This window comes from Brevundimonas sp. (genome assembly GCF_046295775.1).
Taxonomy (GTDB): Bacteria; Pseudomonadota; Alphaproteobacteria; order Caulobacterales; family Caulobacteraceae; genus Brevundimonas.
Genome location: NZ_JBKBML010000020.1, coordinates 1 through 42071, shown reverse-complemented (window position 1 = coordinate 42071; position 42071 = coordinate 1). Strand labels below are relative to the sequence as shown.

The window sequence follows — 42071 nt, the reverse complement described above, 5'->3', positions numbered from 1 at the left end:
TCCAGCCGCTCGATCTTGGATGGATCCTTGTCGACACAGACCACCTCATGGCCGAAGTCGGCGAAGCACGCCCCAGACACCAGCCCCACATAGCCGGTCCCGATCATCGTCACGCGCATGTCAGTTCTCTTGGCCGGGGGGCTGCGCCTGCTGCTTCTCAGGTCAGGCGGTATCCATGAAGGGTCATCTGGGTGTCGATGTGACGCCATCGGCCTGCCCACGCCACGTCCCGGGCCGGCCAGATTTCGGCATAGGGCTTTAGGCCGTGAAAGGGGAATGTCGAGCGGAGATCCGAAGCTTTCAGAGAGAAGATCTCGACTCCATCGACAAGCCAGGCGATTTCCTGCCCTGCACTGTAGCGCACAGCATAACGCCGCCGACCGGAAAAATCGCCGGCGACCTTCCGCGTGAACGCGTTGAATGCGCCTTTCGTGTGCACCGCCAGCTGGAGCCCCCGGTCGCCCACAACCTCAAAGTCGATTTCATGAGCCTCGGCGCCGTAAAGGTACAGGGGCGCAATGATCAGCCCCGGTCGGCCGCTCGGCAGGGTGGCGTCAATTTCAAAAAGGCCCTCGGTGCGTCTCTGGTCGTCATTGGCCTGGACGGACGCGGCGGCGCCAGGGGTGACGCGCAGGGTGAGTTCGCCTGCCGACAGGCTGACATTGGCCGACCGCCAGGGGTAGACGCCGCCCGCCTTGTCCCAGGTCGCAGGGGCCCAGGGGTTGGACCAGTCATGGGCCCGGATCGGTCCCTCCATCGGAGGCAGGAGGTCGCGGCCGGACAGGCCTTCCGCCCGTCCACACCAGGCGCCGGCCTGCGTCGAGGCGCCCGCCGTGCCGGCCAGGGCCATGATCACGCTTCGCCTCGACAGCCGCCAGGTCAATCCTCGCCTCCAGTTCCTTTTGTTCGCCGGCTCACCCTAGGCTAGAGACGACAATCCGTGTCCGTCTATCCCTGACGGAGGCGCCGAACCAGCCGGATATCGAGACGACATTGCTACGACAGACCGCAACGCGCATCCGACAAATGCTCTGGCCGTGGGTTCTTCGATATCGCGCGGCCAGGATCGCCGCCCGCCTGGAACGCCAGAGGGCCTTCCGTCCCGGCGAGCCCCACGGGCTGAACGTCGAACTTATCGTCTCGCTGACGTCCTATCCCAAGCGGTTTCCCACCCTTCATCTCACCATCAAGAGCCTGCTCAACCAGAGCCTCGCCGCTGACCGTACGATCCTCTGGCTTTCCCCGGGCGAGAACAGGCTCCTCCCCCCGGCCGTCCGCGACCTGCAGTCGGACCGGTTCGAAATCAGGGTCTATCCGCTGGACCTCAGATCCTACGCCAAGATCATTCCCGTCCTTGAGCAGCATCCTGACGCGACCGTCGTCACGGCCGATGACGATCTTTATTATCCGGTCGACTGGCTGAAGGACCTCGTGGAGATCGCCAGGCGGGATCCCAAGGTGATCGTCTGTCACAGGGCCCACAAACCGGCCTACGACCTCGACGGCAGGCTGAAGCCCTACAGGCAATGGAGCTGGAATGTGCCTCATGCCAGACACGAGCCATGCCTCTTTCCCACCGGGGTCGGGGGCGTGCTCTATCCTCCCGGAATACTTCACCCTGACGCCGTGGACAGGGCCGCTTTCACCGCTCTTGCCCCGCATGCCGATGACGCCTGGCTGTTCTTTATGGGCCGGCTGGCTGGCGCACGGTACACCAAGACTCCTCACGACTTTCACCTGGTCACCTGGCTCGGCAGCCAGACCACGTCTCTGATGCAGCATAATGTCGATGGCGACGGAAACGACCTGCAGCTTCAGGCGCTGGAAGACCGCTATGGCCTCCTGGGCGCGCCCCGAGCGGACCGGAAGACGCTCCTGAGCCCGTCAGGCGGCTAATCGCCCATTGTCTCAAGTTCGGGATGTCGGAGGAGGTAGCCGGCCCCCGCCACCGTGCTCAGAACATCGGCCGATGAACCCAGCTTGCGCCGCAGCCTCATCACCATGACATCCACCGAGCGGTCGCTCGGCCCTGAAGGCCTGCCCCGTGTCGCCAGGCGCAGCTCGTTACGTGACAGCGGCCTTCCCCGCCAGGCGGTCAGGACGATCAGCATATCCATCTCGCCTTCACTGAGGCCGATGCGGCCGCCCTCCGCCGACCAGAGACGCCTGGATCCGACATCCAGCCACAGGTCGCCGATCCTTACCCGGCTTATGTCATTCGACAGGGCCGCGCCGCTCATGAGCCGACACGGCGAACCCCGGCGCGGCCCGGCTCTTGCAAAAAGCGATTGCGGTCGTGCAAGTGCGGCGGAATGAACCCCGACGGCCGCCCCGCATACCGCTTGAGGCCGTCTGAAAACAAGCGCCGCACGGCCGTGACCCCATCCAGTAGAGCCACTCCTAGCCAGCCCTTCGCTCCCAGAAAGATCACGTGACCCCCCGCTTCAAGATCAAGCGTCCGCCGGCCGCCCCTCGGGCCTACGAGTTCGATCCGCCCACCCGTGACGCCGGCGCCAGCATGGTCTCCGGAGTGTTCAACTCCACGATGGCGCAGATCGTCAAGGTGTTCTGCCAGATCGCCTCCGTGCTCGTGCTTTCGCGCATGTTGAGCCCGGCCGATTTCGGGCTGATCGCGATGGCCAGCCCAGTCTATGGCTTCGTCTATCTGTTTCAGGATCTGGGCCTGGGTCTGGCGACCGTGCAGCGGCCCAACCTCACCCATGCCCAGGTGACCTTCTTCTTCTGGCTCAACCTCGCCATTGGCGGCGCGCTCGCCCTCGTCATGGTGATGATCAGCCCGCTTGTGGCGCGATACTACGGCGCCCCGGAGCTTGGCCCGCTGGTGGCCGCCATGGCGCTGCTGCTCCTGATCTCCGCCGCTGGGGTCCAGTCCGGCGCAATTCTGATGCGCCGCATGCAGTTCAGGGCGCTCGCCATCAACGGCGCCCTGGGCGCGCTGGCCGGCCTGGTGGCGGCCGTCATCGCCGCCGGCTTCCTCCAGAACCACTGGGCGCTCTATTTCGGCATGCTTGTCGGAACGGCCCTCCCTGCCCTCGGGGCCGTCATAATCGCGGGCTGGGCGCCCGGCCGCCCGGCCATACCCGAGGGTGCGCGGTCCATGCTCCAATTCGGCGGGGGCGTGACCGTGTCCAATGTGTCTCATTTTCTGGCCCGAAACGTCGACAACGTCCTGATCGGGTGGCGTTGGGGCGAGACAGACCTGGGACTTTACGACCGCGCCTACAAGCTGCTGCTCTTCCCGCTGCAGTTCATCGCCGGACCAACCATGTACGCCATGGCGCCCGTGCTTTCCCGTCTGGACAAGGCTCCAGACGAATACAGGCGGATCTTCACAACCGCTGTGACCCTGCTTCTGCTGGTGATCTGGCCGGGCGTCATCTGGGCCATGGTCTTCAGCGCCGAACTCGTACCGCTCCTCCTGGGCCAGCGCTGGTCCGGCGTTTCGGCGATTTTCTCGGCCCTGGCCCTGGCGGGCCTCCTGCAGGTCCTCAACGGGGCGCCCATCCCGCTGTTCGTGAGCCAAGGTCGTACCAATGAGCTTGCGAAATGGGGGCTGTTCCACGCCGCGACATGCCTGGCGGCCTTCGTCATCGGCCTGCCTTTCGGCGTCGTCGGCGTCGCAATCGCCTACGCCGTCTCGGAATGCGTCCGCACACCCTTGATATGGCTCTATGCAACGCGCCGAGGGCCGGTCAGCTTCGGACATGTCATCCGGAGCATCGCGCCCTACGCGGCCGGTGCAGCGGCTGCGGCGGCGAGCCTGCTGGCGCTACGGATCGCCGCTCCCCCGCTCCACGGACTGGTTCTCCTGTCTCTCGCCCTTGTCGTCGCCTACGCCACGAGCCTCGCCCTGGTCATGACGACGGCCAGCGGCCGGGCGACCCTGGGTCTGGGGCTGAGGTTCGGGGTCGATCTGGTGAAGCGTAAGGCGTCGCAAAAAAGCGGATGATTTCAGCCCCCGAGCGTTTCGGACCGTGCGGGCTTCTTCATGCAACCGGCGGTTCTGGCCGCGCGGCTCAGCCGCCTGGAAGCGCGAGCCCGTCCCGGCGAAGTGCTTCGACATCGGTGATGCCCGATCGCAGGGCCAGCGCCTCTACGCCTGCAGCGTCAGCCGGGGCCGGTCCCGTCTCGCCCTCCACCGTCAGAGCGTCGACCGCCGCACGTTCCGCCGCCAAGGGACCGGTCATGGCGGGGCCGGCGGTCAGACCAGCCAAGCCCGCAGTCGAGGGACCGCCGGTCAACCGTTGAACCCGGTCCATAGCCGCCAGCCGACGGGCGGCTTCCTCGGACAGGCTGACTCCGGCCTCCCTGACATCTGGACCAACGTCCACCGAGTCGGTCCGCGCCCTGACATAATCCCCGTCGGCGATCACAGAGGCGTACAGGCTTCGGGCCTCGTCCAGCCGACCGGTGCGGGCATAGGTCGCCGCGAGGTTGAAGCGCTGCAGAGAGCTTGAGCGGCTCACCGCCGCCTTCTCCATCAGATTGGCCGCCGACCAATAGCGTCCGCAGGAGAAGGCGCTGCGGCCGAGGACCGGTCCCCGGTCCATCGGCCGCTCGGCGCCGGTCAGCGCTGTGATTGTCTCGCGTGCATCGCAGGGATCCGCCAGCGAGGGCGTGGCCGCAGCGAGCGCGAATAGGGAAGCCAGACCGGCGAGCGTGCAGCGCATATTGGAAACCCGTAGACGAAGTGAAGGTTTTCTTAACCAACCTCCAACGTTTCGGCCGGGAACCGCGTTCCGTCAATGCATTTCGCCCGTGGGGCGCAATCCTCAGGGCCCGCTCCACTCCAAGGCCAAAGCGTTGACCGCCCCAGGGATGGCGGACGCGCGCGCCGTCCGCCTCGGCGCAGGATGACCGTCTAGAACGCCGAGCGTCTCGCGCACGAAGCGTGCATGTGTCACGATGCCTATATCCATCCGTTCGCGCTGGACTTCGACCTGCTGGGTCAGAAGGCCGGCGATCACGGCGGGTCGGCTCCCGGCTCGACCTCGCTCGGGTGCGCGCAGCACCGGACCGCCGGAGTTGCCGGGGAAGACCGAGAAGTCCAGCAGGAAGGTCGGCGAACCGGCCCCGCCGGCGGGGTATGAGGCAAGCCGGCCCGTTCTCATGATCGGAAAACCTGCTGCATCGGACGACAGGCCGCGCGGATAGCCTAGGGCCAGGAACTCGTCGCCAGGGAGCACAGAGTCCCCGCCCCCATCATCATCGGCCAGATAGGCCTTGGGAATGGCCCTGTCGGCATATTCTTTCGGGACCCGCAACTCGATCAGAGCTATGTCCCGATCCGGGTGCGCCGTCCAGAGCGGACGGCCCTGGGCTGTCCGTATATCGACCTGGGCCGGGGCATAGGTCCATTCCTGCGCAATCTTGGCGCGGAAACCGACCTGAAGCCGGGGCTGAGTCATGCCTTCGAACACATGTCTCGCCGTGACGAGCACCACCCGAGGCTGTCCATCGGGCGCAACATCGGACACGAGAAACCCGGTGCCGATCGCCCGCTGGCGATTTCCGAGATCTTGCTCGATCATCACCGTGGCCTCCATGACGGAGACGGAGAAATCAGGTTCCATGAGACAGCTCCGGAATACGCAAGCTGTATTGATAACCGCCAAAACTGATCAAATCATTTCCGCACCCTTACTCGCCTGGTTACCATCAGTATTCACAAATCGATAACCACGTCCCACCTGATCCTGGCCAACCGGATTCAGCCGTAAAGGACAGCGGGCGTCTGCATTTCTGATTCATGGACAGGTCGTCGATGGGCTGCAGCACGACGGCCAGTTTCGCAGACGCCGGCCCTGGCCACTGTCGTGCGCGAAAGAACCCTATCCGGCGAGACGCTGACGCAGCCTGCTCGCAAGGCGGCGGAGCAGCGGCCCGCGCAGGACGCGTCCACCTGGCGGCGCAAGCGCGACCACGGTGTCGCTCAGTTGTTCAATGCGGAGCCCGAAAAGGCCGCCGACCTGCGCCCAGTCCTCGACAGAAAAGGCCCACCGCGGATTGGCGCCGGGCGCGCTCGTCACCCACCCGAGCCCCTTCCGGTCCGTGAGTATAAGCCCGTCCCGCGCAAGCCGGGATTGATAGTGATCCAGCATCTGCAGCAGGTGCGTTCGGCAACATCCGAAGGCAGTCGGATTGTTATCGACGATGAAGTCGAACTCCGCCGGCCCCGGCGGAGACGTGTCGCCGTACTTGTTAAGCGCATGGACGGCATATCCGGGCAGGTTCAGACTGTTGCCATGAGCCAGTTCTGCAGTCGATATGGTCGTGCCTATGATCGTCCGCCCAGGCCGGGCGAAACGCCTCGCCAGGCCTGAATTGCCGACCCCGACGTGAAGGATCCGGCTGCTGGGACGAACGAGGTCGGCCAAGACGTTCTCGATGCGCACCTGATCTTCCGTCGTCGGCCGATCAGTCCAGTCACGCCAGGCCTCCACCTCGTCGGTTCCCGGCTCGCAAACCTGCCCACAGTCTGTCGGAAGCGCCGCAAAGCGCCCGCTGAAAAGTCGCTCCGCTTCAGACCCATGGAGTTTCTGATCCATCATCCAGCTCCTCCGCTGGCCACCGCCCAAGCTCGCAAACGATGCTTGCTCGCTGCCAGCCACATGTAAATCTCCGGCCAGCCGGTCTTCAACCAGAAGCGTAGGCCGCGGTCCGAACGCAGGATCTCAATGCGAGGCGCCTGCAAACGATCATCAGCCAGGCTGAAACGGCGCGGCGTGAGGGCGAAGGCGGCGGCGTAGCCCGCCGCACAGACCGCTTCACGCGCGTCCGCGCCCACCCGACCATAGGGATAGGCGAAGTACCGCGGTCGCGGCAGACCCATATCCGCCAGATCCTGTGCCGCGCCGGCCGTCTCCGCCGCCAAGTCGACTCCTTTGTCGAGCAGGCTGTGGTGGGTGCGCGAATGGGCGCCGATCTCTATGCTGGACTTGCGCACGCCCTCCAGCCCCGTAGCGTCGAGCAGGTCCAGCGCTGACGCCCCCTTTTCCCGATCCCATTCATTCGTCAGGGAGTCGATGCCTGTGACCGCGAAGGCCAGGGCGGGAACGCCTCGCGCGCGCAGCCGCGGCGCCGCCTCCGTGAGCAGGTCGCGATAGCAGTCATCAAACGTCAGGAGGACGGCGCGGGGCGGAAGGGTTTCCCCCTTATCGATGTGGGCGGCGAACTGGTCCCCGCTGATGAATCTGAAGCCGCGCTTGATCAGGCTGTCGAGATGCCACTCGAACTGGTCCGGCGGCACGGAGTACCCGGCCAGCAACGGGTCGGCGGAGTGGTCAGCTATGGCGTGATAGCAGAGAATCGTCGCCGAAGGCCGCCGCAGCCTCGCCTCGGCCTTACGCACGCCGCGCCAGTAGATCAGGTCCCGCACGGCATAGAAGGCCTTGGCGCCGTACCCGCCCGGCCCCGTCGGCAAACCCGCCAATCCTCCCGCCAGGGCGCCGGCGATAACACCCGCGACGGAAGCCAGTCCGGGGATGGCCGAGGCCTGGTAGACAAACTTGCGCTGCTGCGCCGTCCGCCCCCCCGGCCGGAAGAGGTCGGCGGCGCACTTTGGATGCTTCCGGGCCAGGCGAACGTCGGCCGCCCCAGCCTGACCCCATTGCCGCAGATAGGTCTGCGGAGAGACGACATAGCGCTGGCGGCTGACCGCTCGGGGATTGAAGACGACATTTGCGACTTCGGCCAGGCGCAGGCCGAACTCCGTGTCTTCGTTGCCGAAGCTGCCGCCCCGCGTGAAGCCCTCGTCGAAACCGCCCAGCGCCAGGAAAACGTCCCTCCGGACCGAGAGCTGCCCGGTCAGGACATCGCCTGCCCGAACCTGGCCCTCCCCAAGCAGGCGCGCACGGCGCTCTTCTGCCCAGTCAGAGAGACCGCGGGTCAGGAAACCTGGCCGGGAGGACGGATGGACGGGTAGATGTCCGACTACCGCCGACGCTCCGGATCGATGGGACGCGTCATGCTCAGCCAGCAGGTCTGGAGACGCCTCCATGTCGTCATCAAGAAACAGAAGTAGTTCACCCTGCGCCTCGCGAGCGCCGCAATTGCGCGCAGCCGCGGCTCCGGCGTTGGCCTGGCTGACGATCCTGAAGGGAAACTCCAGCTCCAGTCCTGCCAGTGCGTCCACCGTGCCGTCAGTCGATCCGTCGATGACCACAATGATCTCGAAGGAAGGAGCTTGGCGAGACCTTGAAAGGGCGGCGATCGCCAGCGCGACGAGTTCACGCCGCTGGTAGGTCGGAATGACGACTGAAAAGCGGAATCCGCCCATGTCCGGTTCAGCTTCTCTCTGCAAGACAGTACACCCTAGCGCGGATTTCGCGCGAACGCTGCCCGGCTTCAGGCAGCATCGCAATATGGACGTAGCCGCCGGCGGTCGTGTAGGCAGGCGATCATCCTGATGGAGTCGGCCCCTTGCTGACGCCCCCTCCCGGACATCGGCCTGAGCGGCCCTACCACCCCAGGCTCGACGGACTGCGGGGCCTCGCCATACTGGCGGTGCTTGCCGAACATCTGGTGTGGTCCGAAGCGGTGACGGCCTGGTCGCCGGGCATGATCGGCGTCAGGACCTTCTTTGTCCTCTCCGGCTTTCTCATCACATCCATACTGGTCGGGCAACGCGGAGGCTCACTGCCCAGGTGGAAGGCGGCCGCAACCTTCTTCATGCGTCGGGCTTTGCGGCTCTGGCCGGCCTATTATCTGGCGATCGCCCTGGCTGCCCTGTTCGGCATCGCAGAAATGCGATCTCACTGGCCGGCGCACGCCCTCTACGTCACAAATTTTCTTGTGGCGCATGACCAGCGCTGGATCGGCGCCGGCCATTTCTGGACGCTGTCGGTCGAAGAACAATTCTATCTGCTGTGGTTCCCGATGGTGGTGCTCGCCCCCCGGAAATGGCTTCTCCCGGTCGTTGTCGGGGCCTTGGCCGCAGCCCCTCTCTACCGCATGTCGATTCCCTTGGGGGCCAGCGAGTTCAGCGCCGTCCTCCTGCCGGGCCAGATCGACAGTTTTGCGACGGGCGCGCTGCTCGTTCTCTGCATGCATCGTCCTGGACTGCGCCCGATCGACCGCGTGATCGGCCGGCCCGCGATCCTCTGGACAAGTGTGGCGGCGGTGGTGCTGCTCAGCATTCCCGCCCAAGTCGGATATGGGTCGCCTGTTCTGGACTGGGTGCTCATGCCTGTCCTGGTCAATATCGCCGCAGCCTGCCTCGTACGCGCCTGCGTGACCTCCTCTCAGGATTTCACCGTGGTCCTGCAGCGCCCCTGGCTCGTTCATGTGGGACGCATTTCGTACGGCCTGTACATCTATCATTACTTCATGCCGCAGATCCTCACGACGGATCGGCTCGGCCTAGCCGCCGCCTCAGGTCTTGGCGAGGTCGCGACCCTGGCCATCGTCTGGATCACGGCGTCCTTCATCGCGGCCGAAATTTCCTGGCGGCTTGTCGAGAAACCCGCCCTGAGGCTCAAGTCCGCCGTCTCTCGCCCGGGTGTGGACTGAGGGAAAAAAGACTGTCGCGATCGCGGGTCACCGTGGCAAAGGACTTGCAGCCTGCACGTCCTGATTGTCCGGACTGTGCCAAATGACGAGACGGGATAATGGATTCCGCTGAAAACGCTTCACCCTTATACGGGTCTGCGCGTCGACGGCGGGAAGGCCAGCCGCCCGACGGCGTCGATCCGGGGCCCGGCCCGCTCGTCTCGGTCGTCCTGCCGGTTTATAATGCGGCGGAGTTCGTCGGATCAGCGGTCAGGAGCGTACTGGACCAGTCTTACGGGCGGATCGAATTGCTTCTGCTGGACGACGGCTCCACAGATGGCTCGACCGATATCCTGTCGGACCTGGCCGGAAACGATCCGCGCATAAGGCTGATTTCCCGCGAGAACCGGGGACTGGTTGCGACCCTCAACGAAGGGCTTGCTCTCGCGAACGGCCCCCTCGTCGCCCGCATGGACGCCGACGACATCGCCCATCCCGAACGACTGGCGAGGCAGGTCGCCGAGTTCGCGGCGGACGAGGGGCTGGCGGCCTGCGGCACGGGCTACGACATCGCAAAGGCCGGCCGCATCATGCGGCGGGCGCCGGAGCCGCTTCAGACGCCCGAGACCCTGACCGTCCTGTCGATGTTTTATACGATCTTCATCCATCCCACGGTCATGTTCGACCGCAGGGTTGTCGGCGAAGACCTGCGCTACGATCCGCGCTATCCCCATGCGGAGGATTTCGAGCTGTTCCGGCGCATTGCCCGCCGGCACAGGTGCCGTCTGATCCCCGACAGCCTGCTCGTCTATCGCGTACATGCCGAGAGCGTCACAGGCCGGCATCGCCGCGAGATGAGACTCACGCATCTGCGCATTGTGACGCAGAACCTCCGCGACGATGGGTTCGAAGGCCCCCTGGAGCCGCTCCTGGCCTTCGGTGAAACGCCCCATGCCGCCTTGGCCCACAGGGTCGGCGAGATCTGGCGGGACCTGCAGGGGCAGGCGGCCCGAAAGCCTTCATCATTGAGCGGCAGCTATGCCGCCGGCCTGCTGAATCTCTTTTACTTCATATACGACCTGCTGATCGACCAGGCGGATCCTGTCGCCACCAGCGCTTTCCTGGACGGGGCGGAAGGCTGGTCCAGGATTAGGCGGCGCGAAGCCCTCGCCCTGCGGCTAGATCGACGTTTCGCCCACGGCGCCTCCCCGCTCGTGGCGGCGAGCCGCAGGATCGACGACGCCGTCTTCACACTCAGATCCAGCCCGATCGCGGTCGGACATCCCGGATTCGCCACATGACAACGGGTCCCATCCCCTCCGTGAGCGTCATTGTTTCTACGCGCAATCGCGGCGGGAAGCTTGAACAGTGCCTTCGTTCGATAGAGCGGGCCTCATCCCGCGCCGGCGAACGGCCGGTCGAGCTTGTCGTCGTCGACAATGGATCCACAGACGCCACGCCCGACCTGCTGCGCCGTCTCCAGCTTGGACCCGGCGTCCGGCTGATCACGCTGAGCGAACCTAGGCCAGGCCTGTCTTGCGGACGCAACCTGGGCCTCGCGCATGCGAGCGGAGATTTGCTGGTCTTCACAGATGACGACTGCGAGATGCACCCCCAGTATCTGACGGACCTTCAGCGATACTGGCGGCGGGACGAACGCGACATCATACGGGGCGGACGTGTCGAGCTCGGTGTCGCGACGGACCAGCCGGTGAGCATCAAGCTCTCGCCTGATCGGGAACGCCTGGGGCTGACCAGCGCGCCGGGCGGCTTCGTCCTGGGGTGCAATATGACGATGTCGCGAGCGGTAGCCGATCGCGTCGGGCGTTTCGACGAGCGGTTCGGAGCCGGGGCGCGCTTCATGGCGGCGGAAGACACGGACTATCAGCTTCGGGCGATCAAGGCGGGCATCGAGGTCGAATATGTGCCCGACATGACGATCATCCATCACCACGGCCGCGCTTCGCGTCAGGATGCTCTGGCGGTCAACCGCGGCTACAATATAGGGAACGGCGCCCTCTATCTGAAACACGCCCAGAGCGCGCCATGGCTTCTTCGCCACTTTTTCTGGACCTTGAAGGGGGGGGTCAAGGAGTGGTTCGGCGGTCCCCTATTCGACCCTTACGTGAGGGTGTCGCACTGGCCGATCGTGGCGATGAATCTTGTCGGCGCTTGGCGCTATGTGCGGCTGGCTCTCCGGGCTGAAGGCGGCTCCGCCTCAAGTCCGCGTGGCGCACGGGTCGGCGCCGGAGATTTACGCTCCGCCGGATGACGCCCTGAGAGCATAGAGGTCGTCCATATCCAGCCATTGGGAGTTTCCGATCTCAAACGGACCCGTGGCAAGTCCGTCCTGCAGCACCACCACGTCGTCGCAGCCGGCAAGCGTGGTCCGGTGATGGCTGATCAGGATTGTGGTGCCGTGACCGGAGCGCTTCGCCAGCGTGGACAGGATCGCGGCCTCCGAGAGACCATCCACGGCGTTGGTCGCCTCGTCCAGGATCAGGATGTCGGGCTGCCGCACCAGCGCGCGGGCCAAGGCGATGCGCTGCCTTTGGCCGGCGGACAGGCTGAGCCCCCTGAACCCCACGACGGTCGAATACCCTTCCGGCAGCGCCATTACGAACTCATGGGCTTCAGCAAGCTGCGCGGCTGCGATGGCGTCTTCGCGCGTGGCGCTCTCCGCGCCGTAGAGGATGTTGTCCAGAATGCTGGCGTCGACGAGCTCCAGGTCCTGGCTGGCGATCGCAACAAGGCGCCGCCAGTCCTTCGGGTTCATCGTATCAAGGGGCACGTCATCGACCCAGATTCGACCCGACGTCGGATCGACAAGTCGGCACAGCAGGTTCACCACGGTGGTCTTGCCGGCGCCGGAGCGTCCTATGAGCGCTGTCGACCGGTTCGGTCGGATGTGGAAGTCAGCCCCCCTGAGCACCAAGGCCCTGCCGCCGTCGGACGGAGACGCATAGTCGTATTCCACCGCCTGGAACCGGATCTGTTCCTTTGGCGGGAAAGCCGGAGCGGCGCCTTGCGGCGCGACCGGTCGGCCGTGAGGGTCGAGCAGCCAGCTCACCTCCTCTATGGAACCGAGTTGGGACTGAAGCTGGCTCCATGAGGACTGGACTCCGCGGATATAGGGCTGGAGCCGATACAGCAGGACCACGAAGGCAACCACGAGAGGAAAGCTGACGCCCGCCGCCCAAGCTCCGACCACAATGGCGAGGAACAGCCCCGCGTAGAGCACTTCGGTAAGCGGCCCCAGGAGAGCCAGCCTTTGTTGAACCGAAAACGCAGCCCGGCGGACCTGGTCCGATGCGGTGTTGAATGCCGAGCGCTCCCGGTCCTGCATATTGAAGACCCGGATAAGCTGACCGGCGTGGACAAGATGCAGCATTCTCGCTGCGAGCCAGCTGTTGCGCTCCGCCACATGACGCCCCTTACGCCGGAGAGCTGAGGACACGGCGGCGTGCAGCAGGCTGATCACCGCGACGCCCAGCCCCACGAGGAGCGTCATCTGCCACGAGAGCGCTAGCAGAAGAGCCGCCAGCACCACCGCTGCGCAGGCACTCACCACCATTGACAGCATGGCGTTCACGGCGTCCGAAACGCTCCAGGACTCATTAGAGATTATGTTGAGAAGCCGGCCCGGGTCTTCCTGACGCAGGAATGGGAATCCGACCTGGAGCAGCTGGTCAGAAAGACTGCGTCTCACCGCATGGCCCGCGTGGCCGTATATATAGGCCGTCAGCACGCTGTTCAGAAATGACACCGCGTTTTTCAGGCCGATCAGAATGAAGACGGCGCCGGCGATGACCGCAAGTCGCGCGCCATCATCCAGGCCAGCGCCGATCGCCTGCAGTCGAGCGGGAAGTCCGCCGGCGGCGCCGGCGGCGTCGGCGCCCATGATTATGCTCAGCATGGGGATGACGAGGCCGATGCCGAACCCCTCGAGGGCGGCGGCGATCAGCCCGAGGCCGATGACTGCGGGCAGCAGCCGGAGCTGGCGACGCGCGGGCGGCGGCAGGCGGCTCAGCACGGACATGAACTTGGTCAGAATGGCCCCTGCCCCTTCCTTACAACGGCGTCAGCGGCGGCACGCTCTCGGCCATACGTCAACACAGCGATTGGCGAACCTCAATCTTGCGAGGGCTGTCGCCCTGTTCGGCCCGCGTCACGCGTACGCCAAGCCCGATCCGCCCGTTCGGACCTACGTTGAGCCGGGCCGAGCCCGGCCTCCGCCTGGACCGCCTGTCGCCCGCGCCGGCCGGAATCCATCAATCGATCCCTGTCAGCCTCCCAGGCGCAGCGAAGCGCATCCGCCATGCAGACCGCCGTCCCACGGGCAAGCAGAGCGCCATGGGCGTCCACCCGGCGCCATGCCCATCCAGTCTGGTCACACCCGCTGACCAGCAGCATCGCCTCCCCATCAGCCTGACCCATTTTCCCCGTCCCAGTTTTGGAAATACGACAGGGCTTCGCAAGATGCGAACCATCCGGTTCGGAGCCCCGCCCCCTCACCGATTCGTCTCTCTCTAGCGCATTGGCAACTTCACGATCCAACCCAGAGGACGGGGTCTATTGCACCGACGTAGGGCGTTGTCGCCGCCTATCGCATCGACCGGAGAAGGCCGAGCACCAGATGCTGCTGGTCTTCCTTAAGCGCCTTGAACAGGGTGAATAGCTCACGCGCTCCAGGCGTGTTTTCGATCTCTTCGAGAAGCGCCGCTCGGGAAGCGCCCGAGTGCGGAAGCAGGCTCAGGATCGGCGCGTCGAGACGTTCGGCGATGCGAAGGAGCATAGACACCGCAATGCGGGTATCCCCGCTCTCATATTTCTGGATCTGCTGATAGGTCACGCCGAGAGCGGCCGCGAGCTTTGCTTGACTGATGCTCCGTTGGATTCGCAGGCGGCGCACAGCTGCTCCCACCTCGATGTCATTTTCATCCGATTTCCGCCCCAGGCTCAGGCCGTGAGGATCTTTCGGACGGCGCCCGAGATTCTGAATCGGTCCCGATTTCATGGGCTCATCCAATCTTTGAAAGCTCGGGCCGCCTAAAAGGCGGCTTTGATATGCCGGGCGAATGCCTGAGCCGAGATCTTGTTCTGGCTGACGATCCGCATGAGCAGTTGCGATCTTGGCAGGAGAGGAAGACTGGCATGGCGATCCACGACTAGGTGAACCGGAACGGCGGATAGGGGCATGGCGGCGATCGCGCCTGCGTGTTCGATAAACGCAAGAACGTCCGCCTTCTGTCGGACATCGTAGCGTAGCGTCCAGCGACGCCGTGACCTTTCGAGCGCCTGCTCCACTGGCTTCTGGAGATGTCCTGAGTGGGCCAAGACGACGTCAGTCGCTCCAAATCTCCGGGCGTCGGCAGCCACCCAGGCCGTGTCCTCAGACGCTAGAACCTCGACGTCCAGATGGGGCCCCGTGCAGGATCTCGACAGTTCAATGTCGGCCGGCACGTCTTCCCCGCTCTCGAACACCGTCAGTCGAACGCGCCCATAACGGTCTCCAAAGCTCGAAATTGCTCTGGAGAGGATCGGGCACCCCGCACCCGGCCCGATGCCTATTCGCAGCGACCCGACCGGCGCATTCGGACTGATCGCCAGATGGGCCTCCTGATCGACGGCGAGCAGCCGCCGCGCAATCGGCAGGAGGGTGGATCCCGTTTCTGTAAGGCGGGAGGCTGAGCGCGACTCAGTTGCCCGTTGGAAAAGAGCGCCGGTGGTCCGCTCCAGCCTGTCGATCTGCAACGTCACGGCCGCCGGCGTGATGCCGAGCCGCCGGGCGGCCGAGGTGAAGCTCTTCAGATCGCAGACATGCACGAACACCTGCAGAAGTTTTAGTTCAAAGGTCTCGTGAACTGTCATCTGCCTACCAATGCCGACCGCCGGAGGTGTTGTAGCCGTGAGGTCGCAGCGCCTCGCTTCATGATCGACGACCAAGGTTAACAGCTGCTCATCGTCACGACCGGAGGAGCGTCAGACGTCGTTCCGACATTGCCGGACAATCACGCTCCCGGCTCCTTCCCCGAAACTCCACGTGCTTCAGCGTTATGTTGTTCGGCAAAGCCGTCGTGTGCCCGGCAGGAGAGCTTAAAGCCCGCTCCGCTTCTCGGGTCCCGGCTGGGTCTCGCACCACTTCAGGGCGCCGACAGGCCCGGTCATATTCTGGCCCAGCCAAGTCCCGGTCGGAAGGCCGCCAAGGCTCCCGCCCTGGCATTAGGGTGAGCGCTGAGATTTCGCACTGAGTTCCACGTGATTCTCAGAGAAGACGGCCCTCCAGGGCGATCGGGCAATCGCAGATGTGAGCCACCGTCTGGCGGCGGCATCCACTGGGTTCAGGAGGGCAGCCAGAGCCACGACGAGCGCCAGCACCGTCCAAGTCCCCATCAGTCCGAACGATGCGAAATCCTGCCCCAGAAAGTCCGCTGACGCGACCAGGAGAAGAGCCAGAACAGGGACATGGACGATGTAGACGCCATATGAAATCCGACCCAGGAACTGGAGAAGCGGCAGAGGCGTGATCCCCGTGCTTGAAGCGAGCAGGACCGGAAAGGCCAACATCACGATCAGCGGGTCGCTCACGACCCTATAGCCGGCGGGCACGGGAAGAAAAATGAGGACGGCGAGCACGCTGATCGACAGCCACCAGGGAATCACACGCTCTAGTTTTCCTGCGGCCCAGGCGCGGTAGATCGCAATACCTACGAAGAACGAAAACATGACCCGAGCAGCCCCCAACGGGAAGGTCGAGATGGATGATCCGACATCCAGGTCACCATGGAAAAACGCTACCGCAACCAACGCCGCGCTCGACAGGCCCAAAACCATGGCCAGGCGCCTCGGCGTGTAGAGGAAGGCAGTCAACGCGAGAATAATGTTCACGAACATTTCGAAAGACAGCGACCACGCTGGACCGTTGAGCGCAAACGCCGACCATGAATTCAAGGCATAGTGTTGTGGAGCCGGCAGGAACACGCCGTTCAACATCAGATTGACTATCAAGGCTGTGGGCCAGAGATTCCCCTCTATGATCGCAGCGTAAAGGTAGGCCAAGAAACCAAGCGCCAGACCCACCAGATAGAGTGGATACAGTCGAACAATCCGCTTTACCAGAAACGGAACGCCGGCCCGGAGTGATGACAGCTTTTCTAGGCTCGAGTGCGCGAGGACAAAACCGCTCAGTGCGAAAAATAGATCCACTGCCAGGTAGCCGCCGGGCATCAGACCATAGGTGGCTGGAGTGTGATAGGCTGCGACCATCAGCGCCGCGACGCCTCTTAGGCCGTCCATAGTGGTGAAGGTCTGACCCTTCATAGTTCCATCTCGCCGTGACTGTCGCCTGATGGCGATTGGTGCCGATAAGCCACGGGCAAGCTTCGCGCCACCTGACAGCTAAGGGAGCTTCTTAGACGTGCCGCCTTCCCATGGCTTGGAACGGCGCCCCGTCACAGGTCGCCGCCATACGCGAGCCAGCCCACCAGTGGAGACACTCGGCAATGCGCGGACTTGCTGCCGTTTAATATGCGCGCCAAATGTGATCGATGACCGACAACGAAATGATCGAAGCCCTTCTCGACATCGTCGATGACACCCGGACGGAAACGCCGAACCGCACCGAGGCTCTGGTGGTCCGAGGCTATGCCGCCAAGACAGGCCGACGCTCATTCAGGCCGACCAATGCGGGATGGAACCTTCTGGGTGAACGTGGACGCCGGTTTGATGTCGATTAACGACGTCTACGTGTGGACGTCATAATCACTAACGCTTCGCTGGGGCCCTTGCCATTAGGATTCCAGGTGGATTTTGCCCAATACGCGAACAGCTGAGTGGCGCCCCCTGCGAGCTGTCTCCACTCACTCGAGATGACGCTTGGCGGCGATGCAGGTGCAGCATCGACATCGAAACAATCGGCGACGGCCTCCGAATCACCACCGAAACGAATCATAAAACGCCTGAGTTCGTGATCAGCCGCGCATAAGACGTCGTGAACAGGGATGAATAGAGCTGAAACGCCAAGGCAGCGCCAAAAAAATCTGTGCCCCATATGTGCCCCAACCTAGCGTAAAGCTCACAGATACCTTGAGCTTAGGAGCCTAAAGGGCTGGATTATTGGTCGGGGCGGCAGGATTCGAACCTGCGACCCTCTGCTCCCAAAGCAGATGCGCTACCAGGCTGCGCTACACCCCGAACCGAAGGAGCGGCTTATTGGCATGACGCCGGGCCGCCCGCAATGCGTGAGCGCTCAGGGACGAAAGAACGGGTGGGTCACCATGTCGCCAGGCTTGGCGCCGATCTCGTCGGCGCGGCCGGCGCGCACTTCTAGAACGCCATTGGCCGCGCCGTAGGACGGGATGGGCGTGTCCGACATGGGCGTGACCTGTTTGGCGATCGAAACGATTCGGCCCCGCGGGTCGATGTAGATGATGTCCAGCGAGCTGGGCGTGTTGCGCATCCAGAAGCTCTGTTCAGTCGACTGGGGAAACTGGAACAGCATGCCGCGATCGTCGGGAAGAGGATCGCGATACATCAGCCCGCGTTGCCGCAGTTCCTCGGTGTCGGCGATTTCGACCAGGAACTCGTGGGCGCCGGTCGCGGTGGTGACGGTCAGTGGCTCCAGGGCCCGTCCGGTCGCGTCCACAGGGCCGGACGCCTGGGCGCAGGCGGCGGTTCCGGCCATCAGGAACAGAGCCCCCGCCATCAGTATGCGTCGCGTGAACTTCATGATCTCCGCCCTCTCTGGTCGGAACCTAGCCGCCCGGTCTGATCTCGGCCACCACAAGACCCTTGGGGCCCTGGGCAAACTTCACCTGAACCGCTTCGCCTGGAACCAGATCGTCCAGACCCGAACGGCGCAGCGTTTCAATGTGGACGAAGATATCGCCGGCGTCGCCGTCGCGCACCACGAATCCGTAGCCCTTGGTGCGATTGAACCATTTGACCACCGCCGGCTCCAGTGGGCCGTCGCCAGCGCCGAGGGGATCCAAGCTGCTCGGTCCTCTTGCTGTCTCGGGAAGCCGTCGCGGCGCAAGAGGAGCGTCGGTGTCTTCGATCTCGACGACTTCCGCCACTTGCCAGCCCTTTGGCCGACGGACGCAGACGAATTGGACTACCGCGCCCTCCGACGCAGTGTCCCGGCCCAGCCCGCGCAGGCTGCTGACATGCAGCAGGACATCCTTGTGATCCGTCTGCGTCGGGTCGTCGGGAACGATGAAGCCGTATCCCTTGCCCGCGTCGAACCACTTCACCTGGCCGGACAGGCGCACTGCGCCCTCGGCCTCCCCAATATCTGACAAGACGTAACCCCCGTCTGCGAAATGAGAGCAGACGGTTAATGCCTTAACACGGTTCCGCGAACGACGGAAAAGCGAAAAACGACGATTACAGGGCAGCCGTCAGGAAACGCCGTTCGGACCGTCCAACAGCAGGCGGACCTTGCGTGCCAGGTCGGCACGCCGATACGGTTTGCCGATCAGGTCGAAACCGCCGCGATCCTCCTCGTTGTCCAGCGCCCGATCGGCCCAGCCCGTGGTCAGGAGAATCTTCGCATTGGGACGACGGCGGCGAACCTCATGAGCCAGGGTCACGCCGTTCATGCCACCCGGCATGACTATGTCGGTGAACAGCAGATCGAACGCCTGGCCGCCCTGGATGCGATCCAGCGCATCGCGCGCGGTGTTGGCCGTGACGACCGTGTATCCGAAGTCGGCTAGGATCGACTGCCCCATCTCCATCACGTCGGGATTGTCCTCGACCATCAGGATGGTTTCGGCGCCGCCCTTGAGCTCGCGCTGCGGCGTGCGCTCGAGCGCGACGGCCTCGCCCGATACGGCGGGAAACAGCAACGACACCGTGGTGCCCCTGCCCGGCTCAGAATCCAGCAGGAGCTGGCCCTGGCTCTGGCGCATGAAGCCATAGACCATGGCCAGGCCCATGCCGGTTCCTTTTCCGACCTCCTTGGTGGTGAAGAAGGGCTCGGTGACCCGCTTCAGCACGTCTTCGTCCATGCCTTCGCCGCTGTCGGTGACGGACAGGCTGACGTAGTCACCAGGAGGTGCGCCCGCAGGGTGCCCCTCGTCTCCGACCGTCAGATTCGATGTGGCGATGGTGACGTCGCCCCCGCCGGGCATGGCGTCGCGCGCGTTGATCAGGATGTTCAGCAGCGCCGTCTCGGCCTGAACGGAATCAACGCGCGCCAGCTTCAGATCGTCCGACAGATCGGTGCGGATAACGACTTGAGAGCCCAGCGATCGCGCCGCCATGCCCATGGTCGCCTCTACCAGGCTGTTGAGGTTGGTGGGCCGGCCGTCCAGCCGCTGTTTGCGCGAAAAGGCAAGCAACTGGCTGGTCAGCGTTTCCGCACGGCGCGCGCCTTCCATGGCACGCTCCAGACGGCGGCGGACAAGTTCGTCTTGGGTCTTGTCGATGGCGCCCTCGACGTTGCCCATGATGACCGTGAGCATATTGTTGAAGTCGTGGGCGATGCCGCCGGTCAGCTGGCCTACGGCCTCCATCTTCTGGGCTTGGCGCAACGCGTCTTCGGCGTCGCGGCGGCGCGTGACATCCAGCTGAGAAGCGAAATAGTAGACCAGCCGCCCGTCCGGGGCGAACACGGGGCTGACGAACAACGCGTTCCAGAAAGCCGACCCGTCGCGTTTGTAGTTCAGGATTTCGACCGCAATGTCGGTGCGGTCCTCGATCGCCTGACGCACCTGGCTGACGGTGTCCCGGTCTGTGCCCTGCCCCTGCAGAAACCGGCAGTTCCTTCCCAAGATTTCGGCGTGCGAATAGCCGCTCATCTCGACGAACGCCGCATTGGCGAAGACGATCGGGTTGTCGGGCAGATTCGGGTCGGTGACGATCATCGGCATCCGCGTCATCTCGACGGCGGCGAAGAAGATGTCGTCGGTTCCGCCAAAGCCTTCGGCGGTGACCATGGGATGGTGCGGCTGGCCGACCGGCGGCTTTTCGGGCGTGTCTGTCATCTGGCGTCCTAGGGCGGCCGGTCTTCACCGGTTAAGCCAAATCCGTGAGCCCTGCAAAGGCTCCGAGGTCGCATAGCGATGTCAGGAAAATTATCTCCCGCGTGGCAGTCCCTAGGGGAATCGAACCCCTCTTTTCAGGTTGAAAACCTGACGTCCTAACCGATAGACGAAGGGACCGCTGCGCGGGAGAGCCGGCGATATAGCGGGCGATTCCGGCGGTTGCAAGCGCCTGTTCAGCGAAAAACGCCGCTCTTTGTCGATCAACCCATTCGCGGGTCGGCGGCGTCCTCGATCTCGAACTGGACGCCGCGTCGGCCGTTCCAGTCGTCGGCCTTGAGACGGCCCGCGACGCTCAGCCCGCCCTGCCCCGACAGCAGCGCCTTGCCGCCCGGCAGGTCCGCGCAGCGCCACCAGATCGCCTTGACCGACGCGCCGTCGGGTCCGACCAGACGGCACCGCACATGACCGCCGTTCATCGCCACGGGCTCGCGTGCCTGCACACCTTCCAGGGCGAACAGGGGCTCGGGATTGGCGGGGCCGAAGGGCGCTAGTTGTTCGAACGATTCGAACAGATCGCGCGTCGTGCCGCGCGGATCGATCAGGGCGTCGATCTCGACCCAGTCCTGGGCTACCGCCGCGCCGCGCTCGTCGGCCAGACGGTCGTTCAGGAAATCGCGCAGCGGATCGACGCCGCCGCGCGCGACCGTCAGGCCCGCCGCCATTGCGTGGCCGCCGCCGGCCAACAGCAGGCCCGCCTCCCAGGCTCCCTGAACCGCACCGCCCAGGTTCATGCCGGGCTGCGACCGGCCCGAGCCCTTGCCGACGCCCGTGACCGGATCGACGCCGATCACCACCACCGGCTTTCTGAATCGTTCGCGCAGACGGCCGGCGACGATGCCGACCACGCCGGGGTGCCAGTCGTCGCCTTCGACAACCACCACCGCGCTGTCGTCGGCATGGGCGCCGGAGGCTTCGACACGGCGCAGGGCCTGGTCCGTGACAGCCGCCTCGACCTCGCGGCGGGTGCGGTTCAGCGCGTCCAGCTCCAGCGCGATGGCGCGAGCCTCGTCGGGGTCGTCGGTGGACAGCAGCCGTGCGCCAAGGTCGGCGCGGCCGATCCGCCCGCCGGCGTTGATGCGCGGCCCTAGGATGAAGCCGGCGTGATTGGACTTGGCGACGTCCTGTTCGGCTCCGGCAGCGGCCAGCAGGGCCGCAAGGCCCGGATTGGCCCAGTCCGACATGACCTTCAAACCCATGCCCGTCAGCGCCCGGTTGAAGCCGGTCAGGCCGGTCACGTCGCAGATCGCGCCCATGGCCGCCAGGTCCAGCCAGCGGCGGATGTCGGGCTCGGGCCGGTCTGGGCCGAACAGGCCACGCTTCCGCGCCTCGCGGTTCAGCGCGGCCAGCAGCACGAACACCACCCCCGCCGCCGCCAGATTGCCCTGGCCCGAGTTGCAGCCCGGCCGGTTGGGATTGACCACGGCACGGGCGCGCGGCGGCTGGGCGCGCATCATGTGATGGTCGATCACCACGACCTCCAGCCCGATCTTAGCGGCGTGCTCCAGCGCCTCATTGGCGGCCGCGCCGCAATCCACGGTGACAACCAGCTCCGCGCCCTGGGCCTTCAGGGTGTCGAAGGCGCGCGGGCTGGGGCCGTAGCCCTCGGTCAGGCGGTCCGGCACATAGATCGGCAGCTCCGCGCCGAACGCCCGAAACCAGCGCACCAGAAGCGCCGCGCTGGAGGCGCCATCCACGTCGTAGTCGGCGAAGACGTGGACCTTGGCGCCGCGCTCGGCCGCCTCGACGATCGCCTCGGCCGCGGCGTCCATGTCGGTGAAGCACGACGGGTCGGGAAACAGGGCCTTGAACGTCGGGCGCAGGAATTGCTCGCCCTGATCGGCCCGCACGCCGCGCGACGCCAGCGCGCGCGCCAGCGGTTCGTCCAGACCCAGCGCCTGCATGTGGGCGCGGGTGACGGTGCTTTCCGCCGGTCGCAGACGCCAGGCCCGGCCCGACAGGGACCGTTCGACGCCCAGGAAGGCGGACTCCGCGCGCAGAGGTCCGCCGTCCGCCATCAGGCTGGCCGCGTGGTGTGGATGCGCCGCACGGTGCGGGTGAAGGAATCCATCACCAGAGTATGCGTCGTCACCTGGCCGTTAGCGAAGCGAACGCCATCCAGCATGGCGCCCTTGGTCACGCCCGTGGCGGCGAAGACGGCGTCCTTGGACACCAGATCGTGCAGGTCATACTTGCGGTCGAAGTCGGTGACGCCGGTGCGCGAGGCGCGCGCCCGCTCGTCGTCATTGCGGAACAGCAGCCGGCCCTGGAAGTGGCCGCCGACGCATTTCAGCGCGGCCGCCGCCAGCACGCCCTCGGGCGCGCCGCCCGAACCCAGATAAAGGTCGATGCCGGTCTCCGGCTCGGCGGTGTGGATCACCCCGGCCACGTCGCCGTCGGTGATCAGCATGACCTTGGCCCCGACTTCGCGCAGGGCCGCGATCAACTCGGCGTGCCGCGGACGGTCCATGACGCAGACGGTGATCTCGCGCGGGTCGACGCCCTTGGCCGAGGCCAGCGAGCGGACATTCTCCTGCGGGCTCATGTCCAGATCGACGGTGCCCGGCGCATAGCCCGGCCCGATGGCGATCTTGTCCATATAGGTGTCGGGCGCGTGCAGCATGCCGCCGCCCGGCGACATGGCCAGCACGGTCAGGGCGTTGGCCATGGCCTTGGCCGTCAGCGTCGTGCCTTCCAGCGGGTCCAGGGCGATGTCGATGGCCGGGCCTTTGCCGGTGCCGACCTTCTCGCCGATGTACAGCATGGGCGCCTCGTCGCGCTCGCCCTCGCCGATGACGATCTTGCCGTCGATGTCGAGGCGGTTCAGCGCGGTGCGCATGGCGTCCACCGCCAGCTGGTCGGCGTGCTTTTCGTCGCCGCGCCCGATCTGGGCGTGAGAGGCGATGGCGGCCAGTTCGGTCACCTGCGCCGCGTCAGCGGCCAAAGTCGTAGAGTATGGGGTCGTGGCGTAGGGGGCGGTCGTGTCGGCCATGGAGTCTCCTGGGGTCATGATCCCCGGATTCTCATGTCCGGGCGACGGTGTCGTGAAAGCGCGTTCAACGACGATCGGGATGCCGGTCGATGGGCGGCGGCGCGGCGGCGCGGGCGCGCTGGCGGCGCGCGAACTCATCGATGTCCGACAGGGTGCGGATCGAATCAGGCGACACCGGCACGGCCTCGACGCGGGCGCGCGTTTCGGCCTCGAAGGCGGCTGGGTTTTCGAGGATTTGCGGATTGGCCGCGATCTCGGCGGCCAGGGCCCCTTGAGTGGCGCGCAGCGTATTGACGCGCGTGGCGACCTCGACCGGCGCCGGCAGGCCTGTCGGTGCGGCGGGGAAGTTCTCCCAGCGGGGATATTCACGGTTGGCGTCCACCAGCTGCTGAACACGAGGCGCAAGCGGCGAGGCCGCATCGGTGGCCGGGTCGAAGCCCAAAGCACAACCGCTCAGGCTGAACCCCAGAGCCGCCAGCGCGCCCGTCGCGACCGGCGCCTTCAACTTTCTGATGGAAAACGCGTTCATTTCAGGATCGGTCATATGCCATGATCCCCCTGGGCGAAAGGCGCACCCCGCGCGCCCGCGACCGATTTCGACGGAGGACACCCCATGGCCAAGCGCCCCGCCGACACCGCCGACAAGCCCGCGCGCAAGGCCGGCCGCCCTACCTCGCCCAAGGCGTCGCGCCCGCGCGCCGCGGCAAAGGCGAAAGCTACACGGGAAGCCGAGTCCCAGGCGGCCCCTCCCCCGCCGTCCGAAAAACCCGCCGACGCCTCGACGCAGGCGCCGGAGCCGGGTTTCGATCAGCGCCAGTTGATCGAAACCCTGTCGCTGAACCTGGCCAAGGCGGCCATGACCGCCCAGTCCGCGATCGCCGAGGCGGCGCTCAGCCAGGCCGATCGGCCCGCCGCCCTGTCGCCCGACCCGTTCAATGTCGCGCCTGCGATGACCTCGGTCATGACCAGTCTGGCGGCGCGGCCCGAAAAGCTGTTCCAGGCCCAGGCGGATCTGTTCGGCCGCTATATGGACTTGTGGGCCTCGACCGCGCGTCAGGCGGCGGGCGAGGCGCCGACGCCTGCGCCCGCCGACAAGCGGTTCAAGGATCCGGCCTGGTCCGAGAACCCGATGTTCGACGTCATGCGCCGATCGTATCTGGTGACGTCGGACTGGATGAACGGACTGGTGTCCTCGGTCGAAGACGTCGATCCCAGGGTCAAGCGCCGGGCCGAGTTCTTCACCAAGCTGCTGACCGACGCTTTTTCCCCGGCCAACTTCCTGGCCTCCAACCCCGCGGCGCTGAAGGCCCTGGCCGAAACCAGCGGCGAGAGCCTGGTCCAGGGGATGCAGAACTTCGCCGCCGATCTGGAGCGCGGACAAGGCAAGCTCAAGATCAGCCAGGCCGACTACGGCCGCTTCACCGTCGGCGAGAACGTGGCCACGGCGCCGGGCCAGGTCGTCTGGCGCGACGAGTTGTTCGAGCTGATCCAGTACGACGCCGCGACCGACAAGCAGCGCGCCATTCCGCTGCTGATCTTCCCGCCGTGGATCAACAAATTCTACATCATGGACCTGCAGCCGGCGAACTCGCTGATCCGCTGGCTGTCGGCCCAGGGCTTCACCGTCTTCGTCTGTTCGTGGGTCAATCCGGACAAGGACAAGGCCGAGTTCGGCTTCCCGGAATATCTGGAGAAGGGCATCTACCGCTGCGTCGACAAGGCGCTGGAGCAGTCGGGCGCCAAGCAGTTGAACGCGGTCGGCTACTGCATAGGCGGCACCCTGCTCGGCGCGGCCCTGGCCCATATGGCGGCGCGGAAGGACAAGCGCATTGGTGCGGCCACCTTCTTCGCCGCCCAGCACGACTTCGCCGAGGCCGGCGATCTGCTGCTGTTCACCGACGAGCACTGGCTGGAGCAGGTCGAGCAGCAGATGGACGCCGCCGGCGGCGTGCTGCCTGGCGCGGCCATGGCCGAGACCTTCAACGCGCTCAGGGCCAACGACCTGATCTGGTCGTTCTTCGTCAGCAACTATCTGATGGGCAAGGCGCCGCCTGCGTTCGATCTGCTGTTCTGGAACGCCGATCAGACGCGCATGCCCAAGGCGCTGCACATGGACTATCTGCGCTCCATGTACGGCAAGAACGCCCTGACCCAAGGCCTGTTCGAAATCGGCGGCGAGCCGATCGACCTGACCAAGGTGACGATCCCGCTCTACTTCCAGGCCAGCCGCGAGGACCATATCGCGCCGATGAATTCGGTCTATCGCTCGGCCCGCGCCTTCACCAATGCGGCCGTCACCCTGACCCTGGCGGGATCGGGCCATATCGCCGGGGTCATCAATCCGCCCTCGGCTAACAAGTATCAGCACTGGATCAACGACGCCCTGCCAGAAACGCTTGAGGAGTGGCGCGCCGGCGCGGCCGAGCAACCCGGCAGCTGGTGGGGCCACTGGGGCGAATGGCTGCATTCGCGCTCGGGCGACTGGATCGCGGCGCGCGATCCATCCAAGGGTCCGATGAAGCCGATCGAGCCCGCGCCGGGCAGCTATGTGAAAGTGAAGTCTTGAACCGCGTCGAACCGAACCTGCTGCTGGCGCTGGCCACCGCCTTCCCTTTCGCCCTGGTGCTGATGACGGCCTCGATCTACGGGCCGGAAGGGCTGTGGCTGCGCTATGTGATCATGTCGGCCGTGGTTATCCTGGCCTTTCTGCCGATGAACGCCTTGCTGTCCAAGCGCCTGGGCCTCAGCCGGCCGCCGATGATCCTGCCGGATGCGCCGTCCACCTTGGTGTGGGCCGGGCTGTTTCCGCTGATGAACATGATCATGGCGCTAATCCCGCTGTTCTGGCCCGGGCGCGACCTGGGCCTGCTGGTCATCATCGCCGCCATCTGGTTCGCCCTGACGATCGAGTCCGCGATCAAGGCGCACAAGCTCAAGCCGCGGTGAAAGTCAGCGCCACGCCGTTGTTGCAATAGCGTTTTCCGGTCGGCCGCGGGCCGTCGTCGAAAACGTGGCCCTGGTGCCCCAGGCACCGCGCGCAGTGATATTCGGTGCGCGGAAAAACCATGGCGTAGTCGGTCTTGAACCCGACATTGGCGCGCTCGACCTGCCAGAAGCTGGGCCAGCCGGTGCCGCTGTCGTACTTCCATTCGGAGCGAAACAAGCTTAGCCCGCAACCGCGGCAGGAGAAGGTCCCGGCGCGCCCTTCGCGGTCCAGGGGACTGGTCCCGGCCCGTTCGGTCTTCTCGCGGCGGAGCACGTCATAGCTGGCGCGCGGCAGCCGGGCGCGCCACTGATCGTCGGTCAGCCGCCGCCACGATGATCCGGCGAAGCGCCCGTCGGACGCATCGGCCTTTTGCGGCGAGCAACCCGCCATCAGCGCGGCGCCGCCAAGCAATAGGTTTCTACGCAGGATCGGGTTCATGCCGACAGATACGGCGGAGGGCGGACCGCGGTTGCATCGCTTCACCTGGGCCCGCGCGCGGTCTAGACAGCGGCCATGACCAGCCAGCCCTTCGCCCCCGCGCCCTTCCCGCTCGCCCGCCCGCGCCGCCTGCGGTCCAGCCCGTGGGTGCGCCGCCTGACCGCCGAGACCCTGCTGACCCCGGCCGATCTGGTCTGGCCGCTGATCGTGCATGACGGCGCCGACGACCGGCAGGCCGTCGCCTCCATGCCGGGCGTCTTCCGCCTGTCGCCCAAGGAAGCCGCCAAGGCGGCGGTCGAGGCGCGCGACCTGGGCATTCCGATGGTCGCCCTGTTCCCCAACGTCGACGGCGCGATCAAGGACGCGGTCGGGACCGGCGCGACCGACCCCGACGGCCTGATCCCCGACTGCATCAAGGCGATCAAGGACGCCGCGCCCGAGGTCGGCGTCATGACCGATGTGGCGCTGGACTGCTACACCGACCATGGTCACGACGGCGTCGTGGAGGACGGCCGGGTGGTCAACGACGCCTCGCTGGATCGGCTGGCCGAACAGGCCTTCATCCACGCCCATGCCGGCGCGGACGTGGTGGCCCCGTCCGACATGATGGACGGCCGCGTTCAGGCCATCCGCGAGGCGCTGGAGGCCAACGGCTTCCAGGACACGCTGATTCTGTCCTACGCCGCCAAATACGCCTCGGCCTTTTACGGCCCGTATCGCGACGCGGTGGGCTCGGCCAAGATGCTGGTGGGCGACAAGAAGACCTATCAGATGGACTACGCCAACTCCGACGAGGCTCTGCGCGAGGTCGCCATGGACATCGCCGAGGGGGCGGACGCGGTGATGGTCAAACCGGGCCTGCCCTATCTCGACATCGTACGGCGCGTGTCAGAGACCTTCCGCGTGCCCACCTTCGCCTATCAGGTGTCGGGCGAGTTCGCGATGATGAAGGCTTCCATCGCCCAGGGCTGGCTGGACGAGGATCGCGCCGTGCTGGAGACGCTGTCGGCGTTCAAGCGCGCGGGCTGCGCCGGCGTGCTGACCTATTTCGCGCCCCAGGCGGCGCGGCTCCTGGGACGCTGAGCATGAGCGATCAGGACTACGTCTATGACGAAGCCTCGGGCGAGTGGCTCAGCCCCGCCGAAGCCGCCGACAAGGCTGCGGCCTCGAGCGTCAAGGTGGTCGATGCGGTCGGCAACGCCCTGTCCGACGGCGACGCCGTGACCCTGATCAAGGACCTGACGGTCAAGGGCGCGGGCCAGACGCTGAAGCGCGGCACGGTCATCAAGTCGATCCGCCTGACCGGCGACGATCAGGAAATCGACTGCCGCCACCCCTCCATCAAGGGATTGGTCCTGCGCGCCGAGTTCGTGCGCAAGGTTTAGCGACTAAGCGCCCGACGGGCCCTTCAGCCTCGCCTTCAGGCTGGAGGTGTCCCAACGGCCGCCCCCCATCGCCTGAATTTCGGAATAGAACTGATCCACCAGGGCCGTCAGCGCCAGGTGCGAGCCGTTGGCCCGCGATTCGTCCAGCACCAGGCCCAGGTCCTTGCGCATCCAGTCGACGGCGAAGCCGAAGTCGAACCCGCCCCGGGCCATGGTCGCCCAGCGGTTATCCATCTGCCAACTCTGCGCCGCGCCCTTGGACACAGCGTCATAGACGGCGGTGGGATCAAGCCCGGCCTGCTCGGCGAAGTGCACCGCTTCGGCCAGGCCCTGGACCACGCCGGCGATGCAGATCTGATTGACCATCTTGGTCAGCTGCCCGGCGCCCGAAGGCCCCATATGCTTAATCGCCTTGGAATAGGTTTCCAGCGCCGGCCGCGCGCGCTCCAGCGCCTCGGCGTCCCCGCCGGCCATGACGCTGAGCTGGCCGTTCTCGGCGCCGGCCTGCCCCCCGGAAACGGGGGCGTCGATGAAACGCCGACCGCCCGCGCCGGCCCGCTCTGCCATCTCACGCGCCACCTTGGCCGATGTCGTGGTGTGATCCACAATCACCGCCCCGCTCGCCAGCGCCGGCAGGGCCCTCTCCACCACGGCGCGGACGTCGTCGTCGTTGCCCACGCAGAGAATGAACAATTCGGCGCCGTCCGCAGCGTCCGCCACCGTTTCGGCGAACCGCCCGCCCGTGGTCTCGGCCCAGGCGCGGGCTTTTTCGGGTGAGCGATTGAACCCGGCGACGTCGTGGTTCGCCTTCACCAGATGCCGCGCCATCGGCGCGCCCATGACGCCCAGGCCCGCGAAACCGATCTTCATGTCTCAGACCTCTTGGGATCGTCCGCGCGACCATAGGCGCCGCGGAAATAGGTCAGGGCGTCCCCGCTGTCGGCGGCTTCGTAAGCCGTCACGCGGCCCACCACGATCAGGTGGTCGCCCATCGGAATGCGCTCGTGCGTCAGACAGTCCAGACGCGTCAGCGCGTTCTTCAAGCGCGGCGGGGTTGGATCGCCGACCTCGAACTCGTCATCCGACAGGCGGCAGACACCCCAGGCGAACCGGTCCGACATGTCTCGGTCCTCGACCGGCAGCACATGAACGGCGAACCGCTCGGCGCCGGCGAAGGCGTCATGGCGGTCCGACGCTACGTCCAGGCACCACAGCACAAGAGGCGGCTCGAGCGAAACCGAGGTGAAGGAGTTGACGGTGATGCCGAACGGCCCCTCGGCCGTATGGGCCGTGACCACGCAGACGCCCGTGGCGAAGCCGCCCAGCGCCCGGCGATAGGCGCGCACGTCGAAGGGGGCGGTCTGATCGTCGCTCACCCGCCGGACCTAGGGCGTCGCGGTCCGCACGGCAAGCCGTCCGCCGTCCTGATTTGAAACCGATCCTTAAGGCGGGCGTGGGATCAGGGTTTACGGATATCCCTTACGCCAGGTTCGCCCATGTCGGTCTCTGACCGCCCCATCATGATCAAGAAGGTCAAGAAGGTGGCCGGGCACGGCCACCACGGCGGCGCGTGGAAGGTGGCCTATGCGGACTTCGTGACCGCCATGATGGCCTTCTTCCTGCTGATGTGGCTGATCAACACGACCGATCCGGAACAGAAGCGCGGCATCGCCGAGTATTTCGCGCCTGCCAGCGTCAGCCAGACCACGTCCGGCTCGGGCGGCATTCTGGGCGGCACGGCGCTGGGCGACGCGGGCGCCAAGGGCGCGGGGTCCATGTCGGTGTTCAGTCAGCTTGCGCCCGAGGCGCCGCCGGACGCACCGTCCGAGGCCGGTCAGAGCTCCAACCTCGCCGCAGCCTCCGAACAGGACCTGCGCGACGAAATCGCGCGCCGCGAGGCCGCCGACTTCGCCTCCGCTGCTGAATCCCTGCGTCAGGCCATGCAGTCCATGCCCGAACTGGCCGAGCTGTCGAAACAGCTGATCATCGACCAGACGCCCGAGGGCCTGCGCATCCAGCTGGTCGATCAGGAAGGCCGCTCGATGTTCGACATGAACTCGGCCCGGCCCAATGCGCGCGCACAGCTGCTGCTGCGGGCGGTATCGCGCGTCGTCAACCAGTTGCCGAACCGCATTTCGGTCACCGGTCACACCTCCGCCGTCGCCGGCTCCAGCCGCGCCTCCGCTCCGGGCGACTGGCCGCTGTCGGCCCAGCGCGCGGATGCGTCCCGCCAGATTCTTCAAGGCGCGGGCGTGGATCCGGACCGGGTCTATCAGGTCTCAGGCAAGGCGGGCTCAGACCCGCTGTATCCCGACGATCCCAGCCTGGCCGGCAATCGCCGCATCGCCATCGTGCTGCTTCGCGAGGCGCCGGTCCTGCCGCGCGACACCAGCCTGTGACCATGAGCGCCGCCCTCTTGCGGCGCGGCGCGAGACGGCGCCTAAATGCGGCATGCCTAAAGGTCGGCCACACTGTCGGCGAAATCGGATGCGGAAGCTGACGCCGTGACCCAGCACGTCCCCAGTCGTCAGCTGCGCTTCTTCATGACGGCGGCCGCCCCCTGCCCGTATCTGCCCGGTCAGTTCGAGCGAAAGGTCTTCGCCAACCTGCCCTTCCACGACGGGCCGCACGTCAACGACCAGCTGACCAACGCCGGCTTCCGCCGCAGCCAGAACATCGCCTATCGTCCCGCGTGCGAAAGCTGCGACGCCTGTGTCTCGGTGCGTCTGCCCGTGACCGACTTCGCCTTTTCCCGCTCGCAGCGCCGGGTGCTCGCGCGCAACGCCGACCTGTCGCGCGATCTGGTCGAGGCCGAGGCGACAGTCGAACAGTACGAGCTGCTGCGCCGCTATCTGCACGCCCGCCACCCCGAGGGCGGGATGAGCGAGATGGGCTGGCTGGACTATGTGGCCATGGTCGAGGATACGGCCGTGCGCACCCATCTGATCGAATATCGCCTTCCTTCGCCCGACGGCGGCCCCGGCGATCTGGCGGGCGTGTGCCTGACCGATCTGCTCGGCGACGGCTTGTCGATGGTCTACAGCTTCTTCGACCCGAGCTTGGAGGCGCGCAGCCCCGGCCGCTTCGCCATCCTGGACCATGTGCGTCAGGCAGCCACCGTCGGCCTGCCCTATGTCTACCTGGGCTATTGGGTCCAGGGCTCGATGAAGATGGACTACAAGGCCGCCTTCAGGCCGCTTGAGGCCCTGCGACCCTTGGGCTGGCAGCGGCTGGACTGAATCCGATCAGGGCGCTTACGCGCGAGCGGCCGTCAGCAGGGGTGCCCCTTCGCTGGTGATCCAGCGTCCCGCCAATCCAAAAACCGAGCGCAGGATAGGCGGCGCCAAGGCCTGAAGTGGCGGGCCGTCGGCGACGATCCGGCCTTGGTCGATCACCGCCACGCGATTCGCCAGGCCGACCGCGAGGGTGAGGTCGTGCAGGGTCATCAAGACGGCGCGACCGGCCCTGGCCTGTTCTCGAAGAACTTCGCCAACCAATAACTGCGCTTCGGGATCAAGCCCGGCCAAGGGTTCGTCGGCGATCAGGGCTGGGGCGTCGGCGACCAGGGCGCGCGCCAGCAGCACCCGCGCGCGCTCACCGCCCGACATCTCGGCCACGCCGCGGTCGGCCAAGGCGCCGATCTCAAGCCGGTCGAGCCAGAATCGGGCGCGCTCCAGCGCCTCGCGTCCCGCAAGCAAAGGCGCCCCCAGCGCAGCCAGTTCGACCGCCGGCAGATTCCAGGCGATGCGCCTTTCCTGCGGCAGATAGGCCAGGCGGTCCGCGCGCGCGCGATGACCAAGCCGGCGCAGATCATCGCCGTTCAGTCGCGTCTCGCCCGCCGTCAGGGACAGAAGCCCGGCCAGGGCGCGCAAGGCGCTGGATTTGCCCGCGCCGTTCGGGCCGACCAAGGCGACCAGTTCGCCCGGCGCGACCGCCAGATCGACGGCCTCCAAAACCGGCCGGCCGTCCAGCCGAGCCGATGCCTGGTGCAGCGACAGGGCGCTCACAGCCGCCATTCCCGCGCCGCCCGCCAGGCGATGAGGGCGAACAGGGGGGCGCCGATCAGGGCGGTGAACACCCCCAGCTTCAGCTCCTGATCCGTCGGAATGACTCGCGCCAGCAGATCGGCTGCCACCAGAATGACGGCGCCCGCCAAAGCCGAAGGCAGCAGCAAACGGCCGGGGTCGCCCCGAACAGCCGTTCGAACCAGGTGCGGCGCGGCCAAGCCTACAAAGCCGATCACCCCGGATACGGCGACGGCCGCCCCGGCCGCGACAGCGGCGGCAAGCAGGGCCAGAACGCGCATTCGCCCCATCGACAGACCCGAGGTCGCCGCCGCCTCTTCCCCAAGCGTCAGCAGGCGCAGCCCCGGCGCGGCGCGCGCGGCCAGCACGCCGGCCATGACCACGGCGGGCGCCACCCAGGCCACGTCGATCCAGCTGCGGTTCTCCACCGAGCCGAGCAGCCAGTTCATCACCTCGGCCGTGGCGATAGGAGACGGAGACAGGTTGAAGATCAGGGCCGTGGCCGCTCCAGCGAAAGCAGACAAGGCGACACCGAACAGGATCAAGGCCTCGGGCGCGCGCACCTTCAGCGCAACGACCGTCAACAGCGCGCCGGCCCCGGCGGCGCCGATCAGGGCGGAGCCCTCGACCGCGCCCGGAACGGCGGCGGCGCCAGCGACGATGGCGAGGGCCGCCGCCAGCGCCCCCGTAGCCGAAACCCCCAGCACGCCAGGATCGGCCAAGGGGTTTCGCAGCAAGCCCTGAAGCACGGCTCCGGCCAGCCCCAGCGCCCCGCCGACCAGGGCCGCGCAGAGGGCGCGCGGGGCCCGCACCTGCCAAAGCACCAGGCCCGGTCCTGAAGAGCCGTCGGCAAAGGCCTGGGCGTACTGACCGCCGGTCAGAGGCGCTTCGCCGAAGCCTATGGCCAGCGCCAGGCCAGACAACAGCGCAAGCCCGAGAAGAAGCGCGAGCCGCTTCACCGCGCCGTCTCCGTCATCATCGCGGCGGCGTCCGCCGCGAACCAGGCCGGACAGGTCAGGGCGGCGGCGGGAATGCGTGCGGCCACCCGCCCTTGTGCGGCGGCTCGCAACACCGGATGGCGGCCCGGCCCACGCCAGTCGGCCCGAATCTGATCGTAGAACCCGAGAATGAAGGCGGCGGGCGGCGCCAGGACCAGACGCTCCACGCTGACGGGCGTGAAGCCCGGCGCGGCGGCCAGGTTGGTCAGGCGCGCAGCGCGCATCATGGCGTCGATCAACGTCCCCTTCCCCGCCGTGAAGCCGCCGGGCGTCAGGTAAAGCGCCGTGCGAGGCGCGGCCTGTCCGGCCTGCGCCAGTCGGCGGTCCATGCGGGAAATCAGGGCTTCGGCGCGCTCCAATGCGTCCAGCGCGCGGCCAATAACGCGCAGATTGGCGCGCACGCCTTCGAAATCGTTTGCGTCCTGGATCGACGCGGTCCGCGCCCCACCCCGCTCGACCGCGGCCAGCAGGCGTGCATCTCCGCCCCAGTAACGCACCACCACGTCGGGCCGCGCCAGCGTCGCGGCTTCCAGCGTCGGCCGCAGTTGTCGGCGCCCCCTGGCCGCCTCGCGCATCCAGGAGTCTGGGTCATCCGCTCGAGGAGACAGGATCACGTCGGCGTCGGGTCGCAGGGCCAGGACATACTGATCGGCGCACTGATCCAGGGCCATGATCCGCAGCGGCCTGGCCTGGGCCGGCTCGGATGCCCCCAGCACCGCCAGCAGGGCAGCGACAGCCGCTTTCACGGCTTCAGCAGGCCGTCGAACAGGGCGTCGAGCAAGGTCCGGGTCAGGGCGTCGGCCTCTACCCAGTCAAAATAGGGCTTGGTGATCATCAGCGAGACCACGCCGTGCGTGCCGGCCCACAAGGCCTGCGCGGTGGGCCTCGTCTGACCCTTCAGCCGGCCGGCGGCGCCGGCCTCGGCCACGACGGCCTCGAACGATCGATACAGTTCGCCGCCGATCTCCTCGGCCGCTATGCGGGCGGCGTCGGCCTCCTGAGGGCGGGTCAGATAGATCAGTCGATAGGCGTTGGGTTGCTCGAAGCCAAAGCGGACGTAATCCTCGAGCATCAGCCGCAGTCTGGCCTCCGGCGCCATGGGCTGGGCGACCTGAACCCGATTGCGTTCAATAAGCGTCTCGAAGGCTTGGCGGCAGATTTCGTGCAGGATTTCGCCCTTGTCGGCGAAATGCATGTAGAGGGCGGTCGAGGATAGCCCGACCGCCTCGGCGATCTTGCGGATGGTCGCGCCTTCGTAGCCGTGCTCGACGAATATACGCTCGGCCGCCTCGAGGATTTCGGCGCGCCGCGCATGGCCTTCGCCCTTGGGCTTGCGGGTCGAGCGGGCGGAAGCGACAGGCGACAAACTGCATCCTCCGACGGCGGGCGGCGACCCGATGTCGCATCCATAGCCGGGCCGTGCGCGGCGCGGCAACCGCTTGCCCTGTCTCGTCCGCCGCATTAGCGATAACGTTGGGATGGGAAACGGATGCAATGCACGGTCGAGTTGAGCTGCCGACGGCCGTCCTGAACCGTCCTGCGCCGCACGAGGGCGCCGTGCTGCGCGGATTGACGGGCGGGCAGGTCTGGGCCGGTGTGGCCTGCATCACCGCCTTGCTGCTGGCCTTCTGGCTCGCCCCCTTCGCCCTTGGACGAGGAATCCTTTATCTGCTTTGGGCAGGATTCGCGGCCGCCTCGGCCTGGCGCATCGTCCTGTGCCTGGCCAGCCTGCGACGTCCGCCCGCACCGCCCCCGCCGAACCGCTGGCCGCGCTACACCATACTGGCGGCCCTGCATGACGAGGCGGAAGTCGCGCCTCTGCTGATCGAAGCCCTGTCCGAGATCGACTATCCGAATGACCGCCTGGAGGGCTTTCTGGTCCTCGAGGCGCATGACAAGGCGACGCTGGAGGCGGTGTCCGCCCTGGCTCGGCCGGCATGGCTACAGGTTCACATCGTTCCGCCGGGCGGTCCGTGCACCAAGCCCCGCGCCCTGAATCACGCCCTGTCGCGCGCGACCGGGGAGTTGGTGACGATCTACGACGCCGAGGATGACCCGGACCCGCTGCAACTGCGCGAAGCCGCCTCGCGCTTCATGACCGAACCAGATCTTGTCGCGGTCCAGGCGCCCTTGAGAATTCGCCGTCGAGGCAAGAGCCCGTCCACCTTCGTGGATCGACAGTTCGCCGCCGAGTACGCCGGTCTGTTCGAAGTCGCCTTGCCCGGGATGGCCGCTCTGAATCTGCCGTTTCCCCTGGGCGGCACCAGCAACCACCTGCGCGCGGACGCCCTGAAGGCGGTCGGCGGCTGGGATCCTTACAACGTCACCGAAGACGCCGACCTGGGTTTTCGCCTGTGGCGGCGCGGTGGTCGACTGGGCGTGATCTCGCGCCCTACCTATGAGACGCCGCCCGACGGGCTGCACGCCTGGCTGCCGCAACGCACACGGTGGTTGAAAGGCTTTCTGCAGACGCTAGGCGTTCATACGCGGCGGCTGGAAGGTCTGGGCGTGCGCGGCGCCTTCAGCCTGGTCGTTACCCTGGGCATGACGGTGACATCCGCCCTTCTGCACGGACCCGCCCTGGCTTGGCTAGGCGCGGCGTTGCTCGTGCCGATGATGGCGGGGATTTCGCCGCTTGTGCCGCTGGAGGCCATGGCGGTGCTTGCGATCGGCTCTGGGGCGGCCTGGCTGACCTGCAAACTGGGCGCCGTTCGTGCAGGCGCGCCTTATGGACTGACCGACATGCTGCAGGCGCCGCTGTATTGGGCATTGACCAGCCTGGCCTTTGCTCACGCCCTTGTTCGCCTCGCCACCGAGCCTCACGCCTGGGACAAGACCCCGCACTCGGCCGATGTGGCCTCAAGCGCGGCGCCCGCGCTCTCTGACGCTGGACGACAGGCGGCCTGAGCGCCTATCGAGGCGGCCATGTCCAACCGTCTCGCCGCCCAGCCCCAGGTCCTGATGACTCGCGCCTGGCCCGACTACGCCTTGCTGGACAGCGGCCATGGCCGGAAGCTGGAGCGATACGGTCCCCATACGGTCGTGCGGCCCGAGCCTCAGTGCGTCTGGGCGCCGCGCGATCCTGCCGCCTTCGACGCCGCCCACGCCGTTTTCGATCCCCAGGACGAAGACGACGGCGGGCGCTGGCGCTTCTCTGGCCGGTCGGTCGAGACCTTCCCGCTGGCCTGGCGGGACGTGCGTTTCACCGGCCGGTTCACGCCCTTTCGCCACCTCGCCTTCTTTCCCGAGCAGGCCGCCAACTGGGAGTGGCTGGATCAGCGCATCCGGGGGCTGAAACGCCCGCGCGTGCTGAACCTGTTCGGCTACACCGGCGTCGCCAGCTTGGCCTGCGCGGCGGCCGGCGCCGAGGTCACGCACGTCGACGCGTCGAAAAAATCGGTGAACTACGCGCGCGAGAACGCTGAACAGTCTGGGCTGTCGGACCACCCCATCCGCTGGATCGTCGAGGACGCGCGCAAATATGTGGCGCGCGAGGTGCGGCGCGGATCGAAGTACGACGGCATCATCCTGGACCCGCCCAAGTATGGACGCGGCCCCACGGGCGAAGTCTGGCGCCTGTTTGAGGACCTCCCTGGCCTGCTGACCGACTGCGCGGCCCTGCTGTCGGACGACGCGGATTTCCTGCTGCTGAACGCCTACGCCGCGCGCATATCCGGGCTGTCGCTGGCGCACCTGATGGACGAGGCGACCGCAGGGCGTGGGGGCCGGATCGAATGGGGCGAGCTGGCCTTAAGCGAGGACGGCGCGGACGCGCGCGCCATCGGCCTCAGCTTCTTCTCGCGCTGGGAAGCCGTGCGATGAACGAGCGGCTGATCACCTCCTTGACCAACGACACGGTCAAGGCCGTGCGCGCCCTGCATATGCGCAAAGGCCGCGAGGCCACCGGCCAGTTCCTGGCCGAGGGGCTGAAGTTCATCGGCGAGGCCCTGGATCAGGGTCGCGCCCCTCGCCTGCTGCTGGTCGGCCAGGATGCTCGGCCGCACCCGCTGCTGGACCGCGCCCGCCAGGAGACGCTCAAGGCCGGCGGCGAGATCGTGATCGTGACCTATCCGATCCTGGAAAAGATCAGCCGCCGGGAAAATCCGCAGACTGTGCTGGGCGTGTTCGACCAGGCCTTCACGCCTCTGGACGCCATCAAGCCCGACAGCGCACCGGCCTGGATCGCCCTGGAGCAGGTGCGCGACCCAGGTAACCTGGGGACCATCGTGCGCACGGCCGACGCGGCGGGCTGCGGCGGGGTGATCCTGATCGGCGACTGCGTCGATCCGTTTTCGGTCGAGGCGGTGCGGGCTACCATGGGATCGGTCTTCGCCGTCGCCATATGCCGAACCTCGGTCGAAGAGTTCCTGTCGTGGCGCGCCGGCTGGCCTGGCTCGGTCGTGGGCACGCGGCTGGACGCCACAGTCGGCTACCGCGAGGCCGAAATCACCCACCCTGCGCTGATCCTGATGGGCAATGAGCAGGCAGGCCTGACCGATCGCCTGGCCGCCGCCTGCGACGTCAACGTCAAGATCCCCATGCGCGGGCGCGCCGACAGCCTGAACCTGGCCATCGCCACCGGCGTCATGGCCTACGCCGTGACGGACGGCGTCTGAGGCGCTGACGGATCAGCCCTTCTCGCGCATCAGCCGCGCCTTGTCGCGCTGCCAGTCGCGGGCGGCCTCGGTTTCGCGCTTGTCGTGGTTCTTCTTGCCCTTGGCGAGCGCGATCTCGAGCTTTGCCTTGCCGGACTCGTTCAGATACAGCCGCACCGGAATGATGGTCCGGCCCTCGCGCTGGACCGCGCCGATCAGCTTGTCGATCTGCTTGCGGTGCAGCAGCAGCTTGCGATGCCGCCGGGGCTCGTGATTGAAGCGATTGGCCTGTTTGTAGGGCGGGATGTCGGCGTTCACGAGCACGATCTCGCGCCCCTCCACCGCAGCATAGCTCTCGGCGATGTTGGCCCGACCGTCGCGCAGCGCCTTGATCTCGGTGCCCAGCAGCTGGATGCCGGCCTCGAGGTTGTCTTCCAGGAAGTAGTCGAAGCGCGCGCGCCGGTTCTCGGCGATCGTCTTGGACTTGGGCTTCTCCGCAGCCATCAGTCCACCACGCCGGCGTCGGCCATGGCGCGCTCGATGTCGGGACGCACCGCCTCGCGCGTCGGCGCCAACGGCAGCCGCACCTCTTCGCCGCACAGACCCAGCCGCGACAGGGCGAACTTGGTCGGCGACGGGCTGTTGTCCAGGAACAGACCCTTGTGCAGGCCGATCAGCCGATCCTGCCAGGTGCGGGCCAGGGCCAGGTCGCCCGACTGAACCGCGTCATACAGCGCCACCATGCCCTCCGGCACGACATTGGACGACACCGAGATCACCCCATGGCCGCCCTGCGCCAGATAGCCCAGCCAGCTGGGGTCGTCGCCCGAGATCAGGGCGAAGTCCGAGGCGACGTGATTGCGCATCCAACTGACCCGGCCCAGATCGCCGGTCGCGTCCTTGATGCCGACGACATTCGGGTGGTCGGCCAGCGCGGCCACGGTCTCATTGGCCAGGTCGACACCCGTTCGGCCCGGCACGTTGTAGAGCAGCATGGGAATCTGAACGGCGTCGGCCACGGCGCGGAAGTGCGCCTCCAGCCCCGCCTGCGAGGGCCGATTGTAATAGGGCGTCACGACCAGCGTGCCGTCCGCCCCCACCGTCTTGGCGAAGCGCGCCAGGTCGATGGCCTTGTCGGTCGCCGAGGCGCCGGCGCCGGCGATGACCCGAACCCGACCGGCGGCGACCGCCACGCAGCGCTCCACGACGCGCTTGTGCTCGTCCAGTGTCAGGCTGGCGCTCTCGCCGGTGGTGCCCATCGGCACGACGCCGTGCACACCGGCGGCGATCTGGCGCTCCAGCAGGCGGTCGAACGCCGCCTCGTCCACATTTCCATCACGAAGAGGTGTGATCAGGGCGGTGATCACACCCTTGAACAAGGGTGCCGTCATTTGGGAACTAGATGCCTGCGCGCGAACTGGCGTGGGACGCCGTTTTCAAGACGGGAAAGGGTAGGTCGCCGACCCGCCCGCCGCAACCGGGATGAATGAGGATCAAGCTTATCATGACAGCGACCACCCTGGCCGCCGCCCTGGCGATTCTCTCGTCGACGCCTGCTGACCAGACCGGCTCACTCAACAGCCAGGCCACGCCCTATGCACAGGCCGGTGCGTCTGGATCTGTGATCTCGGCCCAGGACGCGGCCCTGTTCCGCCAGGGCCTGACCCAGGCGCGAGCTCGCGACGTTATCGGCGCACAGGCGACAATGGCCCAGATCGGCGATCCGACGACGCGCAAGCTGGTCGATTGGGCCCTGATCGACACGTCCGCAGCTCAGCTATCCTACGCCGAACTGGCGCAGGCGGCGCAGGCCTATGGCGATTGGCCGCGCGGCGACAGCCGCATGGCCGCCACCGAACGGGCGCTGGACCGCGCAGGCGCCGGACCCGACGCCGCCCTGGCCCTGTTCCGCGACACGGCGCCAACCACGCCCGAAGGCATGATCGCCCTGGCCTCGGCCATGGATCAGCGCGGCCGCCGCGACGAGGCCCGCGCCCTGGTTCGCGACTGGTGGCGCACGCGGTCGTTCGAAGAGGCGCAGCAGACGCGTGTGCTGACGCAGTTCGGCGGCTGGCTGAGCCAGGACGATCACGTCGCGCGGCTGAACATGCTGCTGTTGGGGCCGCATGGACCGGCCACGCGCGCCGTGATCGCCATGGTCCCCAGCGACCGTCAGGCCGTGGCGAACGCCGTGCTGGCGCTTCGCACCGCCTATTCCCCCGACGCCATCGTGGCCGGCCTGACGCCTGCTCAGGCGACGGATCCGGCGGTGGCGCTGGAGCGGGTGCGGCTGCTGCGGTCGGCCGGTCGTCAGTCAGAGGGCTTCGCCCTGCTGGCCGCCCTGCCCTCGGCGCCCAGCCATTCCGAGGGCCAGAACACGCTGTGGAGCGAGCGGCGCAACTATTTCCTGGACGCCCTGCAGGCCCGAAACTGGCGCGCAGCCTATGACGCCTTTGACCGCCACGGCTTCCCCGGCGGCGACCGTATGGTGGACGGCGAGTTCTTCGCCGGCTGGGTGGCCCTGACCAAGCTGAACGACCCGGGAGCGGCGGCACGGCATTTCGAGACTCTGCGCCAGGCCTCCTCGACCCCGATCACCCAGGGGCGCGCCCTCTACTGGCTGGGTCGCGCGGCCGAGGCGCGCAACGACCGGGCGGCGGCGCAAGGCCTCTATCGCGCGGGCGCCGAGCACATTCAGACCTTCTACGGCCAGTTGGCGGCGGAAAAGGCCGGGATGACCACCCTGACCCTGCCCGGCGAACCGGACCCGATGGACAGCGACATCGCCCGCTTCGAGAACAATGAGGTCGTGCGCGCCACCCGCATCCTGGCCCAGTCGGGCGAGCAGGCGCTGGTGCGGGTCTTCGCCTACCACCTGGACGACCGGCTTGAGCGCCCGTCCGACCTGGCCCAGCTGATGGACCTGGTGCGGCTGTCCGGCGATCAGTTCGGCACGATGATGGTGGGCCGGGCCGCCAGTCAGCGCGGCTTCCTGCTGCCCGAGCGCCAGTATCCCCTGCGCCTGCCGCCCCCCGTCCAGGGCGCCGCACCGGTCGAGTTCAGCTTGGCCATCACCCGACAGGAATCCAGCTTCGACCCCATGGCGCGCTCCAGCGCCGACGCGCGCGGCATGATGCAATTCCTGCCGGCCACCGCCCAGGCGGTCGCGCGACGCATGGGCCTGTCCTATTCGGCCGACCGGCTGTGGGACCCGGACTACAACATGACGCTGGGCAGCTATCACCTGGCCGAACTGACCAACAACTTCGGCGGCTCGATGCTGCTGGCGACGGTCGGCTACAACGCCGGGCCGGGCCGGGCGCGTGACTGGCCCATCCGCTGCGGCGACCCGCGAGGCGGCCCCAACGGCGTCGATCCCATCGACTTCATAGAATGCGCGCCCTTCACCGAGACGCGCAACTACATGATGCGAGTGATGGAGAACATGCAGGTCTATCGCGCACGCCTGAATGGCGGCTCGGCCCCGCTGACATTGTCCGACGACCTGGCTCGCGGGAACGCGCCACAGGCCGGCCCGAGCCCGTATCAGCCCTAAGACACGATCCCTTTCCTCGATGAAGGAGGGTGCGTGTCTACATCCTGAAGACGCCGAAGCGCGTCTCGGGGATGGGGGCGTTCAGGCTGGCCGAGATGGCCAGGCCCAGCACGTCGCGGGTCTGGACCGGATCGATGATGCCGTCGTCCCACAGGCGAGCGGTCGCATAATAAGGATTGCCCTCGTCCTCGTAGCGCTGGCGCACCGGCGCCTTGAAGGCCTCGGCCTCTTCCGGCGTCCAAGTCTCGGCGTCGCGGTGAACGGTGGCGAGCACCGAGGCGGCCTGCTCGCCGCCCATCACGCTGATGCGGCTGTTGGGCCAGGTGAACAGGAAGCGCGGCGAATAAGCCCGGCCGCACATGCCATAGTTGCCGGCGCCGAAGCTGCCGCCGATCAGGACGGTGAACTTGGGCACCTCGGCGCTCGCGACGGCGGTGACCAGCTTGGCGCCGTGCTTGGCGATGCCTTCGGCCTCGTACTTGCCGCCGACCATGAAGCCCGAGATGTTCTGCAGGAACAGCAGCGGAATCTTGCGCTTGCA

At 66.6% G+C, this 42071-nt stretch carries 43 protein-coding genes and 2 tRNA genes; 16 read left to right on the top strand and 29 right to left on the bottom strand.

The features are described 5' to 3' along the window. Both ACK4I0_RS11410 and ACK4I0_RS11405 read right to left on the bottom strand, forming a co-directional pair. The coding region (locus ACK4I0_RS11410; RefSeq protein WP_409611042.1) for a hypothetical protein at positions 1–119 on the bottom strand (119 nt) is incomplete at its 3' end. Between the two features lie 38 nt (positions 120–157). After that, positions 158–850 (bottom strand): family 16 glycosylhydrolase, encoded by a 693-nt coding sequence (locus ACK4I0_RS11405; protein ID WP_409611040.1) that lies wholly within the window; start codon positions 848–850, stop codon positions 158–160. Positions 851–1026: 176 nt separating this feature from the next. On the opposite strand from ACK4I0_RS11405, the gene ACK4I0_RS11400 reads away from it, so the two are divergent. Next, on the top strand, positions 1027–1896 hold the full coding sequence (locus ACK4I0_RS11400; protein WP_409611036.1) for a glycosyltransferase: 870 nt from the start codon (positions 1027–1029) through the stop codon (positions 1894–1896). Here the strand turns inward: ACK4I0_RS11400 and ACK4I0_RS11395 are convergent. Beyond that, positions 1893–2240, bottom strand: coding sequence for a winged helix-turn-helix domain-containing protein (locus ACK4I0_RS11395; protein WP_409611034.1), 348 nt, complete (start codon positions 2238–2240; stop codon positions 1893–1895). The two genes, ACK4I0_RS11400 and ACK4I0_RS11395, sit on opposite strands and share 4 nt — an antisense overlap. Before the next feature lie 191 nt (positions 2241–2431). Here ACK4I0_RS11395 and ACK4I0_RS11390 point away from each other — a divergent pair, with 191 nt between their 5' ends. Next, entirely contained in the window at positions 2432–3970 is a 1539-nt protein-coding gene (locus ACK4I0_RS11390) for a lipopolysaccharide biosynthesis protein (RefSeq protein ID WP_409611032.1), read from the top strand. Between the two features lie 67 nt (positions 3971–4037). Here the strand turns inward: ACK4I0_RS11390 and ACK4I0_RS11385 are convergent, their stop codons facing one another. The 4 genes from ACK4I0_RS11385 to ACK4I0_RS11370 all read right to left on the bottom strand — a co-directional run bounded on the left by ACK4I0_RS11385 (position 4038) and on the right by ACK4I0_RS11370 (position 8299). Then, positions 4038–4691 (bottom strand): hypothetical protein, encoded by a 654-nt coding sequence (locus ACK4I0_RS11385; RefSeq protein ID WP_409611030.1) that lies wholly within the window; start codon positions 4689–4691, stop codon positions 4038–4040. A 102-nt stretch (positions 4692–4793) separates the two neighbouring features. Then, positions 4794–5594: a serine protease gene (locus ACK4I0_RS11380; RefSeq protein WP_409611028.1), complete on the bottom strand. Its 801-nt coding sequence runs from the start codon at positions 5592–5594 to the stop codon at positions 4794–4796. Between the two features lie 258 nt (positions 5595–5852). Next, on the bottom strand, positions 5853–6572 hold the full coding sequence (locus tag ACK4I0_RS11375; RefSeq protein ID WP_409611026.1) for a hypothetical protein: 720 nt from the start codon (positions 6570–6572) through the stop codon (positions 5853–5855). Beyond that, the gene (locus ACK4I0_RS11370; protein WP_409611024.1) at positions 6569–8299 is read right to left on the bottom strand and encodes a glycosyltransferase; all 1731 of its coding nucleotides are present in this window, start codon (positions 8297–8299) and stop codon (positions 6569–6571) included. The genes ACK4I0_RS11375 and ACK4I0_RS11370 overlap by 4 nt, the downstream gene beginning before the upstream one ends. Positions 8300–8442: 143 nt before the next feature. Between ACK4I0_RS11370 and ACK4I0_RS11365 the strand changes: the two genes are divergently transcribed. The 3 genes from ACK4I0_RS11365 to ACK4I0_RS11355 all read left to right on the top strand — a co-directional run bounded on the left by ACK4I0_RS11365 (position 8443) and on the right by ACK4I0_RS11355 (position 11782). Continuing rightward, positions 8443–9531: an acyltransferase family protein gene (locus ACK4I0_RS11365; RefSeq protein WP_409611022.1), complete on the top strand. Its 1089-nt coding sequence runs from the start codon at positions 8443–8445 to the stop codon at positions 9529–9531. A gap of 98 nt (positions 9532–9629) precedes the next feature. Further along, positions 9630–10811, top strand: a complete 1182-nt coding sequence (locus tag ACK4I0_RS11360) for a glycosyltransferase family 2 protein (protein ID WP_409611020.1) — start codon at positions 9630–9632, stop codon at positions 10809–10811. Beyond that, positions 10808–11782, top strand: coding sequence for a glycosyltransferase family 2 protein (locus ACK4I0_RS11355; protein ID WP_409611018.1), 975 nt, complete (start codon positions 10808–10810; stop codon positions 11780–11782). Before ACK4I0_RS11360 ends, ACK4I0_RS11355 begins: the two co-directional genes overlap by 4 nt. Here ACK4I0_RS11355 and ACK4I0_RS11350 read toward each other — a convergent pair. From ACK4I0_RS11350 to ACK4I0_RS11335, 4 genes are all read right to left on the bottom strand, one after another. Then, positions 11765–13549, bottom strand: coding sequence for an ABC transporter ATP-binding protein (locus ACK4I0_RS11350; RefSeq protein ID WP_409611016.1), 1785 nt, complete (start codon positions 13547–13549; stop codon positions 11765–11767). The genes ACK4I0_RS11355 and ACK4I0_RS11350 overlap by 18 nt on opposite strands. A 564-nt stretch (positions 13550–14113) precedes the next feature. Further along, on the bottom strand, positions 14114–14527 hold the full coding sequence (locus tag ACK4I0_RS11345; protein WP_409611014.1) for a helix-turn-helix domain-containing protein: 414 nt from the start codon (positions 14525–14527) through the stop codon (positions 14114–14116). 32 nt (positions 14528–14559) lie between these two features. Continuing rightward, positions 14560–15381 (bottom strand): LysR family transcriptional regulator, encoded by an 822-nt coding sequence (locus ACK4I0_RS11340; protein WP_409611012.1) that lies wholly within the window; start codon positions 15379–15381, stop codon positions 14560–14562. Positions 15382–15732: 351 nt separating this feature from the next. Further along, positions 15733–16830 (bottom strand): acyltransferase family protein, encoded by a 1098-nt coding sequence (locus tag ACK4I0_RS11335; protein ID WP_409611010.1) that lies wholly within the window; start codon positions 16828–16830, stop codon positions 15733–15735. Positions 16831–17057: 227 nt separating this feature from the next. On the opposite strand from ACK4I0_RS11335, the gene ACK4I0_RS11330 reads away from it, so the two are divergent. Next, positions 17058–17246, top strand: a complete 189-nt coding sequence (locus ACK4I0_RS11330) for a hypothetical protein (protein WP_409611009.1) — start codon at positions 17058–17060, stop codon at positions 17244–17246. Positions 17247–17626: 380 nt separating this feature from the next. Here the strand turns inward: ACK4I0_RS11330 and ACK4I0_RS11325 are convergent. The 8 genes from ACK4I0_RS11325 to ACK4I0_RS11290 all read right to left on the bottom strand — a co-directional run bounded on the left by ACK4I0_RS11325 (position 17627) and on the right by ACK4I0_RS11290 (position 24091). Next, positions 17627–17703 (bottom strand) — tRNA-Pro (locus ACK4I0_RS11325). Between the two features lie 55 nt (positions 17704–17758). Next, positions 17759–18238, bottom strand: coding sequence for a DUF192 domain-containing protein (locus ACK4I0_RS11320; RefSeq protein ID WP_409611007.1), 480 nt, complete (start codon positions 18236–18238; stop codon positions 17759–17761). Between the two features lie 25 nt (positions 18239–18263). After that, on the bottom strand, positions 18264–18809 hold the full coding sequence (locus ACK4I0_RS11315) for a cold-shock protein (RefSeq protein ID WP_409611005.1): 546 nt from the start codon (positions 18807–18809) through the stop codon (positions 18264–18266). A 99-nt stretch (positions 18810–18908) separates the two neighbouring features. Further along, positions 18909–20498, bottom strand: a complete 1590-nt coding sequence (locus ACK4I0_RS11310; RefSeq protein WP_409611003.1) for a histidine kinase famiy protein — start codon at positions 20496–20498, stop codon at positions 18909–18911. Positions 20499–20600: 102 nt separating this feature from the next. Next, positions 20601–20675: transfer RNA gene (locus tag ACK4I0_RS11305), tRNA-Glu, on the bottom strand. Between the two features lie 83 nt (positions 20676–20758). Continuing rightward, positions 20759–22573 carry a single-stranded-DNA-specific exonuclease RecJ gene (gene recJ / locus ACK4I0_RS11300; protein ID WP_409611001.1) on the bottom strand — a complete coding sequence of 605 codons (1815 nt, stop codon included), beginning with the start codon at positions 22571–22573 and terminating at the stop codon, positions 20759–20761. Then, positions 22573–23547 carry a class II fructose-bisphosphatase gene (glpX, locus tag ACK4I0_RS11295; RefSeq protein ID WP_409610999.1) on the bottom strand — a complete coding sequence of 325 codons (975 nt, stop codon included), beginning with the start codon at positions 23545–23547 and terminating at the stop codon, positions 22573–22575. Before glpX ends, recJ begins: the two co-directional genes overlap by 1 nt. Positions 23548–23611: 64 nt before the next feature. Then, a complete protein-coding gene (locus ACK4I0_RS11290; protein WP_409610997.1) occupies positions 23612–24091 on the bottom strand; it encodes a hypothetical protein in 480 nt (159 codons plus the stop codon). A gap of 69 nt (positions 24092–24160) precedes the next feature. Between ACK4I0_RS11290 and phaC the strand changes: the two genes are divergently transcribed. Together phaC and ACK4I0_RS11280 are read left to right on the top strand one after the other, a co-directional pair. Then, positions 24161–26113 (top strand): class I poly(R)-hydroxyalkanoic acid synthase, encoded by a 1953-nt coding sequence (gene phaC / locus ACK4I0_RS11285; protein WP_409610995.1) that lies wholly within the window; start codon positions 24161–24163, stop codon positions 26111–26113. Continuing rightward, positions 26110–26493 carry a hypothetical protein gene (locus ACK4I0_RS11280; protein WP_409610993.1) on the top strand — a complete coding sequence of 128 codons (384 nt, stop codon included), beginning with the start codon at positions 26110–26112 and terminating at the stop codon, positions 26491–26493. Before phaC ends, ACK4I0_RS11280 begins: the two co-directional genes overlap by 4 nt. Here ACK4I0_RS11280 and msrB read toward each other — a convergent pair. After that, positions 26480–26971 (bottom strand): peptide-methionine (R)-S-oxide reductase MsrB, encoded by a 492-nt coding sequence (gene msrB / locus ACK4I0_RS11275; RefSeq protein ID WP_409610991.1) that lies wholly within the window; start codon positions 26969–26971, stop codon positions 26480–26482. The two genes, ACK4I0_RS11280 and msrB, sit on opposite strands and share 14 nt — an antisense overlap. Before the next feature lie 75 nt (positions 26972–27046). Between msrB and hemB the strand changes: the two genes are divergently transcribed. Together hemB and ACK4I0_RS11265 are read left to right on the top strand one after the other, a co-directional pair. Beyond that, positions 27047–28054, top strand: a complete 1008-nt coding sequence (gene hemB, locus ACK4I0_RS11270; protein ID WP_409610989.1) for a porphobilinogen synthase — start codon at positions 27047–27049, stop codon at positions 28052–28054. Positions 28055–28149: 95 nt separating this feature from the next. Continuing rightward, positions 28150–28356, top strand: coding sequence for an alkylphosphonate utilization protein (locus ACK4I0_RS11265; protein ID WP_409611038.1), 207 nt, complete (start codon positions 28150–28152; stop codon positions 28354–28356). A 3-nt stretch (positions 28357–28359) separates the two neighbouring features. Here ACK4I0_RS11265 and ACK4I0_RS11260 read toward each other — a convergent pair whose 3' ends face one another. Beyond that, the gene (locus ACK4I0_RS11260; protein ID WP_409610987.1) at positions 28360–29226 is read right to left on the bottom strand and encodes an NAD(P)-dependent oxidoreductase; all 867 of its coding nucleotides are present in this window, start codon (positions 29224–29226) and stop codon (positions 28360–28362) included. Beyond that, entirely contained in the window at positions 29223–29732 is a 510-nt protein-coding gene (locus tag ACK4I0_RS11255) for a flavin reductase family protein (protein ID WP_409610985.1), read from the bottom strand. The genes ACK4I0_RS11260 and ACK4I0_RS11255 overlap by 4 nt, the downstream gene beginning before the upstream one ends. Positions 29733–29852: 120 nt before the next feature. Between ACK4I0_RS11255 and ACK4I0_RS11250 the strand changes: the two genes are divergently transcribed. Next, positions 29853–30755 (top strand): flagellar motor protein MotB, encoded by a 903-nt coding sequence (locus ACK4I0_RS11250; protein ID WP_409610983.1) that lies wholly within the window; start codon positions 29853–29855, stop codon positions 30753–30755. 105 nt (positions 30756–30860) lie between these two features. Next, a complete protein-coding gene (locus tag ACK4I0_RS11245; protein ID WP_409610981.1) occupies positions 30861–31595 on the top strand; it encodes an arginyltransferase in 735 nt (244 codons plus the stop codon). A 15-nt stretch (positions 31596–31610) separates the two neighbouring features. On the opposite strand, the gene ACK4I0_RS11240 is transcribed toward ACK4I0_RS11245, so the two are convergent. From ACK4I0_RS11240 to ACK4I0_RS11225, 4 genes are read right to left on the bottom strand one after another with little or no spacing between them, the layout of a single operon-like run. Beyond that, on the bottom strand, positions 31611–32372 hold the full coding sequence (locus tag ACK4I0_RS11240) for an ABC transporter ATP-binding protein (RefSeq protein WP_409610979.1): 762 nt from the start codon (positions 32370–32372) through the stop codon (positions 31611–31613). After that, the gene (locus ACK4I0_RS11235; protein ID WP_409610977.1) at positions 32360–33340 is read right to left on the bottom strand and encodes a FecCD family ABC transporter permease; all 981 of its coding nucleotides are present in this window, start codon (positions 33338–33340) and stop codon (positions 32360–32362) included. Before ACK4I0_RS11235 ends, ACK4I0_RS11240 begins: the two co-directional genes overlap by 13 nt. Continuing rightward, entirely contained in the window at positions 33337–34125 is a 789-nt protein-coding gene (locus ACK4I0_RS11230; protein ID WP_409610975.1) for an ABC transporter substrate-binding protein, read from the bottom strand. Before ACK4I0_RS11230 ends, ACK4I0_RS11235 begins: the two co-directional genes overlap by 4 nt. After that, positions 34122–34745, bottom strand: coding sequence for a TetR/AcrR family transcriptional regulator (locus ACK4I0_RS11225; protein WP_409610973.1), 624 nt, complete (start codon positions 34743–34745; stop codon positions 34122–34124). The genes ACK4I0_RS11230 and ACK4I0_RS11225 overlap by 4 nt, the downstream gene beginning before the upstream one ends. Positions 34746–34873: 128 nt before the next feature. On the opposite strand from ACK4I0_RS11225, the gene ACK4I0_RS11220 reads away from it, so the two are divergent. From ACK4I0_RS11220 to ACK4I0_RS11210, 3 genes are read left to right on the top strand one after another with little or no spacing between them, the layout of a single operon-like run. Beyond that, complete coding sequence (locus ACK4I0_RS11220) at positions 34874–36286, top strand: glycosyltransferase family 2 protein (protein WP_409610971.1); 1413 nt, start codon at positions 34874–34876, stop codon at positions 36284–36286. Positions 36287–36304: 18 nt separating this feature from the next. Then, positions 36305–37201, top strand: coding sequence for a class I SAM-dependent methyltransferase (locus ACK4I0_RS11215; protein ID WP_409610969.1), 897 nt, complete (start codon positions 36305–36307; stop codon positions 37199–37201). Next, complete coding sequence (locus ACK4I0_RS11210) at positions 37198–37995, top strand: TrmH family RNA methyltransferase (RefSeq protein WP_409610967.1); 798 nt, start codon at positions 37198–37200, stop codon at positions 37993–37995. The genes ACK4I0_RS11215 and ACK4I0_RS11210 overlap by 4 nt, the downstream gene beginning before the upstream one ends. Before the next feature lie 12 nt (positions 37996–38007). Here the strand turns inward: ACK4I0_RS11210 and smpB are convergent, their stop codons facing one another. Together smpB and dapA are read right to left on the bottom strand one after the other, a co-directional pair. Beyond that, entirely contained in the window at positions 38008–38478 is a 471-nt protein-coding gene (gene smpB / locus ACK4I0_RS11205; RefSeq protein ID WP_135064819.1) for an SsrA-binding protein SmpB, read from the bottom strand. After that, positions 38478–39365, bottom strand: coding sequence for a 4-hydroxy-tetrahydrodipicolinate synthase (gene dapA, locus ACK4I0_RS11200; protein WP_409610964.1), 888 nt, complete (start codon positions 39363–39365; stop codon positions 38478–38480). Before dapA ends, smpB begins: the two co-directional genes overlap by 1 nt. 113 nt (positions 39366–39478) lie before the next feature. Between dapA and ACK4I0_RS11195 the strand changes: the two genes are divergently transcribed. Continuing rightward, positions 39479–41530 carry a transglycosylase SLT domain-containing protein gene (locus ACK4I0_RS11195; protein ID WP_409610962.1) on the top strand — a complete coding sequence of 684 codons (2052 nt, stop codon included), beginning with the start codon at positions 39479–39481 and terminating at the stop codon, positions 41528–41530. A gap of 37 nt (positions 41531–41567) precedes the next feature. Here ACK4I0_RS11195 and ACK4I0_RS11190 read toward each other — a convergent pair. Beyond that, a partial coding sequence (locus ACK4I0_RS11190) for a carboxyl transferase domain-containing protein (protein WP_409610960.1) occupies positions 41568–42071 on the bottom strand: 504 nt, incomplete at its 5' end.

What these genes read in the sequence shown, in the direction of transcription:
- ACK4I0_RS11405 (WP_409611040.1), bottom strand. Translation starts at nt 850, where the DNA reads ATGGCCCTGGCCGGCACGGCGGGCGCCTCGACGCAGGCCGGCGCCTGG.
- ACK4I0_RS11400 (WP_409611036.1), top strand. Translation starts at nt 1,027, where the DNA reads ATGCTCTGGCCGTGGGTTCTTCGATATCGCGCGGCCAGGATCGCCGCC.
- ACK4I0_RS11395 (WP_409611034.1), bottom strand. Translation starts at nt 2,240, where the DNA reads ATGAGCGGCGCGGCCCTGTCGAATGACATAAGCCGGGTAAGGATCGGC.
- ACK4I0_RS11385 (WP_409611030.1), bottom strand. Translation starts at nt 4,691, where the DNA reads ATGCGCTGCACGCTCGCCGGTCTGGCTTCCCTATTCGCGCTCGCTGCG.
- ACK4I0_RS11380 (WP_409611028.1), bottom strand. Translation starts at nt 5,594, where the DNA reads ATGGAACCTGATTTCTCCGTCTCCGTCATGGAGGCCACGGTGATGATC.
- ACK4I0_RS11375 (WP_409611026.1), bottom strand. Translation starts at nt 6,572, where the DNA reads ATGATGGATCAGAAACTCCATGGGTCTGAAGCGGAGCGACTTTTCAGC.
- ACK4I0_RS11370 (WP_409611024.1), bottom strand. Translation starts at nt 8,299, where the DNA reads ATGGGCGGATTCCGCTTTTCAGTCGTCATTCCGACCTACCAGCGGCGT.
- ACK4I0_RS11360 (WP_409611020.1), top strand. Translation starts at nt 9,630, where the DNA reads ATGGATTCCGCTGAAAACGCTTCACCCTTATACGGGTCTGCGCGTCGA.
- ACK4I0_RS11355 (WP_409611018.1), top strand. Translation starts at nt 10,808, where the DNA reads ATGACAACGGGTCCCATCCCCTCCGTGAGCGTCATTGTTTCTACGCGC.
- ACK4I0_RS11350 (WP_409611016.1), bottom strand. Translation starts at nt 13,549, where the DNA reads ATGTCCGTGCTGAGCCGCCTGCCGCCGCCCGCGCGTCGCCAGCTCCGG.
- ACK4I0_RS11345 (WP_409611014.1), bottom strand. Translation starts at nt 14,527, where the DNA reads ATGAAATCGGGACCGATTCAGAATCTCGGGCGCCGTCCGAAAGATCCT.
- ACK4I0_RS11340 (WP_409611012.1), bottom strand. Translation starts at nt 15,381, where the DNA reads ATGACAGTTCACGAGACCTTTGAACTAAAACTTCTGCAGGTGTTCGTG.
- ACK4I0_RS11335 (WP_409611010.1), bottom strand. Translation starts at nt 16,830, where the DNA reads ATGAAGGGTCAGACCTTCACCACTATGGACGGCCTAAGAGGCGTCGCG.
- ACK4I0_RS11330 (WP_409611009.1), top strand. Translation starts at nt 17,058, where the DNA reads ATGACCGACAACGAAATGATCGAAGCCCTTCTCGACATCGTCGATGAC.
- ACK4I0_RS11320 (WP_409611007.1), bottom strand. Translation starts at nt 18,238, where the DNA reads ATGAAGTTCACGCGACGCATACTGATGGCGGGGGCTCTGTTCCTGATG.
- ACK4I0_RS11310 (WP_409611003.1), bottom strand. Translation starts at nt 20,498, where the DNA reads ATGACAGACACGCCCGAAAAGCCGCCGGTCGGCCAGCCGCACCATCCC.
- recJ (WP_409611001.1), bottom strand. Translation starts at nt 22,573, where the DNA reads ATGGCGGACGGCGGACCTCTGCGCGCGGAGTCCGCCTTCCTGGGCGTC.
- glpX (WP_409610999.1), bottom strand. Translation starts at nt 23,547, where the DNA reads ATGGCCGACACGACCGCCCCCTACGCCACGACCCCATACTCTACGACT.
- ACK4I0_RS11290 (WP_409610997.1), bottom strand. Translation starts at nt 24,091, where the DNA reads ATGACCGATCCTGAAATGAACGCGTTTTCCATCAGAAAGTTGAAGGCG.
- phaC (WP_409610995.1), top strand. Translation starts at nt 24,161, where the DNA reads ATGGCCAAGCGCCCCGCCGACACCGCCGACAAGCCCGCGCGCAAGGCC.
- msrB (WP_409610991.1), bottom strand. Translation starts at nt 26,971, where the DNA reads ATGAACCCGATCCTGCGTAGAAACCTATTGCTTGGCGGCGCCGCGCTG.
- hemB (WP_409610989.1), top strand. Translation starts at nt 27,047, where the DNA reads ATGACCAGCCAGCCCTTCGCCCCCGCGCCCTTCCCGCTCGCCCGCCCG.
- ACK4I0_RS11260 (WP_409610987.1), bottom strand. Translation starts at nt 29,226, where the DNA reads ATGAAGATCGGTTTCGCGGGCCTGGGCGTCATGGGCGCGCCGATGGCG.
- ACK4I0_RS11250 (WP_409610983.1), top strand. Translation starts at nt 29,853, where the DNA reads ATGTCGGTCTCTGACCGCCCCATCATGATCAAGAAGGTCAAGAAGGTG.
- ACK4I0_RS11240 (WP_409610979.1), bottom strand. Translation starts at nt 32,372, where the DNA reads ATGGCGGCTGTGAGCGCCCTGTCGCTGCACCAGGCATCGGCTCGGCTG.
- ACK4I0_RS11220 (WP_409610971.1), top strand. Translation starts at nt 34,874, where the DNA reads ATGCACGGTCGAGTTGAGCTGCCGACGGCCGTCCTGAACCGTCCTGCG.
- ACK4I0_RS11215 (WP_409610969.1), top strand. Translation starts at nt 36,305, where the DNA reads ATGTCCAACCGTCTCGCCGCCCAGCCCCAGGTCCTGATGACTCGCGCC.
- ACK4I0_RS11210 (WP_409610967.1), top strand. Translation starts at nt 37,198, where the DNA reads ATGAACGAGCGGCTGATCACCTCCTTGACCAACGACACGGTCAAGGCC.
- smpB (WP_135064819.1), bottom strand. Translation starts at nt 38,478, where the DNA reads ATGGCTGCGGAGAAGCCCAAGTCCAAGACGATCGCCGAGAACCGGCGC.
- dapA (WP_409610964.1), bottom strand. Translation starts at nt 39,365, where the DNA reads ATGACGGCACCCTTGTTCAAGGGTGTGATCACCGCCCTGATCACACCT.
- ACK4I0_RS11195 (WP_409610962.1), top strand. Translation starts at nt 39,479, where the DNA reads ATGACAGCGACCACCCTGGCCGCCGCCCTGGCGATTCTCTCGTCGACG.